The organism is Pseudomonas sp. P42 (genome assembly GCF_017973755.1).
Taxonomy (GTDB): Bacteria; Pseudomonadota; Gammaproteobacteria; order Pseudomonadales; family Pseudomonadaceae; genus Aquipseudomonas; species Aquipseudomonas iridis.
This window is the reverse complement of record NZ_JACOPU010000008.1, coordinates 113,640-170,761: the sequence shown is the minus strand read 5'-3', so window position 1 is coordinate 170,761 and position 57,122 is coordinate 113,640. Positions and strand designations below refer to the sequence as shown.

General features: G+C 60.3%; 53 protein-coding genes (2 of these 53 cut by a window edge). 26 read left to right on the top strand and 27 right to left on the bottom strand.

Translation table 11 applies throughout. The features are described from left to right. Window positions 1-1,059, top strand: the 3' portion of a protein-coding gene (locus tag H8B20_RS24905; protein WP_210624895.1) for an endonuclease/exonuclease/phosphatase family protein. The gene continues 21 nt to the left of window position 1, outside the view; only the last 1,059 of its 1,080 coding nucleotides appear in the window; the start codon falls outside the window, past its left edge; its stop codon occupies window positions 1,057-1,059. A gap of 65 nt (window positions 1,060-1,124) precedes the next feature. Further along, a complete protein-coding gene (locus H8B20_RS24900; protein ID WP_210624894.1) occupies window positions 1,125-2,045 on the top strand; it encodes a WaaS/CpsH family glycosyltransferase in 921 nt (306 codons plus the stop codon). Window positions 2,046-2,101: 56 nt separating this feature from the next. Here the strand turns inward: H8B20_RS24900 and hrpB are convergent, their stop codons facing one another. Further along, window positions 2,102-4,621, bottom strand: coding sequence for an ATP-dependent helicase HrpB (gene hrpB / locus H8B20_RS24895; protein WP_210624893.1), 2,520 nt, complete (start codon window positions 4,619-4,621; stop codon window positions 2,102-2,104). A gap of 365 nt (window positions 4,622-4,986) precedes the next feature. Between hrpB and H8B20_RS24890 the strand changes: the two genes are divergently transcribed. Continuing rightward, window positions 4,987-5,406 carry a hypothetical protein gene (locus tag H8B20_RS24890; protein WP_042561222.1) on the top strand — a complete coding sequence of 140 codons (420 nt, stop codon included), beginning with the start codon at window positions 4,987-4,989 and terminating at the stop codon, window positions 5,404-5,406. A gap of 15 nt (window positions 5,407-5,421) precedes the next feature. Beyond that, window positions 5,422-6,309, top strand: coding sequence for a cation diffusion facilitator family transporter (locus tag H8B20_RS24885; protein WP_115146511.1), 888 nt, complete (start codon window positions 5,422-5,424; stop codon window positions 6,307-6,309). Window positions 6,310-6,350: 41 nt separating this feature from the next. Here the strand turns inward: H8B20_RS24885 and H8B20_RS24880 are convergent, their stop codons facing one another. Beyond that, window positions 6,351-7,352 carry a DUF6515 family protein gene (locus tag H8B20_RS24880; RefSeq protein ID WP_210624892.1) on the bottom strand — a complete coding sequence of 334 codons (1,002 nt, stop codon included), beginning with the start codon at window positions 7,350-7,352 and terminating at the stop codon, window positions 6,351-6,353. A gap of 454 nt (window positions 7,353-7,806) precedes the next feature. On the opposite strand from H8B20_RS24880, the gene H8B20_RS24875 reads away from it, so the two are divergent. Both H8B20_RS24875 and H8B20_RS24870 read left to right on the top strand, forming a co-directional pair. After that, a complete protein-coding gene (locus tag H8B20_RS24875) occupies window positions 7,807-8,286 on the top strand; it encodes an Lrp/AsnC family transcriptional regulator (protein WP_042561225.1) in 480 nt (159 codons plus the stop codon). Window positions 8,287-8,413: 127 nt separating this feature from the next. Further along, entirely contained in the window at window positions 8,414-8,623 is a 210-nt protein-coding gene (locus H8B20_RS24870; RefSeq protein ID WP_042561226.1) for a DUF2788 domain-containing protein, read from the top strand. On the opposite strand, the gene H8B20_RS24865 is transcribed toward H8B20_RS24870, so the two are convergent. The 4 genes from H8B20_RS24865 to H8B20_RS24850 all read right to left on the bottom strand — a co-directional run bounded on the left by H8B20_RS24865 (window position 8,618) and on the right by H8B20_RS24850 (window position 15,116). After that, a complete protein-coding gene (locus H8B20_RS24865; protein WP_228732763.1) occupies window positions 8,618-9,253 on the bottom strand; it encodes a pseudouridine synthase in 636 nt (211 codons plus the stop codon). The two genes, H8B20_RS24870 and H8B20_RS24865, sit on opposite strands and share 6 nt — an antisense overlap. 72 nt (window positions 9,254-9,325) lie before the next feature. After that, a complete protein-coding gene (gene amn, locus H8B20_RS24860) occupies window positions 9,326-10,825 on the bottom strand; it encodes an AMP nucleosidase (RefSeq protein WP_162184593.1) in 1,500 nt (499 codons plus the stop codon). 192 nt (window positions 10,826-11,017) lie between these two features. Next, window positions 11,018-12,667, bottom strand: coding sequence for an acyl-CoA dehydrogenase family protein (locus tag H8B20_RS24855; RefSeq protein ID WP_210624891.1), 1,650 nt, complete (start codon window positions 12,665-12,667; stop codon window positions 11,018-11,020). 94 nt (window positions 12,668-12,761) lie between these two features. Then, the gene (locus tag H8B20_RS24850) at window positions 12,762-15,116 is read right to left on the bottom strand and encodes a hybrid sensor histidine kinase/response regulator (protein ID WP_210624890.1); all 2,355 of its coding nucleotides are present in this window, start codon (window positions 15,114-15,116) and stop codon (window positions 12,762-12,764) included. Between the two features lie 314 nt (window positions 15,117-15,430). On the opposite strand from H8B20_RS24850, the gene H8B20_RS24845 reads away from it, so the two are divergent. The 4 genes from H8B20_RS24845 to H8B20_RS24830 all read left to right on the top strand — a co-directional run bounded on the left by H8B20_RS24845 (window position 15,431) and on the right by H8B20_RS24830 (window position 18,950). Next, the gene (locus H8B20_RS24845) at window positions 15,431-16,228 is read left to right on the top strand and encodes a hydroxymethylpyrimidine/phosphomethylpyrimidine kinase (protein ID WP_042561230.1); all 798 of its coding nucleotides are present in this window, start codon (window positions 15,431-15,433) and stop codon (window positions 16,226-16,228) included. Between the two features lie 18 nt (window positions 16,229-16,246). Beyond that, window positions 16,247-16,870, top strand: a complete 624-nt coding sequence (thiE, locus tag H8B20_RS24840) for a thiamine phosphate synthase (RefSeq protein ID WP_210624889.1) — start codon at window positions 16,247-16,249, stop codon at window positions 16,868-16,870. 17 nt (window positions 16,871-16,887) lie between these two features. Next, window positions 16,888-18,171 (top strand): glutamate-1-semialdehyde 2,1-aminomutase, encoded by a 1,284-nt coding sequence (gene hemL / locus H8B20_RS24835; RefSeq protein ID WP_150595254.1) that lies wholly within the window; start codon window positions 16,888-16,890, stop codon window positions 18,169-18,171. 224 nt (window positions 18,172-18,395) lie between these two features. Next, on the top strand, window positions 18,396-18,950 hold the full coding sequence (locus H8B20_RS24830) for a tetratricopeptide repeat protein (protein ID WP_042561233.1): 555 nt from the start codon (window positions 18,396-18,398) through the stop codon (window positions 18,948-18,950). A 123-nt stretch (window positions 18,951-19,073) separates the two neighbouring features. Here the strand turns inward: H8B20_RS24830 and H8B20_RS24825 are convergent, their stop codons facing one another. Then, on the bottom strand, window positions 19,074-19,403 hold the full coding sequence (locus tag H8B20_RS24825; RefSeq protein ID WP_042561234.1) for a DUF1820 family protein: 330 nt from the start codon (window positions 19,401-19,403) through the stop codon (window positions 19,074-19,076). 133 nt (window positions 19,404-19,536) lie between these two features. Between H8B20_RS24825 and miaB the strand changes: the two genes are divergently transcribed. The 5 genes from miaB to lnt all read left to right on the top strand — a co-directional run bounded on the left by miaB (window position 19,537) and on the right by lnt (window position 24,968). After that, on the top strand, window positions 19,537-20,865 hold the full coding sequence (miaB, locus tag H8B20_RS24820; RefSeq protein ID WP_047303584.1) for a tRNA (N6-isopentenyl adenosine(37)-C2)-methylthiotransferase MiaB: 1,329 nt from the start codon (window positions 19,537-19,539) through the stop codon (window positions 20,863-20,865). Between the two features lie 228 nt (window positions 20,866-21,093). Further along, on the top strand, window positions 21,094-22,098 hold the full coding sequence (locus H8B20_RS24815; RefSeq protein WP_042561236.1) for a PhoH family protein: 1,005 nt from the start codon (window positions 21,094-21,096) through the stop codon (window positions 22,096-22,098). Beyond that, complete coding sequence (gene ybeY / locus H8B20_RS24810; RefSeq protein WP_210624888.1) at window positions 22,091-22,585, top strand: rRNA maturation RNase YbeY; 495 nt, start codon at window positions 22,091-22,093, stop codon at window positions 22,583-22,585. The genes H8B20_RS24815 and ybeY overlap by 8 nt, the downstream gene beginning before the upstream one ends. Window positions 22,586-22,590: 5 nt before the next feature. After that, window positions 22,591-23,430, top strand: a complete 840-nt coding sequence (locus tag H8B20_RS24805) for an HlyC/CorC family transporter (RefSeq protein ID WP_024014438.1) — start codon at window positions 22,591-22,593, stop codon at window positions 23,428-23,430. A gap of 14 nt (window positions 23,431-23,444) precedes the next feature. Further along, window positions 23,445-24,968, top strand: coding sequence for an apolipoprotein N-acyltransferase (gene lnt, locus H8B20_RS24800; protein ID WP_210624887.1), 1,524 nt, complete (start codon window positions 23,445-23,447; stop codon window positions 24,966-24,968). A 78-nt stretch (window positions 24,969-25,046) separates the two neighbouring features. On the opposite strand, the gene H8B20_RS24795 is transcribed toward lnt, so the two are convergent. Both H8B20_RS24795 and H8B20_RS24790 read right to left on the bottom strand, forming a co-directional pair. After that, window positions 25,047-25,808, bottom strand: coding sequence for a YdcF family protein (locus tag H8B20_RS24795; protein ID WP_042561239.1), 762 nt, complete (start codon window positions 25,806-25,808; stop codon window positions 25,047-25,049). Between the two features lie 105 nt (window positions 25,809-25,913). Next, entirely contained in the window at window positions 25,914-26,237 is a 324-nt protein-coding gene (locus H8B20_RS24790; RefSeq protein WP_210624886.1) for a hypothetical protein, read from the bottom strand. Between the two features lie 254 nt (window positions 26,238-26,491). On the opposite strand from H8B20_RS24790, the gene leuS reads away from it, so the two are divergent. From leuS to H8B20_RS24765, 5 genes are all read left to right on the top strand, one after another. Next, a complete protein-coding gene (gene leuS / locus H8B20_RS24785) occupies window positions 26,492-29,098 on the top strand; it encodes a leucine--tRNA ligase (protein WP_210624885.1) in 2,607 nt (868 codons plus the stop codon). An 88-nt stretch (window positions 29,099-29,186) separates the two neighbouring features. Beyond that, window positions 29,187-29,792, top strand: a complete 606-nt coding sequence (locus tag H8B20_RS24780; RefSeq protein ID WP_042561242.1) for an LPS-assembly lipoprotein LptE — start codon at window positions 29,187-29,189, stop codon at window positions 29,790-29,792. Window positions 29,793-29,831: 39 nt separating this feature from the next. Further along, window positions 29,832-30,869: a DNA polymerase III subunit delta gene (gene holA / locus H8B20_RS24775; RefSeq protein WP_210624884.1), complete on the top strand. Its 1,038-nt coding sequence runs from the start codon at window positions 29,832-29,834 to the stop codon at window positions 30,867-30,869. 159 nt (window positions 30,870-31,028) lie between these two features. Further along, window positions 31,029-31,193, top strand: a complete 165-nt coding sequence (gene arfA / locus H8B20_RS24770) for an alternative ribosome rescue factor ArfA (protein ID WP_007960579.1) — start codon at window positions 31,029-31,031, stop codon at window positions 31,191-31,193. A gap of 61 nt (window positions 31,194-31,254) precedes the next feature. Further along, on the top strand, window positions 31,255-32,577 hold the full coding sequence (locus H8B20_RS24765) for a lytic murein transglycosylase (RefSeq protein ID WP_210624883.1): 1,323 nt from the start codon (window positions 31,255-31,257) through the stop codon (window positions 32,575-32,577). 102 nt (window positions 32,578-32,679) lie between these two features. Here H8B20_RS24765 and H8B20_RS24760 read toward each other — a convergent pair whose 3' ends face one another. The 13 genes from H8B20_RS24760 to H8B20_RS24700 form a co-directional block, all read right to left on the bottom strand. Continuing rightward, on the bottom strand, window positions 32,680-33,630 hold the full coding sequence (locus H8B20_RS24760) for a S66 peptidase family protein (RefSeq protein WP_210624882.1): 951 nt from the start codon (window positions 33,628-33,630) through the stop codon (window positions 32,680-32,682). A gap of 172 nt (window positions 33,631-33,802) precedes the next feature. Next, entirely contained in the window at window positions 33,803-34,801 is a 999-nt protein-coding gene (lipA, locus tag H8B20_RS24755; protein WP_162184605.1) for a lipoyl synthase, read from the bottom strand. Between the two features lie 25 nt (window positions 34,802-34,826). After that, a complete protein-coding gene (gene lipB, locus H8B20_RS24750; RefSeq protein ID WP_042561248.1) occupies window positions 34,827-35,474 on the bottom strand; it encodes a lipoyl(octanoyl) transferase LipB in 648 nt (215 codons plus the stop codon). Further along, window positions 35,474-35,749, bottom strand: coding sequence for a DUF493 domain-containing protein (locus tag H8B20_RS24745; protein WP_042561249.1), 276 nt, complete (start codon window positions 35,747-35,749; stop codon window positions 35,474-35,476). Before H8B20_RS24745 ends, lipB begins: the two co-directional genes overlap by 1 nt. An 85-nt stretch (window positions 35,750-35,834) precedes the next feature. Then, window positions 35,835-36,992 (bottom strand): D-alanyl-D-alanine carboxypeptidase family protein, encoded by a 1,158-nt coding sequence (locus tag H8B20_RS24740; protein ID WP_200613224.1) that lies wholly within the window; start codon window positions 36,990-36,992, stop codon window positions 35,835-35,837. Window positions 36,993-37,162: 170 nt separating this feature from the next. Next, complete coding sequence (locus H8B20_RS24735; protein WP_042561251.1) at window positions 37,163-38,173, bottom strand: septal ring lytic transglycosylase RlpA family protein; 1,011 nt, start codon at window positions 38,171-38,173, stop codon at window positions 37,163-37,165. Beyond that, complete coding sequence (gene mltB / locus H8B20_RS24730) at window positions 38,173-39,183, bottom strand: lytic murein transglycosylase B (RefSeq protein ID WP_042561252.1); 1,011 nt, start codon at window positions 39,181-39,183, stop codon at window positions 38,173-38,175. Before mltB ends, H8B20_RS24735 begins: the two co-directional genes overlap by 1 nt. Before the next feature lie 17 nt (window positions 39,184-39,200). Further along, window positions 39,201-40,304 carry a rod shape-determining protein RodA gene (gene rodA, locus H8B20_RS24725; RefSeq protein WP_042562213.1) on the bottom strand — a complete coding sequence of 368 codons (1,104 nt, stop codon included), beginning with the start codon at window positions 40,302-40,304 and terminating at the stop codon, window positions 39,201-39,203. Window positions 40,305-40,335: 31 nt separating this feature from the next. After that, entirely contained in the window at window positions 40,336-42,231 is a 1,896-nt protein-coding gene (gene mrdA, locus H8B20_RS24720; protein WP_210624881.1) for a penicillin-binding protein 2, read from the bottom strand. A gap of 10 nt (window positions 42,232-42,241) precedes the next feature. Continuing rightward, window positions 42,242-42,709 carry a 23S rRNA (pseudouridine(1915)-N(3))-methyltransferase RlmH gene (rlmH, locus tag H8B20_RS24715; protein WP_007937439.1) on the bottom strand — a complete coding sequence of 156 codons (468 nt, stop codon included), beginning with the start codon at window positions 42,707-42,709 and terminating at the stop codon, window positions 42,242-42,244. Window positions 42,710-42,718: 9 nt separating this feature from the next. After that, window positions 42,719-43,213, bottom strand: coding sequence for a ribosome silencing factor (gene rsfS, locus H8B20_RS24710; protein ID WP_042561254.1), 495 nt, complete (start codon window positions 43,211-43,213; stop codon window positions 42,719-42,721). 72 nt (window positions 43,214-43,285) lie between these two features. Next, window positions 43,286-44,008, bottom strand: coding sequence for a nicotinate-nucleotide adenylyltransferase (nadD, locus tag H8B20_RS24705; RefSeq protein ID WP_115146500.1), 723 nt, complete (start codon window positions 44,006-44,008; stop codon window positions 43,286-43,288). Beyond that, complete coding sequence (locus tag H8B20_RS24700) at window positions 43,977-45,248, bottom strand: glutamate-5-semialdehyde dehydrogenase (protein ID WP_210624880.1); 1,272 nt, start codon at window positions 45,246-45,248, stop codon at window positions 43,977-43,979. The genes nadD and H8B20_RS24700 overlap by 32 nt, the downstream gene beginning before the upstream one ends. Before the next feature lie 177 nt (window positions 45,249-45,425). On the opposite strand from H8B20_RS24700, the gene H8B20_RS24695 reads away from it, so the two are divergent. The 3 genes from H8B20_RS24695 (at window position 45,426) to H8B20_RS24685 (ending at window position 51,538) form a co-directional block, all read left to right on the top strand. Further along, the gene (locus tag H8B20_RS24695) at window positions 45,426-46,121 is read left to right on the top strand and encodes a DNA-3-methyladenine glycosylase (protein ID WP_210624951.1); all 696 of its coding nucleotides are present in this window, start codon (window positions 45,426-45,428) and stop codon (window positions 46,119-46,121) included. Between the two features lie 113 nt (window positions 46,122-46,234). Next, entirely contained in the window at window positions 46,235-47,551 is a 1,317-nt protein-coding gene (locus H8B20_RS24690; RefSeq protein ID WP_210624879.1) for a bifunctional DedA family/phosphatase PAP2 family protein, read from the top strand. Between the two features lie 477 nt (window positions 47,552-48,028). Then, entirely contained in the window at window positions 48,029-51,538 is a 3,510-nt protein-coding gene (locus H8B20_RS24685; RefSeq protein ID WP_342345723.1) for a calcium-binding protein, read from the top strand. A gap of 9 nt (window positions 51,539-51,547) precedes the next feature. On the opposite strand, the gene H8B20_RS24680 is transcribed toward H8B20_RS24685, so the two are convergent. The 3 genes from H8B20_RS24680 to H8B20_RS24670 are packed head-to-tail and all read right to left on the bottom strand — an operon-like array spanning window position 51,548 to window position 53,227. Further along, window positions 51,548-52,138 (bottom strand): LON peptidase substrate-binding domain-containing protein, encoded by a 591-nt coding sequence (locus tag H8B20_RS24680; protein WP_210624878.1) that lies wholly within the window; start codon window positions 52,136-52,138, stop codon window positions 51,548-51,550. A gap of 10 nt (window positions 52,139-52,148) precedes the next feature. Continuing rightward, window positions 52,149-52,865, bottom strand: a complete 717-nt coding sequence (locus H8B20_RS24675) for an LrgB family protein (protein ID WP_042561261.1) — start codon at window positions 52,863-52,865, stop codon at window positions 52,149-52,151. Further along, complete coding sequence (locus H8B20_RS24670) at window positions 52,865-53,227, bottom strand: CidA/LrgA family protein (protein WP_042561262.1); 363 nt, start codon at window positions 53,225-53,227, stop codon at window positions 52,865-52,867. Before H8B20_RS24670 ends, H8B20_RS24675 begins: the two co-directional genes overlap by 1 nt. A gap of 180 nt (window positions 53,228-53,407) precedes the next feature. On the opposite strand from H8B20_RS24670, the gene H8B20_RS24665 reads away from it, so the two are divergent. The 3 genes from H8B20_RS24665 (at window position 53,408) to H8B20_RS24655 (ending at window position 56,370) form a co-directional block, all read left to right on the top strand. After that, window positions 53,408-53,863, top strand: coding sequence for a MaoC family dehydratase (locus H8B20_RS24665; protein WP_042561263.1), 456 nt, complete (start codon window positions 53,408-53,410; stop codon window positions 53,861-53,863). Between the two features lie 110 nt (window positions 53,864-53,973). Next, window positions 53,974-55,701 (top strand): C13 family peptidase, encoded by a 1,728-nt coding sequence (locus H8B20_RS24660; RefSeq protein WP_047303611.1) that lies wholly within the window; start codon window positions 53,974-53,976, stop codon window positions 55,699-55,701. 27 nt (window positions 55,702-55,728) lie between these two features. Beyond that, window positions 55,729-56,370 carry an oxidoreductase gene (locus tag H8B20_RS24655; protein WP_210624877.1) on the top strand — a complete coding sequence of 214 codons (642 nt, stop codon included), beginning with the start codon at window positions 55,729-55,731 and terminating at the stop codon, window positions 56,368-56,370. A gap of 209 nt (window positions 56,371-56,579) precedes the next feature. Here the strand turns inward: H8B20_RS24655 and H8B20_RS24650 are convergent, their stop codons facing one another. Continuing rightward, window positions 56,580-56,864, bottom strand: a complete 285-nt coding sequence (locus tag H8B20_RS24650; protein WP_210624876.1) for a YceK/YidQ family lipoprotein — start codon at window positions 56,862-56,864, stop codon at window positions 56,580-56,582. Continuing rightward, on the bottom strand, window positions 56,857-57,122 hold the 3' portion of the coding sequence (gene ubiX, locus H8B20_RS24645; RefSeq protein ID WP_210624875.1) for a flavin prenyltransferase UbiX. Its footprint extends 382 nt past the window's final position; 266 of the gene's 648 nt are visible here — the last part of the coding sequence; its start codon lies beyond the right edge, outside the window — the gene reads right to left on this strand; the stop codon is at window positions 56,857-56,859. The genes H8B20_RS24650 and ubiX overlap by 8 nt, the downstream gene beginning before the upstream one ends.

Genomic DNA, 57,122 nt, shown 5'->3' with positions numbered 1-57,122 from the left:
ACCCTGTTGCTTGTTGTGCTCGCCATCGCTCTGATCGGCGCGCTGTTGTTCAGCCTGACCTGGCGCCCCGACACCCGGGAAACCCTGCCGGTCAGTTGCACCGGCACCCCGCCTGCGCTGGTGCCCGGGCAAGCGCTGAAAGTCATGACCTGGAACGTGCAGTACCTGGCCGGCAAGCGTTACGTGTTCTGGAATGATCTGGCCCAAGGCAACGACGAAGCGCCGACCCTGGAAGACATGGCCTTCAGTCTCGATGAAGTGGCACGAGTGATCCGCGACGAGCAACCCGATGTGGTGCTGTTGCAGGAACTGGATGACGGCGCCAAGGCCAGCGACTATCAGAATCAGCTCAAGCTGTTGCAGGAGCGGGTCGCTGATCTGTATCCGTGCAGCGTCAGCGCGTTTGACTGGAAAGCCGACTTCGTTCCCGAACCACACATCTTTGGCAGCGTCGGACGACAACTGGCGACACTGAGCCGCTACCGCATCGAACACGCCGAACGCCTGCAATTACCGGTGGCTTCGAGCAATTTCATCAGCCGCCAGCTCCAGCCTAAAAACGCCCTGCTCGCGACCCGTCTGCCGCTCAGCGATGGCGGGCAACTGACCGTATTCAATACGCATCTGGAACGCGCCAGCCAACCGAATGACACCTTGCAGGCGCAGGTGACGGCCGTGGCCAAGGTACTCGACAAGTATGAAAGCCAGGGTTTGCTGTGGCTGGTCGGCGGCGACTTCAACCTGCTGCCGCTCGGCCAATATCGCCGTTTGCCCGCAGAGCAGCGCACGCCTTACGCCGCCGACAGCGAGTTACATCTGCTGTGGGACAAATACCCGATGATCCCGACCAACAACGAAGCCAGCGGCATCAATCGCGCCCAGTGGCTGACGCACTACCCCAACGATCCCGGCCTCAACGGCCCGGATCGCACGGTCGACTATCTGTTCTACAGCCCGAAGATCAAACGGGTTGAAGCGATGGTGCGCCAGGACGATACCTTGCGCATTTCCGATCACTTGCCAGTGATCGCCCGTTTTCTGCTCCCGGCCACCCCATAGCAACGGCATTGCTCAACGGCCCGATTACACGGCTTCGGCCTTCGAATTTACAACATGGAAGACGCATGAAAATCTTGTTGATGTGCAAGGACATCGGCGGTTATGCCCGTAAACTGGCTGACCATCTGAGGAAGGATAACGACGTGTGCTTCATTGATACGTCGGCGATGGCCAACACGTTCGATCGAGCCCCCAAGATCATCCGTCGTCCGCTCAAGCGTTGGGCCCAGTTGCGCCAGGTCAAACGCGCCATAGGTGCAGGCGGGCGATTCGACGTTGCCCTCATCATCAACCCGGCGCAAATCGATCCGAAGCAGTTGGCGACGGGATTGCGCGCCTCAGACCGCAAGATCGCTTATCTGTACGACAGCTTCAGTCGCTGGCCGATGAGCCGCGAAGAGCTGGCCAGTTATGACGAGGTGTTTTCATTCGACCCGGAAAACGCCAAGAGCCACGGTCTGAAAAAACTGCACAATTTCATTTACGACGACTATGTTGCCGACGGTGCACCCGGCGATTACTCGGCGTTTGTGGTGATGGCCGGCAAGGACCGGGTGCCGGCACTTGAAGGTCTGGCGAATGAGTTCGATCGACTCGGCATTACCGATTACAGGTTTCTGGTGCAGTGCAAACCGATCCCGGGGGCTCATCCGGGCATTACGTTCTTCGAGCAGAGAATGTCGCTGGAATCTGTGGGCGAACTGGTGAAGCGCTCGCGGATCATTCTGGACATTTCCAAGCCGGGTCAGACCGGTTTGAGCTTTCGCTTTTTTGAAGCCATGGCCTCGCGAAAAAAGGTCATCACGACCAACAAGAGTGTTGTCGATTATGACTTCTACAACCCGGCCAACATTCTGGTCATCGACGAAAACAGCCCGGTGATTCCGGAGCACTTCATCACAGCCCCGTACGTGGACATCCCTGCACCCATCTATGAAAAATACACGCTGCAAGGTTGGGTGAAGACCGTTTTCTCGCAGCAATGAATTGCTGGCCGACTCACATCCCGTAGGAGCTGCCGCAGGCGGCGATCGTTTGATCTTCAGGTGCCACGAGGTTTGGCCCGCGCAGTGGCCTCGGCCACCAACGGATCATCAGGCCAATAATGCTTGGGATACCGTCCCTTCAAATCCTTCTTCACCTCGGCATAAGTGCTGCGCCAGAAGTTGGCCAGATCCTGCGTCACCTGCACCGGACGCCGCGCGGGTGACAGCAGATGCAGCTTGACCACTTGCCTGCCGCCAGCGATTCGCGGGGTTTCGGCCAGCCCGAACAACTCCTGCAAACGTACCGCCAGAATCGGCGGAAACTCGCTGTAATCCAGACGAATCGACGAACCCGACGGCACGCTCAGATGATGTGGCGCCAGCTCATCCAGCCGTTGCGGCAGAGGCCACGGCAGCAGATTGCGGACGATGCTCGACAGATCCAGATTGGCGAAATGACTGAGCCGCGAAACCTTGCCCAGATACGGCATCAGCCAGTGTTCAAGGGATTTCATCAGCGCGACATCGCTGACGTCCGGCCATTGGCTTGCGTCTTGAGTCTGCAGATCCAACTGCCGCAACAGGGCGACACGCGCTTGCCACTGACGCAGTTCCGGTGTCCATGGCAGCAACTCAAGACCCTTGCGCCGCACCAGATTGACCAGTGCCTGACTGCGTGCGCTTTCATCGAGACCGGTCAACGGTTCACGACTGAGGACCAGCTCACCGACCTTGCGCTGACGCTCGGCGCGCAACACACCTTCGCGCTCGTCCCAATCCAGTTGATCGACGCACTGCACCTGCTCGGCCAGCACCGAATCGAACAGCGCCGGATCAAAATCCGCCGCCAGATAAATCCGTTCTTCGCGCTGGCCCTGACGACTGCCGAGGTCGGCGATGACGATCCATGGCTCTTTCATCAGGCTGTCGGCTTCGGCGAACAGCGCAGCGCGACCGTTGGCCAAGCGATATTCAGCGCCACCGGCGCGGCGCTGTTGGGCGACACGGTCGGGATAGGCCAGCGCCAGCAAAGCGCCGAGCCAGCGCGGATGATCCGGATCGTTGACCGGCTCACTCGCCTTACCGCGCAGGTAACCGCGATATTGCCGCGCCAGTTGCCGCGCACGCTGCACGCCGCCCTGCGCCCCACGAGTTGCGCGCTCTTCGCCCGAAAGCAGGACCAGTCGGCTGTGCAGGTCGGCCCCGGCGCCGCGCAAGATATCGCGCTCGCCCAGCAGCGCGGCGACATCGCAAGCCATCGTCGCCAGCCCCAACGCCTGACCGCGCAGCAATAAGTGGCCGATACGCGGATGCGCCGGCAGCTCGGCCATGGCCTGACCGTGCGCAGTCAGCGCCTCGCCGTCCAGCGCACCCAGACGCTGCAACAAATCCTGTGCCTGTGCATAAGCCGCTGCCGGCGGCACGTCGAGCCAGACCAGTTCGCCCGGTGTCACGCCCCAGCGCCCCAGTTGCAACGCAAGGCTGGCCAGATCTGCCGAGAGAATTTCCGCACTGCCGTATGCCGACAGTTGCTCGTGTTGATCCTGCGACCACAAGCGATAACAAACGCCCGGTTCCAGTCGCCCTGCCCGGCCTGCGCGTTGGGTGGCACTGGCTTTGGAAATGCGTTGAGTGTCGAGGCGGGTCATGCCGCTGCCCGGATCGAAACGCGGCACCCGCGCCAGCCCGGCATCGATCACCACGCGCACGCCGTTGATGGTCAAACTGGTTTCGGCGATGTTGGTCGCCAGCACCACTTTACGCTGACCGGGTGGAGCCGGATCGATGGCGGCTCGTTGCGCGTTCAGATCAAGCTCACCGTGTAACGGACAGAGCAACACGTCGCTGCGCTGACCGATGGCGTCGCTCAGCTGTTGATGGACTCGACGGATTTCCGCCTGCCCCGGCAGAAACACCAGCACGCTGCCGGTTTCATCATTGAGCGCTTCGAGTACCGTCTGCGTCACGCGTTGATCAATGTATTCGCCGGGCTGAAACGGCCGCCCCCAGCGCATTGTCACCGGGTACATGCGGCCCTCGCTGCGCAGGATCGGCGCGTCGTCGAGCAAACCGGCCAGGCGTTCGCCTTCCAGCGTTGCGGACATCAGCAAAATCTTCAGCGGCTGTTCAGCGCGAAACAGCTCTCGACCGTTCAAACTCAGGGCCAATGCCAGATCGGCGTCGAGGCTGCGTTCGTGGAATTCGTCAAAGATCAGCAGACCCACGCCTTCCAGTGCCGGGTCATCCTGCAAGCGGCGAGTGAGAATGCCTTCGGTGACCACTTCGATGCGGGTATTGGGGCCAACCTTGCTGTCGAGACGAATGCGATACCCGACGGTCTCCCCGACCTTCTCGCCCAACTCGCTGGCCAGTCGTTCCGCTGCGGCACGCGCCGCCAGACGACGAGGCTCAAGCATGAGGATGGTTTGCCCATCGAGCCAGGCTTCATTGAGCAGCGCCAAGGGCACGCGGGTGGTTTTACCGGCGCCGGGCGGTGCTTCGAGCACGGCTTCGTGGCGTGTCGCCAACGCTTCACGCAGGGCGGGTAAAACTTCATCGATCGGCAAAGAAATCATGCTGGCTCCCCAGGGCGTGCCCACAGTAAATGGCGAGTCACGTTAAAGATGTGAGCGTGCCAGGCAAGGCGCGGGACGCAGGTAAGGGTCGTTTCCTTGCCAAGTCCCGCAACGCAGCATGGCGCGCTCACAGCTTTAGCCCGGAGGGCCGAACCCCGACAGGACTCATCAGCCTTCACGCGGTGTCGATCTGGAGAAAACAACTTCAATCCTCAACATATTTCGGTAGGGGTGAGACGAGGCCGCAATTTACTGTGGGCACGCCCTGCCAGCGGCGAGTATAACGGCGAACTGCTTGGCGTTCGTCAGGGTCTTAACTTCACACGACGACGCTTCGTTATTAGATGACTCAGGAGATATTTCCCATGCGTTTACCTTTTCGCCTGATCGGCGGCGTGCTGGTCGCCACCCTGCTCACTCAAATCACCGCGTGCGGCTCGATTTTCTATCCGGATCGTCGCGGCCAGATCGACGGCAAGATTGACCCGGCGATTGCCGTGCTCGATGCCGTCGGGCTGCTGTTCTACGTGATCCCCGGGCTGATCGCATTTGCTGTCGACTTCGCCACTGGCGCGATCTATTTCGAGCCAGGTCATACCGCACAAATCGATCCGGCCAAGCTCAAGCAAGCCGTCGGCCCGGACGGTCAGGTCGATAACCACAAGTTGCAGGCTATTCTCGAAACGGAACTGGGGCGCAACTTCCCGCTGGACGATCCGCGCCTGATCCAGCACAAGGGCAGCACTCAGCAACTGGCTATGTTCGGCCTGCAACCTGCCGCATAAGGAATCACCCTGCCCATGATCTCCAAGCCCGAACACGCCCGCCTGCTGCGGCTGGCCACCCGCGCCTCGGTGGCCGTGGCCTGCACGCTGATCGTCGCCAAAGCCATCGCCTGGTGGCTGAGCGGTTCGGTGAGCATGCTCGCCGGCCTCACCGACTCGGCGCTGGACGGCGTCACGTCGTTGCTCAATCTGCTGGCAGTGCACTACGCGTTACGTCCGGCGGACGACGATCACCGCTATGGCCACGGCAAGGCGGAGTCGCTGGCCGGAATGGCGCAGGCGCTGTTCATTGGTGGCAGTGCGGTGTTGATCGCATTTCAGGCGTATGAGCGGCTGAACAATCCGCAGCCGCTGGGCGCGCCCTGGCTGAGCATCGGCGTGATCGTGTTTTCCCTGCTGCTGACGCTGGCGCTGCTGGTGTTGCAGCATCGGGTGATCAAGGCGACCGGCTCCAACGCCGTGCGCGCCGATTCGCTGCATTACCGCTCGGACATGCTGCTAAACGGCAGCATTCTGATTGCGCTGGTGCTGGCCGGGTTTGGTTTTGAGCAACTGGATGCGTGGTTCGGTCTGGGGATTGCTGTCTACATCCTGTGGAGCGCGGTGCAGATCGCCCGAGAAAGTTTCTCAGTGTTGATGGACGAGGAACTGCCGACGGACGTCAGCCAGCACATGCTCGAACTGGCGTGCAGTGTGCCGGGGGTGCTGGGCGCGCATGACTTGCGCACGCGGATCTCGGGCAACCACTGGTTCGTGCAGTTGCATCTGGAACTGCCGGGGGAGCTGACGTTGTCCGTCGCGCACGGCATCAGCGATCAGGCCGCCGATGCCATTCACAAAGCCTACCCGCGAGCCGAAGTGCTGGTGCACGCAGACCCGATCAAAGCAGCTACAAACCGCTAGCTTCAAGCTTGTAGCTCGAAACTTGCAGCGCGTAGCGGCTTCTATCTGACCTTATAACCGCGACTGCTCAGGCAATTGCCCTGGGCCTGACGGTAGGCCTGGACCACCTCGGGCGCCGGTTGATACGTCGCGGTGCGCGGATCGAAACCGCTTTGCTGCACCGCGTACTGATAACACTGGTATCCGTCCTGCTGCACCTGCTGCGGCGACTGTCCATTGGCCGGATAGGCCTCGACGTCGTAGCCCTGGGATTGCGGCTGTTGCTGCTGCAAGGGCGGCGCGACAACGATGTAATCCTGCGTGTCTTGCTGATACGCGTAGTACGAGCCGGCAGCCAGGAACAGCAGCGACCCACCGACCCACACTTCACGGGCGTAATCCGGCAAGTACTGCGTACGAATCCCGCGCGGAGGTTGCACGACGATGTAGCGCGGACCTTGCGGGCGATACCAGTAGCCGCCGGAATAGAAGTAGTCCTGACCGCGATACGGCACGCGATAGTCACGATCGGGGAAGCGATCGATCACATGCCCCGGGCGATATTGCGGACCGGGCCCCCAACCAGTGCCGTGACCGTCCGGACGTCCCGGCCAGTGGTTGTCGTTGGGCCGATTGCCGGTCTGCCAATGCTGATTGTTGTAGCCGTTTTGCGGACGCTCATCGCGGTAGTAACCCTGACGCGGTTCCTGGGTCTGGCGCACGGCGTCGGGGCGCGGCTGGATCGGCAGGCTGTTGGCCGGTAGCTGCGGCGGTGGAGGGGGCTGGCGCACCGGGTTGGGGTTGTAGGCCGGGCGGTTCTGGTTCTGGCCGTTGTTCTGCTGACCGTTGTGCTCGAACTGGCGGCTGTTGTCGCCACGAATGATTTCGTTATTGTGCGGGCGCTGCTGATTGTCGCCGCCATGGCCCTGATTATTGCCCTGATGTTCCGGCCCGCGACCGCCGCCGTCGGGGCCACGATTTTGCGGCTCATCGGCCAGTGCCTGCGCACCGACACTCATACACAGCAAACCAACACCGGCCAACTGCCAGATGCGCGACTTCATGAAATTCCTCACTGCGGCTCAGAGACCTTGATTGGAGTGGCCTGTAGCTAAGACCGGGGAAACACACACCGGGTTCTGCAACAGGTTATCAGTCACGCAACTTATTTATTGAGCGGCGCAGCAGTAAATCGCGCACAAGAAAAAAGGGAGACCCGTCGGCCTCCCTTTAGAGAACTTCGTCCTGGCTCGACGCTTTTGACGTCGGCTCACCTCACGCCGTCTTGTGGACAGTGCGTAGCTCGGGGGCCGGCCCAACCCCGGTGGGGGTGGCGGCCGCGGCAGGCCTGATTGGGCGGGCCGCGTGGACTGTGTTACCGAGCAGTGATTCTGGTGATAAGGATAAGCCTGAGGCCGCGACACAGGATTGCGAAGATTGCTCAAATAAACATCACTTGCGCAATTTTTCACCCTGGATAGATAATCCTCCGCAATAGTTACAACCAAGGACAGATTGATGAGCAAACTCGACCGTTACGACCTGAGCATTTTGGCGGAATTGCAACGCGACGCCCGCATCTCCAACCAGGAGTTGGCCGAGCGCATCGGTCTGTCACCCTCCCCTTGCTCGCGCCGGGTCAAACAGCTGGAAGACGACGGCTATATCTCGCGTCAGGTGGCGCTACTGGACCGCAAGATGCTCGGCCTGAGCCTGACGGCTTACGTGCTGATCGGCATGGACCGGCACACGCCAGAGCGTTTCGAGAATTTCGAAGCGGCGATTCGCACGTTGCCGCAGGTGCTGGAGTGCAGCCTGGTGACGGGGGTGGATGCTGATTACCAGTTGAAAGTGGTGGTACCGGACATGGATCACTATCAGAAGCTGTTGCTCGGTCACCTCACCCGCATCGACGGCGTAACAAGCGTTCGCTCAAGCTTTGTGCTGAATCAGGTATTGAACAGTACCGAGTTGCCGCTGACTCATTTGCGTAGCTGAAATCTCTCCCTGCAGGAGCGGTGACTGAAGAGGTGTGGCACACCGACGCAGGTCAATACTTCACCAATCGCCCATGGCGTATAATCGCCGCCGCCCTTTACCCCCCGCCCAGCGCCGGAGATGTTCGATGGATCCTGCACTACTCGAAGAGTGGATGATGACCGGTCTGGTCAGCATCCTGATCATTTTTATGGGTTTCATCGTCTGGGATCTGGCGAAGAAGTCCAAGGCCGGTCGCTTCGGCTCGCTCATTCTGTTCTTCGTGCTGGGCCTGGGTGTGGCCGCGTTCATCATCAAGAGCGTGGTGATCGGCCTGATCGAATCCGGCGCTCTATAAGCGCGCCGGCACCTCCGCCCACTGGCCCTGATCGAGACCGTCGATCGTCCAGTCACCAATACTGACCCGCACCAACCGCAGCGTCGGCAGCCCGACCGCGGCAGTCATGCGCCGTACCTGACGGTTGCGTCCCTCGCGAATCACCAGTTCCAGCCAACTCGTCGGCACGCTTTTGCGAAAACGCACGGGCGGGTTACGTGGCCACAGCTCAGGCTCATCGAGTTGGCGCGCCTCGGCGGGCAAGGTCATGCCGTCATTCAACTCGACGCCATCACGCAGACGCTGCAACTGCTCGTCCGTCGGCTCGCCTTCGACCTGCACCCAATAGGTTTTCGCCAGCTTGTGTTTCGGGTCTGCGATCCGCGCTTGCAACTGGCCATCGTTAGTCAGCAGCAGCAAACCTTCGCTGTCTCGGTCCAGACGCCCGGCCGGGTAGATGCCCGGCACGTCGATGTAATCCTTGAGCGTCGCCCGCCCTTCACCGTCGCTGAATTGCGTCAGCACATCGAACGGTTTGTTGAACAGGATCAGCTTCGGCTCGGCCGGCGGCGCCTTGGCGACACGGCGAGGGGCAGAAGACGGAGGCTTCGCGCCGGGACGGCGGGAAGGTGGAAGCGGAGGACGGGACATGGGCAAAACAACATCTGGCGATCTGGGCTGACAATGCTAGTGCCCGGATCGCCAAATGACCACGACTAACCGTTAACGGAACGGCGGTTCGTCGAAGCTGCGCAGTTTGCGCGAGTGCAGCGAGTTGAGTTCGGTGCGCAGCAGATCAACCGCTTCGATGCCGATCTTCAAGTGCTGGCTGACCGCGCGTTCGTAGAAGGCGTTGGCCGAACCCGGCAGCTTGATTTCACTGTGCAGCGGTTTGTCCGAAACGCACAGCAACGTGCCATACGGTACCCGCAAGCGATAACCCTGCGCGGCAATCGTGCCGCTTTCCATGTCTACCGCCACGGCGCGGGACAGGTTGATCAACGGTCGCTCCTGGGCCCAGCGCAGTTCCCAGTTACGGTCGTCGTAGGTCAGCACGGTGCCGGTGCGCAGGCGTTTTTTCAGATCATCGCCCTTCTCGCCCGTGATATTGGCTGCCGCTTGTTGCAGCGCCATTTGCACTTCGGCCAGTGCCGGGATCGGAATGTTGGGCGGCACGACGCGATCGAGAATACCGTCGCGACGCATGTAGGCGTGGGCCAGCACGTAATCGCCGATGGTCTGCGACTGACGCAGACCGCCGCAGTGACCGATCATCAGCCAGCAATGCGGACGCAGTACCGCCAAATGGTCGGTGATGTTCTTGGCGTTGGACGGGCCGACACCGATATTGACCAAGGTCACGCCGTGGCCATCGCTGGCGATCAGGTGATAGGCCGGCATCTGGTAGCGGTGCCAGACCACACCGGCAGCAATCGCCGAGGCTTCGCCGTGATCCATGCTCTTTTCGATGATCACGTTGCCCGGCAGCACCATACGCACGAAACGCGGATCGCTGCGCAATTGCTCCAGACCATGGACGATGAACTGGTCGACGTAACGGTGATAGTTGGTCAGCAGGATCCACGGCTGCACATGACGCCAGTCGCTGCCGGTGTAATGCACCAGTCGGCGCAGCGAGAAATCCACACGCGCCGCATCAAACAGCGCCAATGGCAGCGGATCGGTATTTTCCCAATCGTAGAGACCGTCGGCGATGCCATCGGTGGCGGCAGACAAATCGGTACTCGGGAACACGCGCGCCAGCACCGCTGCCGTCACGCCGGAGCCGGCCAGTTCGTCGCCCTGTTCGACCACGTATGGATACGGAATGTTTTGCTGGCTGACGCCGACTTCCACGGTCACGGTGAAATCATGCATCAGCGGCACAAGTTGTTCGAGCAGGTATTTGCGAAAGGCCGCCGGGTGGGTGACGGTGACGCTGTAGGTGCCCGGCAGTTGCACCTTGGCGTAGGCGCGGGTGGTCTGCGGGACTTCGCCCTGGCAGTGATAGGTCAAACGCAGTTCGGGATAACGAAACTGAGCACGCTGCTCGGCGTCGGGCTCGACGCGATCCTTGAGGTACCGCTTGAGCGCCGAGTTCAGCGCAGAAGTGGCCCGCTCATGCAGCTCGGCCAGACGATCCACGGCTTGTTCGGCGGTTTGAACGACAATAAACGCTTCGGTCACGATCAGCTTCCTGTGTTCTGACTTGCAGAGCTTCATCTTGCCTGCATCGTGCCGTGACGGGAACAGTGGCGTTGTGGCTACACCTAAATCTTTCAGACAACCCGAATCCCTGTGGGAGCTGGCTTGCCAGCGATGAGGTCGTCACATTCAACATCGATGTCGAGTGACAGAACGCCATCGCTGGCAAGCCAGCTCCCACAGGGTTTTGTTGTGTTGTGGAGATTGGGGTCAGAAACCTTGCGGGGTCGAGCGGGCGACGATGGCTTCGACGTCCAGTCCACGCGGCAGCGCACCGTAGACTCGTCCGCCCCCACTCAGACGACTGGCAATAAATGCATCACTGACCGCCGAATTCCCAGCCTCCAGCAACAGTTTGGCCTGTAGCCCCAGCGCAATATCCTCAGTCAACTGCCGCGCCCGGTATTGAATGTCGCTCGTATCCTTGAACTGCGCCTGCAACTGCTGAATATGTGCGGCCAGACGTTTATCGCCATGGCCATCACCCAGTTCGCTGAACAACACATCCAGCACGCCCGGCTCTTTCGACAAGGCACGCAACACGTCGAGACACTGGACGTTGCCCGAGCCTTCCCAGGTCGAGTTGACCGGCGCCTCGCGGTACAGTCGCGGCAGGATGCTGTCTTCGACATAACCCGCACCGCCCATGCATTCGGCGGCTTCGTTGATCATGGCCGGCGCGCGTTTGCAGATCCAGTATTTGCCCACCGCCGTCACCAACCGGGCGAATTGCGCTTCGTGGCGATCATCCAGATGATCGAGCGCCTTGCCCATGCGCAGGCTCAGGGCCAGTGCGGCCTCGCTTTCAAGCGCCAGATCGGCCAGCACGTTCTGCATCAAAGGTTGTTCGCTCAGCAGTTTGCCGCCGACCTTGCGGTGCGCGCAGTGATGGCTGGCCTGGGTCAGCGCCTGACGCATCAGCGCGCTGGAACCGACCATGCAATCGAAACGGGTCATGGCCACCATCTCGATGATGGTCGGCACGCCGCGCCCCTCTTCACCGACCATCCACGCCAGCGCCCCGCGAAATTCCACCTCGCTGGAGGCGTTGGACTGATTGCCGAGTTTGTTTTTCAGGCGCTGGATGTAGAACTGATTGCGCGTGTCATCGGGACGATGGCGCGGCAGCAGAAAACAGGTCAGGCCTTTGTCGGTCTGCGCCAGCGTGAGGAACGCATCGCACATCGGCGCCGAGCAGAACCACTTGTGCCCGACCAGTTCATAGGCCTCGCCCGGCCCGCTGGCACCGACCGGATAGGCTTTGGTGGTATTGGCGCGCACGTCGGTGCCGCCCTGTTTCTCGGTCATCGCCATGCCGATGGTGACCCCGGCCTTGTGCGCCATGCCGACATTGCGCGGATCGTATTCGGTGGCGAGGATTTTCGGCAGCCATTGCTCGGCCAGGTTCGGCTGCAAACGCAGGGCCGGAACGCTGGCGAACGTCATGGTCAACGGGCAGCCACTGCCGGCCTCGGCCTGGCTGTGCAGGTAACTCATGGAGGCCCGGGCAACGTGGGCGCCGTCCTGCGGGTGCGCCCATGGCAAGGACGTCAGGCCATGTTCGATGGCCGTACGCATCAGCTCGTGATAAGCGGGATGGAATTCCACCAGATCGATGCGATGACCGTAGCGGTCATGGCTGGCGAATACCGGTTTGTTCTGATTGGCGAGGAACCCGGCTTCCATCAGCGGCCCGCCAGCGAGAGCACCGTAGGCATCAATTCGCGATTCGGCCCAACCGGCGCCAAACCGGCGCGACCACTCCTGCAACGGCAGATCAATGCGGTACAGGTTGCTGCCGTCCAGCGACGGCGGCTGGTTGGTGACTTCGTGGGTTTCGGCGAACTGATGCAGGTTCATGACGGGTTCCTTCTTCAGCGAGAAGGTCAGTTAAGCACCGCCCCCACGCCGAACAAAGTGTCATATCCGCCGTTTTTGCGGCGCTTTTACCCTATCAGCAGCAGAGCACGCGCCGCTCCAGCGCTGCCTGCAAATCTTCGAATTTCACCGGTTTGTTCAGGTAATCGATCACCGCGCCAGGGCTGCACATCTCGCGGTCGGCACTCAGCGCCAACATGAACACCGGCAGATGCGCGCAACCCGGCAGAGTGTGGATCTGGCAGCACAATGCCGCGCCGTCCTGGGCAGGCGACTGGCAATCGATCAGTACCGCGTCGAAGCTCTCGCGCTGCAGGTAATCGAGCGCTGCCGCACTATTATCGGCGGCGCGCACGCGGAAACCGAGTTTGAGCAGCATGCCGCGCATCACCAACTGGTTGACGCTGTTGTTATCGACCAACAACACCGTGCAGTCTTGTGGGGCGCGTATGCAATCGCGGGCAGGCGCCGCTGTTGGCGCAGGTTCGACCACCGGCAATTCGAACTCGACGTCCAGCTGGAAACGGCTGCCGCGACCGGGTTCGGAACGATGGGTGAGCTTGCCGCCGAGCAATTCCACCAACTGTCGGCAAATCGCCAGACCCACGCCCAAGCCGCCGTACTCACGGGTCATCGACCCGTCGAGCTGGAAGAAGCGTTGATACATCGTCGCCTCGCCCAGATCAGTGAAGCCGATACCGGTGTCGATCACCGCAAACGACAGCGCCATACGATTGTCCGTCGTCGGTTTGCCGCTAACACGTAGCGCCAGACCGCCCACGCGGGTGAACTTGATCGCGTTATCCAGCAAGCATTCCAGGCATTGCGCCAGTTTCGTGCTGTCGCCATTCAGGCGATCCGGCAGGGTCGGCAGCACGTCGACTTTGAAGTCGAGCGACTTGCTCGCCGCATTACTTTCAAATTGCACGCGTAATGCCTCGACCACGCCGCGCAGGCTGAAGCTGCCCGGTGTCGCCTTGAGCTTGCCGGCCTGCAATTCGGTGAGGGTGAGGATGCCGTTGACCATGCGCATCATGTCCCGGGCGGAACCGGCAGCGGTTTGCTGGTATTGCTCAAGTTCCGGGTCGAGGTCGACGGTCTGCATCAGTTCCAGCGAGCCGATCACACCGTTCATCGGCGTGCGCAGTTCGTGGGTCAGGGTCGCGAGGAATTCATCCTTGAGCTTGTTGCTGCGGGCCAGTTGCTGGTTGAGCACTTCAAGTTTCTGGCTGGCATCGAACAGCGTCTGCGCCTGTTGCTCGCGCATCGCGTTGATGCGATCGGCCAATGCCAGCGACAGCAGCGCCACTTCGATGGCCGAGCCGATCTGGCTGGCGTACATGGTCAGGAACACGTTCGGCAGCAAGCCCAGCACCATCAGCGTGTTGATCACGCCACCGAGCAGAAACGCCGACCAGGCGATGATGAAGTAGCGCGCCACCCGCAGGCCGCGGCACCAGGCCAGAATCCCGGCGGCGAAAATCACCACAGTGAAGGTCAGCGCCAACGTTGTTGCCAGGCGCAGGGCCAAGGCGTAACTGGCCATCAACGACAGACCAACCACCAGCGCGCCGAAGGCGATCAAGGCGATCAGCAAGCGGTCAAGCCAGCGGCTGTGCGTCCGGGTTTGCAAAAAGCTGCGGGCGAACTGGCTGCCGAACAGCCCCGCACAACCGATGAAGAACGGGGTGGCGGCGTTGGCCCACCACGGATTGTTCGGCCAGAAATACTCGACCGCCGCGCCATTCACCGACAGCTGATAGAGCCCGAACGAGGCAATGTAGAAGATGTAATAGAGGTAACTGGTGTCTCGCACGCTCAGGTAGATGAACAGGTTGTAGACCACCATCCCCAGCAGCACGCCATAAATGATGCCCAGCACGTACAGGCGCACCGGCTGGTCTTCGAGATACGCAGTGCTCGACCACAACGTCACCGGCGCCTGGATCGAACCTTCGCTGGCGAGTCGCAGGTACACGGTTTGCTGTTGACCCGGCGCGAACGTCAGATCGAACAGATAGTTGTTCTGGCGGATCTCACGACTGGCGAACGGCAAGGCATCGCCGGTTTGCCGGATCAAATGAAAGTCGCCATGGGCGTCGGGCAGATACAGGTCGAGATGGTCGAGCGGCGGATACGCCAACTCCAACAGCCAGGTGCGCTGGGCGCCAGGATTGCTCGGGCGGTAATGCAGGTCGATCTTCAGCCAGAATGCCGAGCGTGAGTACCCGGCATTGAGCGTCGCTTTGTCGTGGGCTTTGAAATTGCCGGCAGCAGCCTGCGCGCGGACATCTGCAATGCTCGCCTGACCGCTCGGGTCTTCGAACACTTGCAGTGACCGGCCCAGAGGGAGGCTCTGGGTGAATTCGTCGAATTCGACGGCGCTCGCCATGAGGGGCAAGCAGAACAGCAACATCAGCAGATAGCGCATTGAAGCCCCAGCGTGGCTCGTCCGGTTGTGTCAGGAAGCCCCCCATTCCTTGTGAGTAGACGTAAAACCGGTGTTACCTGTTATTGGTTTGGATCCAGACTAGCATAGCCGTTGATGGCCATTGAGCACCATCGGAATTTTTCCTACAAAGGCTCTAGAACGGGCGTTCCAGAGCAAAGCAGCGAACTAGAGCTGTTTGATTGGTCAGGTAGATCAAAAGATCCTCCAACGACTCGGGCCGCGATCGGACGATCTTTTGATCTTGCTGCGCCAGCCACACCCGAAAATCAGCTTTGGTGGTAAGCTCGCGCACCATGAATATCTACAGCTCCCGCCCCGTTGTCCTCTGTCTCTCCGGCCACGACCCCAGTGGTGGCGCCGGCTTGCAGGCAGATATCGAAGCCCTGCTCGCGCAGGGTTGCCATGCGGCTCCGGCCGTCACCGCCCTGACCGTGCAAGACACCGTCAACGTCACTGACTTTCGCGTCCTCGACCGTGAGTGGGTATTGGCCCAGGCCAATGCCGTACTCAACGACTCCGAAGTCGCTGCGGTCAAACTGGGCATGCTCGGTTCGCTGGAAATGGTCGACACCGTTGTCGAACTGTTGTCGGCGCACCCGCACTTGCCGGTGGTCTGTGACCCGGTACTGCGCGCCGGCGGCGGTGGACGTCTGGGCAAGGACGAAGTCGGCTATGCGATGCGCGAACGTCTGCTGCCACTGTCGATCATCGCGACCCCCAACCTTCCCGAAGCGCGCATCCTTGCCGAACTGCCCGAAGGCAGCGCGGACGAGTGCGCTGAAAAACTTCTGCCGTTCGTCAAGAACCTGCTGATTACCGGTGGCCACGGCGACGAAACTGAAATCCACAATCGCCTGTACAGCCGCGACGGTCTGCGTGAAACCTTTTACTGCCAGCGCTTGCCGGGCAGTTATCACGGTTCCGGCTGCACCCTCGCCAGTGCCTTGGCCGGTCGCCTGGCGCAAGGTGAAAACCTCGCCAGCGCCGTGCGCAGTGCACTGGATTACACCTGGCGCACCCTGCGCGATGCCGAACAGCTGGGCAAAGGCCAGTTTGTCCCGCGTCGCCTGCCGCTGGATTTCTGCTCGTAACGTCGTGAGGTCTGCCTGATGAAACTACGTGGCCTGTACGCCATTACCGACTGCCAGTTGCTGGCCGGCAAGTTCCTGTCGTACGTGGAGGCGGCGCTGGAAGGCGGCGTCACTCTGCTGCAATACCGCGACAAGAGCAGCGACGAGGCCCGCCGTCTGCGCGAGGCCGAGGCGTTGCGCGATCTGTGCGAACGCTACAAGACGCAGCTGATCATCAACGACGATGCCGAACTGGCCGCGCGCCTGAACGTCGGTGTACACCTGGGCCAGACCGACGGCCCGCTGTCACCGACCCGCGCCCTGCTCGGCTCGAAAGCGATCATCGGCTCGACTTGCCACGCGCAAATCGAACTGGCCCAACAGGCGGCCAAGGAAGGCGCGAGTTACGTCGCCTTCGGTCGTTTCTTCAATTCCAACACAAAACCCGGTGCACCGACCTGCAGCCTTGATCTGCTCGACGAAGCCAAACGTGCGCTGCATCTGCCGATCTGCGCGATTGGTGGCATCACCCTCGACAACGCTGCGCCGCTGGTGGCCCACGGCGTCGACTTGCTTGCTGTGGTCCACGGTTTGTTTGGTGCCGACAGCACCGCCGAAGTGACCCGCCGCGCCCGCGCATTCAATGAATTGTTCAAATCCTGATTTTTGAGAGCCCGATCATGTCTCGTTCCGAAACCCTGTTTGCCAATGCCCAGAAACACATTCCCGGTGGCGTGAACTCGCCGGTTCGCGCGTTCAAGAGCGTGGGTGGCACGCCGCTGTTCTTCAAACACGCCGAAGGCGCCTACGTCACTGACGAGGACGACAAGCGTTATGTCGATTACGTTGGCTCGTGGGGCCCGATGATTCTTGGCCACAGCCACCCGGACGTGCTGGACGCGGTGCGCAATCAACTGCAGCACGGCTTGTCGTACGGCGCGCCGACCGCGATGGAAACCGAGATGGCCGACCTGGTCTGCTCGCTGGTGCCGTCGATGGACATGGTGCGCATGGTCAGCTCCGGCACCGAAGCGACCATGAGTGCGATCCGTCTGGCCCGTGGCTACACCGGCCGCGACAGCATCATCAAATTCGAAGGCTGCTACCACGGTCACTCCGACAGCCTGCTGGTCAAGGCCGGTTCCGGCGCACTGACCCAAGGCGTTCCGAGCTCGGCGGGTGTACCGGCAGCGTTCGCCAAACACACGCTGACCCTGCCGTTCAACGACATCGACGCCGTGGAAAAAATGCTCGCCGAAGTCGGTGAAGAAGTCGCCTGCATCATCGTTGAGCCAGTGGCCGGCAACATGAACTGCGTGCCGCCAGCGCCGGGCTTCCTCGAAGGTCTGCGCTCGCTGTGTGACAAACACGGCGTTGTGCTGATTTTCGACGAAGTGATGACCGGTTTCCGTGTGGCCCTCGGTGGTGCGCAGGCTTACTACGGCGTGAAACCAGACCTGACCACCTTCGGCAAAATCATCGGTGGCGGCATGCCCGTCGGCTGTTTCGGCGGCAAGCGTGAAATCATGGAACGCATCGCGCCACTGGGCCCGGTGTATCAGGCCGGTACGCTGTCGGGTAACCCGCTGGCCATGGCTGCCGGTTTGACCACTCTGCGCTTGATCAGCCGTCCGGGTTTCCACGACGAACTGACCGATTACACCACGCGCCTGCTCGACGGCCTGCAACAACGCGCTGACGCAGCGGGTATTCCGTTCGTGACCACTCAGGCCGGCGGCATGTTCGGCCTGTACTTCAGCGGTGCCGACGACATCGTCACCTTTGAAGACGTGATGGCCAGTGACGCTGCCCTGTTTGGTCGCTTCTTCCACCTGATGCTGGAAGGCGGCGTGTACCTGGCGCCGAGTGCATTCGAAGCCGGTTTCACCTCTATCGCCCACGGCGAAGCCGAGTTGAAGTTGACTCTGGATGCAGCCGAGCGCGCCTTCGCCAAACTGAAATAATCGCCGAACCGCTGACGTTGGCCATTGCCAGCGTCAGCTTTCACCTACACCCGAGCTGTTTTTCCGACGCCTCTGCTAAATATCCGCCTGAAGTGGGCGATATATTCCCCGCGCAGCAGAAAAACGAGTAAAGACTTTGTAAGGATGGCCCTGCTTATTTCATAATGCGCGCTTATTGGATCCCTCGATGGGTCCGCGTGCCCTTCAGAGGTAAGTCGATTCCCATGAACCGCACCGGCCGCACCCTTGCCTTGGGCTGCCTGTTGCTCCTTCAGCCCCTGCTCGCGCATGCACAAGCAGGCGGCAACTCGTTGTTGATCCCGGCGATGGGTCGTTGCACCCTCAATACTCAGCCGCAAGACGTCACGCAGGCACTGGCCGCCTGCCAAAAGGCAGCGGATGAAGGGGATGCGCAAGCGCAATACGAGTTGGGTGAGTTCTACTACGACGGCAAGAATGCGCCGCGCGACCTCAATCAAGCCCTGAGCTATTTCGAAAAGGCCTCGCTGCAAGGCCATGCCCAGGCGCAATTCAAGCTCGGCACCATGTTCTTCCACGGCGAAGGCGTGCAGGCCAACAACATTCAGGCGTACATCGTGCTGAAGATGGCCGCGGTCAACGGCGCCGAAGAGGCGCTGGACACTGCCGACGAAGTCTCTGAAAAAATGTCCCGCGAAGACCTCGAAACCGCCACACAGGTGCTCGGGCAAATTTTCCGTAAATACCTGATGGAACTGCAGAGCGCCGATGGGCGTACGCCGTTTTCGCCTCTTCCCTGATTTCTGAGCCGATCTTGCGGGCCCCATCGCGAGCAGGCTCGCTCCCACAAGTGGTCTTCGGAACACTGGAGATTAAATGTGGGAGCGAGCCTGCTCGCGAATGGGGCGACGCGGTCTTGAAACTTACTTCTCAGGCATCGGCATCGGAAACGGCATCACATTGCCGACCGTGCCACGGGCTTCGCTGATTTTCGGTGTACCCAGACGCTCAACCTCGTCGATACGCACGATCGAATGCATCGGCACAAAGCTGCGCACCACGCCTTCGAATTGCGCCTTGAGCTTTTCTTCGCTCGGATCGACGACCATCTGCGTGCGCTCGCCAAAGACGAACTCTTCCACTTCCAGGAAGCCCCACAGATCACTTTGATAGATCTGCTTGGCGTACATTTCGAACACCTGGCCCTGGTTGAGGAAAATCACCTTGTAGATTGGAGCTTCGCGTTTGGTCATGGCGGGCGGATAACATCGGGGATAAAAATGAGGGCGCGAACTATAGCATAGCCACCGGACGCACAACGGTAGGAACATGGAGACATGTTCCCTATAATGCGCGGTTCTTTGAATCACGTGACGATCCTAATCCATGGCCAAGAAGCTTTACATCGAAACCCACGGTTGCCAGATGAACGAGTACGACAGCTCGCGCATGGTCGATCTGCTGGGTGAACATCAGGCCCTGGAAGTCACTGCTCGCGCCGAAGATGCCGACGTGATTCTGCTCAATACCTGCTCGATCCGCGAACGCGCCCAGGACCGGGTGTATTCGCAACTGGGCCGCTGGCGCGAACTGAAACTGGCCAACCCGGACATGGTGATCGCCGTCGGCGGTTGCGTGGCCAGCCAGGAAGGAGCGGCGATCCGTGATCGCGCACCCTACGTCGACGTGGTGTTCGGCCCGCAGACCCTGCACCGCCTGCCGGAAATGATCGACGCCGCACGCATCACCAAATTGCCGCAAGTCGACGTCTCGTTCCCGGAAATCGAAAAATTCGACCACTTGCCCGAGCCGCGCATTGACGGCCCGAGTGCTTACGTGTCGGTGATGGAAGGTTGCAGCAAGTACTGCACGTTCTGCGTGGTGCCTTATACCCGCGGTGAAGAAGTCAGCCGCCCCTTCGACGACGTGCTCGCCGAGATCATTCATCTGGCCGAAAACGGCGTACGTGAAGTGACTTTGCTGGGTCAGAACGTCAACGGCTATCGCGGCGCAACCCATGACGGTCGTCTGGCCGACCTGGCGGAATTGATCCGCGTGGTCGCCGCCGTCGATGGCATCGACCGCATTCGCTACACCACCTCGCATCCGCTGGAGTTCTCCGACAGCCTGATCCAGGCCCACGCCGAAGTACCGGAACTGGTGAAGCACCTGCACTTGCCAGTGCAATCGGGCTCCGACCGGATTCTGGCGGCGATGAAGCGCAACCACACTGCACTGGAGTACAAATCCAAGTTGCGCAAACTGCGCGCGGCGGTGCCGGGGATTTGCATCAGCTCGGACTTCATCGTCGGCTTCCCGGGTGAAACCGAGAAAGACTTCGAACAGACCATGAAGCTGATCGAAGACGTCGGTTTCGATTTTTCCTACTCGTTCGTTTACAGCCAACGCCCGGGCACACCGGCTGCCGATCTGGCCGATGACACGCCTGAAGCGCTCAAGAAAGAACGCCTGAACGCGCTTCAGCACCGCCTGAATCAGCAAGGTTTCGAGATCAGCCGACAAATGGTCGGCTCGACCCAGCGAATTCTGGTGACCGATTACTCGAAGAAAGACCCGGGCGAACTGCAAGGGCGCACCGAGAATAATCGTATCGTCAACTTCCGCTGCGACAATCCAACCCTGATCGGGCAGTTCGCAGATGTGCACATCGATGCGGCGCAACCGCACTCGCTGCGCGGCTCGTTGATCCAGTAACAAATATCAGGAACACAGAGAATCCTGTGGGAGCTGGCTTGCCAGCGATAAGGCCATCAGCCCCGACAAATATGTCGCCTGTTGCACCGCTATCGCTGGCAAGCCAGCTCCCACAGTGGACTGCACTGTTACTGAGATTGCGTTCATCAATTTAAGAGCTTTCGCACCCAGGCCACTGGCGTTATCCTTGATTTCATCTTAATTGCCCCAGGGCGGCTAAATACGACCTTGAACGCTCCCATAGAACCACATCGTTTTATTCTCGAGCCCTTTGAGGCTCATCGCTTCGCCAATTTGTGCGGGCAATTCGACGAGCATTTGCGCTTGATCGAACAGCGCCTGAGCATCGAGATCCGCAACCGCGGAAACCAGTTCGAGCTGATCGGCGACTCCAAGCACACCACGTCTGCGGAAAATCTGATTCGCCGCCTGTACCGCGAAACCAAGGGTACGGAGTTGTCGCCAGATATGGTTCACCTGTTTCTGCAGGAATCAGCCGTCGTCGAGCTGGACAACCACGCTCCCGCCGAAGCCTCCGTCGCCCTGCGCACCAAAAAAGGCATGATTCGCCCTCGCGGCTTGAATCAGTTGCGCTACGTAAAGGAAATACTCGGTAACGACATCAACTTCGGCATAGGCCCGGCCGGTACCGGCAAGACCTATCTGGCCGTCGCCTGCGCGGTCGATGCACTGGAGCGCGAGCAGATCCGGCGCATCCTGCTGGTGCGCCCGGCGGTTGAGGCGGGTGAAAAGCTCGGTTTCCTGCCCGGCGATCTGTCGCAGAAGATCGACCCGTACCTGCGCCCGCTCTATGACGCACTCTACGAAATGCTCGGCTTCGAATACGTGGCCAAGCTGATCGAACGTCAGGTGATCGAAGTCGCGCCGCTGGCCTATATGCGCGGTCGTACGCTGAACAACAGCTTCATCATTCTCGACGAAAGCCAGAACACCACCGTCGAACAGATGAAGATGTTCCTGACGCGTATCGGCTTCGGCTCTACCGCGGTTATCACGGGGGACATCACCCAGGTCGACCTGCCGAAAGGCACCAAGTCGGGCCTGCACCACGTGATCGAAGTGCTCAAAGACGTGCCGGGTATCAGCTTCACGCACTTCATGCCCAAGGACGTTGTGCGCCACCCGCTGGTTCAACGCATCGTCGAAGCCTACGAGCGCTTCGAAAATCGCGTGACTGATGAACCTGCGAAGGACACTCGCCGCGATGCTTGAGCTTGACCTGCAAATAGCGACCGAAGCGTCCGCTCCCAGTGAAACCGAGTTCCGCCAATGGTGCGAACTGGCCCTGCGCCAGCGCACCGCTGACTCGGAAATGACCATTCGTCTGGTCGATGAGGAAGAAGGCCGTGAGCTCAATCACACCTGGCGCCAGAAAGATTACGCGACCAACGTCCTGTCGTTCCCGGCTGACGTGCCCGACGAGTTTCTCGATATCCCGCTGCTCGGCGATCTGGTGATCTGCGTGACCGTGGTTGAGCGCGAAGCCGCCGAACAAGGCAAGGAACTAAAGGCACACTGGGCACATCTGGTCATTCACGGCTGCTTGCATCTGCTTGGTTACGACCATATAGATGACGAAGAAGCCGAAGAAATGGAAGCACTGGAACGCGAGTTGCTTGCTGAACTGGGCTATCCCGATCCGTACGCGGACGACGAAACCGAACCATCCCCAATCGTTACAACAAAGGATTCAGAGTAATCGCTATGAGCGAAGATCGATCGAGCAACGGGCAGAAGTCATGGCTGGGTAAACTGACCCAGGCTTTTGCCCACGAGCCGAAGAACCGCCAGGAGCTCCTTGAGCTGCTGCGCGATGCACATCAGAACAAACTGCTGGACAGCGAAGCGCTGGCCATCGTCGAAGGCGCCATTCAGGTGGCTGACCTGCAAGTACGCGACATCATGGTGCCGCGTTCGCAGATGGTCAGCATCAAGGCGACCCAGACACCGCGTGAATTCCTGCCGGCCGTGGTCGATTCCGCCCACTCGCGCTATCCGGTCATCGGCGAAAGCCATGACGACGTGATGGGTGTGCTGCTGGCCAAGGATCTGCTGCCGCTGATCCTCAAGGAAAACGGCGACAGCTTCAACATCAAGGACCTGCTGCGCCCGGCCACGTTCGTGCCGGAATCCAAGCGTCTGAATGTGTTGCTGCGTGAGTTCCGCGCCAACCACAACCACATGGCCATCGTCATTGATGAATATGGCGGCGTGGCAGGTCTGGTGACCATCGAAGACGTGCTGGAACAGATCGTCGGCGATATCGAGGATGAGCACGACGTCGAAGAAGACAGCTACATCAAGCCGCTGCCCAGCGGTGACTTCCTGATCAAGGCACTGACGCCGATCGAGAACTTCAACGAGTTCTTCGACAGCGAGTTTTCCGACGACGAGTTCGACACCGTCGGCGGCCTGGTGATGAGCGCGTTCGGGCACTTGCCAAAACGCAACGAAACCACTGAAATCGGCGCTTATCGTTTCCGCATCCTGAACGCCGACAGCCGTCGGATTCACTTGCTGCGACTGACGCCCATCGCTCGTTAAATCTAAGGACTGAAATGCGCTGGACAACCCGCCCCGGCTGGCCCGGTAACCTGCTGGCCGTGGCGGCCGGTGCAATCACCACGTTCGCTCTGGCACCCTTCGATATCTGGCCGCTGGCTTTGCTGGCGGTCGGTTTGTTCTATGCCGGCCTGCGTGAGCTAAGCCCCCGTCAGGCACTGGGCCGTGGCTGGTGCTTCGGTTTCGGCCTGTTCGGCGCCGGTACCAGTTGGATCTATTACAGCATTCATCACTTCGGCGGCGCTTCGGTGCTGCTGGCCGGATTCCTGATGCTGTTGTTTACCGCGGCGATTGCCTTTTTCTTCGCCCTGCCCGCCTGGCTCTGGGCGCGCTGGCTGCGCCGTAACGAGGCACCGCTGGCCGATGCTTTGGCATTCGCCGCGCTGTGGGTCGGCCAGGAAGCCTTTCGCGGCTGGTTCCTCACTGGCTTCCCATGGCTTTATTCCGGTTACAGCCAGCTCGACGGCCCATTGGCCGGTCTCGCGCCGGTCGGCGGGATGTGGCTGGTGTCGTTCGTTCTGGCGTTGACGGCTGCGTTGATCTACAACGCGCCGCGTCTGCTGCAAACCGGTCGCAAGGCTTTTGTTACGGTTGGCCTGCTGTTGCTGGTCGGGCCATGGGTGGCGGGGATTGCACTCAAGGGCCACGCCTGGACCAGCCCTTCAGGCGAGCCGCTGACCGTTGCTGCCATTCAGGGCAATGTCGAACAAAGCATGAAGTGGGACCCGGCGCAGCTCAACGCGCAACTGGCGCTGTACCGCGATCTGAGTTTCCGCTCCAAACCAGTGGACCTGCTGATCTGGCCGGAAACGGCGGTGCCGGTACTCAAGGAGTCCGCCGAGGGCTACCTGAGCATGATGGGTAACTTCGCCGCCGAACGTAAATCGGCGCTGATCACCGGCGTACCGATCCGCGAAACGGTGCACCACGAAAGACGCTTCTACAATGGCATCACTGTGGTGGGCGAAGGCGATGGCACTTACCTGAAGCAGAAACTGGTGCCGTTCGGTGAGTACGTGCCGTTGCAGGATGTGCTGCGCGGACTGATCGCATTCTTCGACCTGCCGATGTCGGACTTCGCCCGCGGTCCCGCCGATCAGCCGATGCTGCAGGCCAAGGGTTATCAGATCGCGCCGTTCATCTGCTACGAAGTGGTGTATCCGGAGTTCGCCGCCAGCCTGTCGGCGCGCAGCGACCTGCTGCTGACGATCAGCAACGACACGTGGTTCGGCACCTCGATCGGCCCGCTGCAACATTTGCAGATGGCGCAGATGCGCGCGCTGGAAGCCGGACGCTGGATGATCCGCGCCACCAACAATGGCGTGACCGGCCTGATCAACCCGTTCGGGCAGATCACCGAGCAAATTCCGCAGTTCGAACAAGGCATTTTGTATGGCGAAGTGGTGCCAATGCACAACCTGACGCCGTACCTGCAATGGCGTTCGTGGCCGCTGATCGTCCTGTGTCTGGGACTGTTCGGTTGGGCGTTGATGGCTAGCCGGATGTCCAAGACCCTGTAAAGCAAAAGATCGCAGCCTGCGGCAACGCCTACATGACTTTCTCTGTAGGAGGTGCCGCAGGCGGCGATCTTTTGATCTTCAACGATAGAAAAGCGAATACCCCACCTGCCCCACCGCTTCATTCAGCAACTGTCCGCTCTGCCAGATCGATTTGAACTCCGGCAGCCAGCCACCAAACGGCCGAGCGTTGTCTGTCCCCAGGAAGCCCACTGGCGCGGGCACCACTTCAAACCCTGCCGCCTGAAAACTCCACACCGATCGCGGCATGTGCCACGCCTGCGTCACCACGACTACCCGCTTGATCCCCTGCGGCAACAGCATATCGGCGCTGAATCTGGCGTTTTCCCAGGTGGTGCGGCTCTCCCCTTCCTGCCAACGCACGGTCACGCCGAAATCGTCCAGCAATGAATCGGCCATCAACTTCGCCTCGGTCGGAGGCGTACCGTAGTGCAAGCCGCCACTGGTCAAAATCGGCAGTCCCGAGGCTTTCGCCAATCGCGCCGCATAACGCTGACGCTCAAGTCCCACACCGGTCGGTTGATCGTCGCCCCAGGCCAGATCACCCCGCTCACGCCCGGACCCCAGCACCACAATCGCATCGGCACGCTGCGCCAATGTCGCCCACTCTTCGCGGGCCAGTGGCGGCTCTCGCTCGAGGGCTTTTGCACCCCATTGCACCACCACCGGCAGGCTCATCAGCCAGAATCCGCCAAAACCGAGGGCAAAACACAATCCAGCCAGTCGCGGCCGTGAGCGGCGCAGCCACCACGCGGCCAGCAACAGCAGCAAAAGAATGCCGGGCGGCAATAGAAGTTGTTTGATGAAATAACGTAAAGGCATCGGGCATCTCCAAAGATGCCCGAAGCCTAAGTGGGTTAATACAACGCGACAACCGATAGGGTGGGATCCTGTTGAAAAAGATCCGTTTCTTGACCTGCCATGCGCTTACTTGGCCCGCAAAGCAGGCACCTTGACGGTGTCTTTGCGCGGCGCCTTGTCCTTGAGCCAGATGACCTTGGCCGAATGTGTTTCATCGAGCTGCTTCACTGCCTGCGACAGACATCCGTGCGTTTCACGTTCACTGCGATCCAGATAGGCCTTGACCAGTTTGAACTCGGCGGGGCTCAAGCCACGCAATTCCAGTTCCAGGGGGCGCTCGTCGCGCAGCCGGTCTGCGGTTTTTGCAGCGTCCAGAGCCATGCCCAGACGGTCCATCAACCGCTCGTACAACTCAGGTTTCGTGACGTTTCTTTGCTGTTGCTCCACCATCCCTCACCTCATTGAAGATAAGACTCACTCCCCAGTTAGAGCTTAGCTTCGCTGCACGAACCGGCTGCACGCCGCGACCAACGGCCCTCGCCACCCATTCAGCGGGCCAAACAGCTGCAATCAGGGTTTCCCTAGGCCAAGCGCGGTCATGTATGCTACGGCGCTTCCTGTCATTCCACTTCCAGCTCGTCCGGGCCAGCCCGAATGCCGCGTTGAAGAGGATTAGGCCACCCCTATCCAGTACAAAAGTAGCCATGCACGAACAATATCAGCCCCGTGAAATCGAAGCCGCCGCCCAGTCGTTCTGGGATGAGCAAAAGTCCTTTGAAGTCAGCGAACAGCCAGGCAAGGAGACTTTCTACTGCCTGTCGATGTTCCCTTACCCCAGCGGCAAGCTACACATGGGGCACGTGCGCAACTACACCATCGGCGACGTGATCTCCCGCTACCAGCGCATGCAAGGCAAGAACGTTCTGCAACCGATGGGTTGGGATGCCTTCGGCATGCCGGCGGAAAACGCCGCGATGAAAAACAATGTAGCGCCCGCCAAGTGGACCTACGAAAACATCGCCTACATGAAAACCCAGCTGCGCAGCCTGGGCCTGGCGGTGGACTGGTCGCGTGAAGTCACCACCTGCAAACCTGATTACTACCGCTGGGAACAATGGCTGTTCACTCGCCTGTTCGAAAAAGGCGTGATCTACAAAAAAAGCGGCACCGTGAACTGGGACCCGGTCGATCAGACCGTTCTGGCCAACGAACAAGTCATTGACGGTCGCGGCTGGCGTTCCGGCGCGCTGATCGAAAAGCGCGAAATCCCGATGTACTACTTCAAGATCACCGCTTATGCGGATGAGCTGCTGGAGAGCCTCGATGAACTGACTGGCTGGCCTGAACAGGTCAAGACCATGCAGCGCAACTGGATCGGCAAATCCCGCGGTATGGAAGTGCAGTTCCCGTACAACGTCGACTCGATCGGCACAGCCGGCACCCTGAAAGTCTTCACCACCCGTCCGGACACCCTGATGGGCGCGACTTATGTGGCCGTCGCTGCCGAACACCCGCTGGCCACCCAGGCCGCGCAGAACAACCCTGAGCTGCAAGCGTTCATCGCTGAATGCAAGGGCGGCAGCGTGGCTGAAGCCGACGTCGCCACTCAAGAGAAAAAAGGCCTGCCGACCGGCCTGTTCGTCGAGCACCCGCTGACCGGTGAAAAACTCCCGGTGTGGGTCGCCAACTATGTGCTGATGCACTACGGCGACGGCGCGGTCATGGCTGTGCCAGCGCACGACGAACGTGATTTCGAGTTCGCCCACAAGTACGACCTGCCGATCAAATCGGTAGTGCGCACCAGCTCCGGCGAGACCAACCCGGCCCCGTGGCAAGACGCCTACGGCGAGCACGGCACGCTGATCAACTCCGGCGAGTTCGATGGTCTGGATTTCGCCGGCGCGTTCGACGCGATCGAAGTGGCGCTGATCAAAAAAGAACTGGGCGCCTCGCGCACCCAGTTCCGCCTGCGCGACTGGGGCATCAGCCGCCAGCGCTACTGGGGCTGCCCTATCCCGATCATCCACTGCGACGCTTGCGGTGACGTGCCGGTACCCGAAGATCAACTGCCCGTCGTGTTGCCGGAAGACGTGGTGCCGGATGGCGCCGGTTCGCCGCTGGCCCGCATGCCTGAGTTTTACGAGTGCATCTGCCCGAAATGTGGCCAGCCTGCCAAGCGTGAAACCGACACCATGGACACCTTCGTCGAGTCGTCGTGGTACTACGCCCGTTACGCCTCGCCGCACTTTGAAGGTGGCCTGGTCGAGAAATCCGCGGCCGACCACTGGCTGCCGGTGGATCAATACATCGGCGGTATCGAACACGCGATTCTGCACCTGCTGTACGCACGTTTCTTCCACAAGCTGATGCGTGACGAAGGCCTGGTGAGCTCCAACGAGCCATTCAAGAACCTGCTGACCCAAGGCATGGTGATCGCCGAAACTTACTACCGTCGCGAAGCCAACGGTGCCTACACCTGGTTCAACCCGGCGGACGTAGAACTGGAGCGCGACAGCAAAGCCAAGGTCATCAGCGCCAAGCTGATCGCCGACGGCCTGCCGGTGGAAATCGGCGGTACCGAGAAAATGGCCAAGTCGAAGAATAACGGCGTCGACCCACAGTCGATGATCGATCAGTTCGGCGCCGACACCTGCCGCCTGTTCATGATGTTCGCCTCGCCACCTGACATGAGCGCCGAATGGTCCGACTCGGGCGTGGAAGGCTCGCATCGCTTCCTCAAGCGCGTCTGGCGTCTGGCGCAAGCCCACGTTACCCAGGGCCTGCCGGGCAAACTCGACGTTGCCAGCCTGAACGACGAGCAAAAAGCCGTTCGCCGCTCGATCCACCTGGCTATCAAGCAGGCCAGCCACGACGTCGGCCAGAACCACAAATTTAACACCGCCATCGCTCAGGTCATGACGCTGATGAACGTGCTGGAAAAAGCCGCGCAAGGCACCGAGCAGGATCGCGCGCTGGTGCACGAAGGTCTGGAAGCCGTCACTTTGCTGCTGGCTCCGATCACGCCACACATCAGCCATGAGCTGTGGAATCAACTGGGGCACGCCGACGCCGTGATCGACGCAGGCTGGCCTGCAGTGGACGAAAGCGCACTGGTGCAGGACAGCCTGACCCTGGTTATCCAGGTCAACGGCAAGTTGCGTGGCCAGATCGAAATGCCGGCGAGCGCGACGCGCGAAGAGGTTGAAGCCGCCGCTCGCGTCAACGAAAACGTGCTGCGTTTCGTCGACGGTCTGACCATTCGCAAAGTGATCGTTGTGCCAGGAAAACTGGTCAACATCGTCGCCAGCTAAATTGGATTGGGCGTCAGGTTTGCCTGACGCACTGTAAAACCTTTCGGGCCGCCAGGTCGGCCCACATGGTTTCAAGGGGAGCAACACAATGATCAAACGCAATCTGCTGGTGATGGGCCTCGCTGTTCTGCTGAGCGCCTGCGGTTTCCAGCTGCGTGGCACTGGCAGCAACGAACTGACGATCAAGGAACTCGACCTGAGTGCCCGTAACGCCTACGGCGAGACCGTCACTCAAATGCGTCAGGTACTGGAGTCCAGCGGCGTCAAGGTTTACAGCGGTGCGCCGTACAAGCTGTACTTGGCTGACGAACAGGAAAGCCAGCGTATCCTCAGCTATGCAGGTGCCGGTCGCACGGGCGAGTATCAGCTCAGCACTGTCCTGAGCTACGACATCCGCGGTGAAAAAAACCTGTCTCTGCTCAGCGACAAGCTTGAAGTGCAGAAAGTGTTCATCCACGACGGCAACAACCTCGTCGGCTCCGATCAGGAAGCCAACGACGCCCGTCGTGATATCCGTCGCGATCTGGTTCAGCGCATGATGCTGCGTCTGCAACAGCTGACCCCGGGTCAACTGCAGCAACTGCAGCAGGCCGCCAATGACCGCGCCAAGGCAGAAGCCGATGCGCTGGAAGCGGCGCAAAAGATTGAGGCGGAAACCCCGCGTCAGTCGCCGCTCGAAATCCCGCAGCAGTAAGACGTTCGGGGCGCTCAGGCGCCCCGTTCGACCTCTCTTATGAAGCTCGCTCCCGCGCAACTCGGCAAACACCTGCAAGGCGCCCTCGCGCCCGTCTATATCATCAGCGGTGATGACCCGCTGCTGTGTCAGGAAGCCGCCGACGCCATTCGCAGTGCTGCCCGCCAGCAAGGCTTCGACGAACGCCAGGTATTCGCCGCCGACGCCAATTTCGATTGGGGCACGTTGCTGCAGGCCGGTGCCAGCATGTCGTTGTTTGCTGAAAAGCGTCTGCTGGAACTGCGTTTGCCATCGGGCAAACCCGGTGACAAGGGGGGTGCCGCATTCATCGAGTACTGCTCGCGTCCCGCCGAAGACACGGTGCTGCTGATCAGCCTGCCCAAGCTTGATGGCAGCGCGCAGAAGACCAAGTGGGGCAAGGCGCTGGTTGAAGGTCAGCAGACCCAGTTCATCCAGATCTGGCCAGTGGATGCCAATCAGCTACCGGGCTGGATTCGTCAGCGTCTGTCGCAGGCCGGGTTGTCGGCCAGCCAGGATGCGGTCGAACTGATTGCTGCACGTGTGGAGGGCAACCTGCTCGCCGCCGCGCAGGAAATCGAGAAGCTCAAGCTGATGGCCGAAGGTGGGCAGATTACTGTCGAAAACGTACAGGCCGCTGTGGCGGACAGTGCACGATTCGACGTATTTGGTTTAACCGACGCGGTCCTTAACGGTGAACCGGCCCACGCCCTGCGCATGCTCGAAGGGTTGCGTGGTGAGGGGGTCGAACCTCCAGTGATCCTCTGGGCACTGGCGAGGGAATTGCGCCTGCTGGCCAATATCTCGCTGCAGTACAGCCAGGGCACACCGCTGGACAAATGCTTCAGCTCGGCGAAACCGCCGGTCTGGGACAAGCGCAAGCCCTTGATGAGCAAAGCCCTGCAACGTTACTCGGCGCAACGCTGGGCGCAGTTGTTGCTCGAAGCTCAGCGTATTGATGCGCAAATCAAAGGCCAGGCGGCCGGGTCGCCCTGGATGAGCCTCAGTCGTTTGGCGTTGTTGATGGCAGGCCAGCGCTTGTCATTGCCCGCCGAATAAGGTCAAAAGATCGCAGCCTTCTATCTGTAGGAATTGCGGCACGCTTCGATCTTTTGAGTTTGTTTTCCTACAAACAGCACCTGCATTTGCCCTATAGACAGACGCCCGACATCGGCAGATTATTCCCTGTGCAAAACCCACTCGATCAAGAGAACCCTCATGAGCAAAAAGCCATCGAAACATGGCCCGAACAAGGCCAAATCCATCATCGCCCAACCCCTGTTCCGCAGCCGCCAGGAACAACCAGCCAAGGGTAAAGGCAGCTACCGCCGCGAAGCCTTCCAGTCTAATAGCTGGGAGGCTTCTTACTTTCTGGCAGCTTAAAGCGCAGCACCCCCCGGTCATGTTAAGGTCTGCACCTGATTCGTATCCTCTGGAACTGTGCATGCCCTTTAGTCTTTCCCGTCGTTGGCCTGTTCGCCAATTGATCGCTGCCTCCAGCTTCATACTGCTTGTCGCCTGTGCGGAAAAACCTACCGCCGCCGATGCGCAACCTCTCCAAGCCGCCCCTGTCGCCACGGCCCCAGCGATTATTCCGCCGGTAGTGCCGTCCGCCGACCCACTTGATCTTCAGCCGACCCAGACCTTTGCCGAATGGCAGGCAGGTTTCCGCAAGGATGCCTTGGCAGCCGGGATTCGCGCCGAGCTGTTCGATCGTGCATTTGCCAATATCAGTTTCGACGCCAGCGTGATTCGCGCCGACCGCAGTCAGCCGGAGTTCTCCCGCCCGGTGTGGGAATACCTCGACGGCGCACTGTCGCCGCTGCGCGTGCGCAAGGGCCAGGCGCTAATCATCCAGTACGCCGATATCCTGCAAAGCATCGAGCAGCGTTATGGCGTTGACCGGCAGGCGTTGGTGTCGGTATGGGGCATGGAAAGCAACTTCGGGCAGTTCCAGGGCAGCAAGTCGGTGATCAACTCGCTGGCCACACTCGCCTACGAAGGTCGTCGCCCGGGGTTTGCCCACGCACAACTGATTGCCGCCCTGCAGATTCTGCAACAGGGCGACATCACGCCTGAGAAGATGCTCGGTTCCTGGGCTGGCGCCATGGGCCAGACGCAGTTCATCCCGACCACCTACAACACCCATGCGGTTGATTTCGACGGTGACGGGCGCCGCGACATCTGGGGCAGTCCAGCCGACGCGCTGGCCTCGACCGCGCACTATCTGCAAAGCTCCGGCTGGCAGCGGGGCCAGCCGTGGGGCTTTGAAGTGCAATTGCCCGGCAACTTCGACTACACGTTGGCAGATGGCACCCTGCGCAAAAGCGTCGCCGAATGGCGTCAGCTGGGCGTGATACTGCCCAATGGGGCTCAGGCGCCCGCCGGAACCGAACAACTGTCCGCCGCCCTGTTGCTGCCGGCCGGTTATCGTGGCCCGGCGTTTCTGATCCTCGACAACTTCCGGGCGATCCTCAAGTACAACAATTCTTCGTCGTACGCACTGGCGGTGAGCCTCCTGTCCGAGCGCTTTGGCGGCGGTGGCTTGATCAACGGCACCTGGCCCAAAGATGATCTGCCGCTGAGCCGCACCGAGCGAATCGAGTTGCAGACCTTGTTGAGTGCACGCAACTACGATGCCGGCACGGCAGACGGGATCATCGGGGCCAATACACGCAAGGCGATTCGCAGTGCACAGCAGTCGTTTGGCTGGCCGGCGGATGGGTATCCAACGCATAAGCTGCTGGAAAGCCTGCGTAACCAATAAAAGCAAAATCAAAAGATCGCAGCCTGCGGCAGCTCCTACAGGGTTTACGTTAATCCCGTGTAGGAGCTGCCGCAGGCTGCGATCTTTTTGCATCACCCGCAATTATCGGCGAGTGACCACATCCTGCTCCAGCATCAACTCCTTCTTCCCCGCATCCAGCCGCACCAGCGCGCCCATCGGCAGCGTCAGGTTCGGATCGCAATGTCCGCTACGCCAACCTGACAGCACCGGAATCCGCAAAGGCTCGAACGTCTGCTTGAGCAGGCGGTTCAATGCCGCGACATCCACCCCTGCCACATCCCCAACCAGAACTCCGCGCAATTTGGCCAGTTTGCCGGCCAGACGCATCTGCGTCAGCAGTCGGTCGATCCGATACAGCGGCTCGTTGATATCCTCGATGAGCAGAATCACCCCCTCCACATCGATTTCGTAAGGCGTGCCCAAGGTGGCGGCGATCATCGCCAGATTACCGCCGAGCAAGCGCCCGTGGGCGATGCCGGGTTCGACCGTAGTCAACGGATACGCCAGCGGATGGCTTAGCACACTCCCCGCCTTCATTTGCCCGCGCAGCATGGCGAAGAACGAAGTGACGGTTGGCGGCTCCTTGTCGCCCAACAGGTCAGCGTTGAGCAGCGGCCCGTGAAAGGTCACGAAGCCAGCGTATCGGCTGATGGCCAGGTGCAGCGCGGTGATGTCGCTGTAGCCAACGAATGGCTTGGCATGGCGGCTCAGCAGGTCGTAATCGATCCGGTCAAGCAGCCGTGGCGTGCCGTAGCCGCCACGCAGGCAAATAATTGCATCGACTTCGGGATCAGCGAACGCCGCATGAAGATCGCGCAAGCGCACGTCGTCGCTGCCGGCCAGATAGCCATCCTTTTCATAAACGCCGGGGAACACCTTAAGCCCATAACCCCGCGCACGCATCCATTGCACCGCCTTATCGGTGTCCAATACACCCGGGCCGGCTGGTGCAATGACGCCGATCAGCCCTTCTGAAGGCAACGCGGGCACGGCTTTGTGCGGGCAAAGTGTGTGGGTTGGTCGAACGGTCATCCTTGGATCTCCCTGTGAGTCATGCACACACAGTAGTCAGGAACGGCGGTAAACAGAAGAGGCTCGGCCACGCCGCAGGTTGCAGGAAAAATCAGCATTGAATGTAAGACAGGCAAAAAAATGCCCGCCGGGCGTCAAAGCCTCGGCGGGCATTTTTTCATTCAGCGCCGGATCAAGAACCCATCAGTTCAGCCTTGACCAGCTTCGCCTGCTCATCGGCATGGTACGAGGAACGCACCAACGGCCCGGACGCAACATTCTTGAAGCCCATCTTGTAACCTTCCTCGGCGAACCAGGCGAAGGTGTCCGGGTGCACGAAACGCTGCACCGGCAAGTGGCTGCGCGACGGTTGCAGATACTGACCGAGTGTCAGCATGTCGATGTCGTGTTCGCGCATGCGCTTCATGACTTCAATGACTTCTTCGTCAGTCTCGCCCAGACCCAGCATCAGGCCAGACTTGGTCGGAATGTGCGGCATCATCTGCTTGAAACGTTGCAGCAGGGTCAGCGACCACTGGTAATCCGAACCCGGGCGCGCAGCCTTGTACAGACGCGGCACGGTTTCCAGGTTGTGGTTGAAGACATCCGGCGGCTCGGCGGCGGTGATTTCCAGGGCGACGTCCATGCGGCCACGGTAGTCCGGAACCAGGGTCTCCAGCTGCACGTTCGGCGACAACTTGCGGATTTCGCGGATGCAGTCGGCAAAGTGCTGGGCACCACCGTCACGCAGGTCGTCGCGGTCAACCGAAGTGATCACCACATACTTGAGCTTGAGGTCGGCGATGGCGATGGCCAGGCTTTGCGGCTCGTTGACGTCCAGTGGCTTCGGACGACCGTGGCCAACGTCGCAGAACGGGCAACGACGGGTGCAAATGTCGCCCATGATCATGAAGGTCGCGGTGCCGCCGGAGAAGCACTCGCCCAGGTTCGGGCAGGACGCTTCTTCGCAAACGCTGTGCAGCTTGTGTTTGCGCAGCAGGCTCTTGATGCGGTCGACTTCCGGCGAAACCGGGATGCGCACACGAATCCAGTCGGGTTTCTTCGGCAGCTCGGTGGTCGGAATGATCTTTACCGGGATGCGTGCAACCTTCTCGGCACCGCGCAGCTTGACGCCGGCTTCAACCTTGGGACGCGGGGCCGGGCGCTCGGTCACGTCGAGCGTCGGGATCATGGTTTGCACTGCATCAGTAGTCATATCAGTCGATTCCGCCCGTCAGGGTCGTCTGCTCAGCATAGTCGAGGTGTTTGACGAGCTGCGCGCGCAGCCGGGCACTTACCTCGGCAAATTCAATCGATCCTGCGTGATCGCTCAGCTGGGTCATCGCCAGCCCGGCGTAGCCGCAGGGATTAATCCGTCGAAACGGTTCCAGGTTCATATCCACGTTCAGGGCCAGTCCATGAAAGGAACAACCATGGCGAATGCGCAAACCCAGAGAAGCGATTTTCGCTCCATCTACATACACGCCGGGAGCGTCTGGCTTGGCCGTTGCGGTCACACCGTAACTGGCCAGAAGTTCGATCAGGCATAGCTCCATGCGACTGACCAGATCACGCACGCCAAAACCCAGCTTGCGTACATCCAGCAACAGATAAGCCACCAATTGGCCGGGGCCATGGTAAGTCACCTGCCCGCCGCGATCGACCTGTACCACCGGAATTTCACCCGGCACAAGCAAGTGCTCGGCCTTGCCGGCCTGCCCCTGCGTGAACACCGGAGGGTGCTCGACGAGCCAGATTTCGTCGGCGGCATCGCTGCCGCGCTCGTTGGTAAAGCGTTGCATGGCATGCCAGACCGGCTCGTAAGCCATCTGGCCGAGGTCGCGAAAGCCCAGCGTGCCCGGCATCACAGCACCATGTGCACGAAACCGGTCGCCCGCAGTTCGCTGTTGATATCGTACAGCTGGTCTTGACCGGTGGCGACGATGTGCAACTGAATCGTGGTGTATTTGCCGTTGCTGCTAGAACGCTCGTCAATACGATCATCGTTGATGGTCGCGTGCTTCTTGACGATTTCGATGATCTTGTCTTTGTTGCCGACACCCGTGTCGCTGATCACCTTAACCGGGTAATCGTTGGCAGGGAATTCGATCTTTGGCGCCTTTACTTCGGTATCGGTCATGGCGTAACGGCCTCTATAGTGCAAGCCGTGGTAACGCACATGGCCCCGCGCCGGATCGGGGCGGGGCCATGCAGGTCAACACAAATCAGTTGAACAAGCCGTAGAAGAATAGACGGATGCTATCCCACATGCGGCGGAAAATACCACCCTCCTCGACGCCATCCAGAGCGATCAGGTCAGCGCTGTGCACAACCTTGTCTTCCAGTTTGACTTCGACTTTACCGATTACGTCGCCCTTGGCGATTGGCGCGGTCAGTTGCGGGTTCATGGTCATGCTGGCAGCTAGCTTCTTCAGCTGGCCTTTTGGCAGGGTCATGGTCAGGTCTTGCGCCAGGCCGGCCTTGACTTGGCTGGTGGTGCCTTTCCACACCGGGGCCTGAGCCAGTTCGGTGCCCTTCTGATAGAAGGTCTGGGTTTCGAAGAAGCGGAAGCCATAGGTCAAGAGCTTCTGGGTTTCAGCAGCGCGAGCCACATCGCTGTTGGTGCCGAATACCACGGCGATCAGGCGCTGACCATCACGGACAGCCGAGGACACCATGCAATAACCAGCCTCTTCGGTGTGACCGGTTTTCAGACCGTCAACGGTCTTGTCGCGCCACAGCAAAAGGTTGCGGTTAGGTTGTTTGATGCCATTCCAGAAGAACTCTTTCTGCGAGTAGATCGCGTAGTGAGCCGGGTCTTCGTGGATGATCGCGCGAGCCAGGATCGCCATGTCATGAGCCGACGAGTAATGGTCAGGGTTTGGCAGACCGGTCGGGTTCATGAAGTGGGAGTTGGTCAGGCCCAGTTCGGTGGCCGTCTTGTTCATCACGTCGGCGAAGGCGTCTTCGCTACCGGCGATGTGCTCGGACAGTGCCACGCTGGCGTCGTTACCGGACTGGATGATGATGCCGTGCAGCAGGTCGCTGACAGTGACTTGCGAACCGACTTTGATGAACATCCGCGAACCGCCGGTACGCCAGGCGTTTTCGCTGACGGTCACAGGATCGTTTTCACCGATCTGGCCACGACGGATTTCCAGGGTCGCGATGTACGCGGTCATCAGCTTGGTCAGGCTGGCCGGTGGCAGACGCTGGTCACCATTGTTTTCAACCAGCACATTGCCGCTGCTGGCATCCATGAGCACATAGGACTTGGCGGCCAGTTGTGGTGGCGAAGGCATCATCTCGACCGCGAACGCGGCGGGTGAGAGGAGCAGCGGGACTAGCAGGAAAAGGCGTTTGGCAAAGGTGGTGATGTTCATCCGTCTCTCGAAATCGCTAATGCAAAATTTAATCAGATGACTTTCTGACGAGTCATCGCGTATTCAGTTGCTCACTCCAGTCACCCTTGCCGGGCTTTTGTTCTTCGACGAGCCAACAACCTGGTTCACCCCCCAATACCGCAGGTGAACCGTCAATCAAGTTCTACGTGTTACTCGGTGACCACACTTGGCGAACCAAGGTTAGCCAGGCGCACGCTGTTCTGCACCTGGGTGATTTCACCCGGCGAGCCGATAGGCCCCAGGCGTACCCGGTGCAGAGTCTGCTGATTGCGCACGATCGAGCTGATGAACACCGGAGCGCTCACCATCCCGCTGAGCTTCGACCTCAGCAGCTCTGCAGCGTCCGGGTTGGCGAAGGCGCCCACCTGCAGATACTGGCCAGACGCTGTTGCAGAAGCGTTTTTTTTTGCATCAATCTGCACAGGCACAACGGCCGCGGCATGTTGCTGCGGCGGTGGCGTCCATTGCTCGACGGTGCCGGCCGAGGCCGTGATCACCGGGGCGCTGTTCTGCGCAACCTGTGGCTCATTGAGCATCAACGGCGCCGGACGGCCCTTGGCGGCCCACCATTGCTGCGGGTCGATGCCCTCGACCTTGACCCGCGCAGTGCCGGTTTCGGCATAACCGAGTTTTTTTGCCGCCGCGTAGGACAAGTCGATGATCCGGTCGGAATAGAACGGCCCGCGATCGTTGACCCGCAGAATCACTGTGCGGTTGTTGTCCAGGTTGGTCACCCGAACGTAACTTGGCAGTGGCAACGTCTTGTGGGCGGCGCTCATGCCGTACAGGTCATAGACCTCGCCGTTGGCGGTGTTCTGCCCGTGAAACTTGGTGCCGTACCAGGACGCCGTGCCCGAAGCGACGTAGCTTTTGGATTCCTGTATCGGGAAGTAGGTCTTGCCCAGCACAGTGTACGGGTTGGCCTTGTACGCACCGGTATGCAGGGTTGGCGTGGCATCGGGGATACGCGAAACATCGACATCCCACCACGGCGCGCCATCTTTGTGGGCGCGGTTGATATCAAGAACCGGCTGCTTGCGCACGGCGGTTGTGGGCGCCTTCTGAGTCGGGGTACGGCTGGTCGAACAACTGGCGACCAGTACCGCCAACGCAGCAAATGCCACCAGCTTCAGGGGTTTATTGTTAGGCAATGCCCGCATTACTTGACGCCCCGTGCTTGTACCAGCTGTTCAGACAGTTGATGTACGGCCATGGCGTACATCACGCTGCGGTTATAACGCGTGATCGCGTAGAAATTCTTCAGGCCCATCCAGTATTCGGGGCCGTTCTCGCCTTCAAGGCGAAATGCAGTAACCGGCATATCATCGCGCAGCGCATCATGACTTGACCAGCCCAGCGCCCGCAACTCCGCGACGGTCTTTGTCGGCTCGATGCCAGTGGTCAGGCCTTCATCGGCCTGCTCGCCACGGACATCGGCGCGGCTGACCACCGGTTCGCCGGCGACCCAGCCGTGACGCTTGAAATAACTGGCGACACTGCCGATCGCATCATCCGGGTTGTTCCAGATATTGATGTGGCCGTCACCGTCGAAATCCACTGCATAGGCGCGAAAGCTGCTCGGCATGAACTGCGGCAGGCCCATCGCCCCGGCGTATGAACCCTTGAGCGTCAATGGATCGACCTGCTCTTCGCGCGCCAGCAGCAGAAACTCGCGCAGCTCCTTGCGGAAAAATTCGGCACGGGGAGGATAGTCGAAACCGAGCGTCGACAAGGCATCGATCACCCGGTAATTGCCGGTATTACGTCCGAAAAAGGTCTCAACGCCGATGATCGACACGATGACTTGTGCCGGCACGCCGTATTCCTGCTCGGCACGGGCCAGCGTGGCCTCGTGCTGACGCCAGAAGTCCACACCTCGCGCAATACGCGCGTCAGTGATGAACATCGGGCGGTATTCCTTCCACTGCTTGACCCGCTCGGCAGGTCGGGAGATGGCGTCTAGAATCGCCTGTTTACGCTGAGCCTCGCGAAACACACCCATCAGTTGCTCACCGGCGAAACCGTAGTCGCGGGTCATTTCACCGACGAATTCGGCCACCTGGGGTGAGCCTTCATATTCGCCGGCCAGCGCTTCCTGCACGCTGCCAAGCAGGCCTACCAGGCCAACCCATGGCGCGCATCGAGTCGCCCAGCCACGCATTACTTGCATTGAACTCTTCACCTTATTCAAACCTGTGCGATCCACTTGCGATGGGTATGGATCGACATCAAAACCCCAAACGCTGACAGCAGCGTCACCAGCGAAGTTCCTCCGTAGCTAATGAACGGCAATGGAACCCCTACAACCGGCAACAGGCCACTGACCATACCGATGTTGACGAAAACATAAACAAAAAACGTCATGGTCAACGCGCCGGCGAGCAATTTGCCGAACAGCGTCTGCGCCTGAGCGGTGATGACCAGCCCCCGACCAATCAACAGCAAATAAATCAGCAACAACGCGCAGATGCCCACCAAGCCGAACTCTTCGCCGAGCACGGCAATGATGAAGTCGGTGTGGCTTTCCGGGAGGAAGTCCAGGTGCGACTGGGTACCGAGCAGCCAGCCCTTGCCGAATACGCCTCCGGAACCGATAGCAGCTTTCGACTGAATAATGTTCCAGCCAGTGCCTAGCGGGTCGCTTTCCGGGTCGAGGAACGTCAATACGCGCTGCTTCTGGTAGTCGTGCATCACGAAGAACCACATCGCGACCGACACCGGAATGGCCGCAGCCAGTACGCTGACGATCCAGCGCCAGCGCAAGCCGCCCATGAACAGCACGAATGCCCCGCCGGCCAGAATCAGCAGCGAAGTGCCGAGGTCCGGCTGGCGGACAATCAGCGCAAACGGCACGCCAATCAGCATCAGGCTGATGCCGACATGCTTGAGTTGTGGGGGCAATGTCCGCTTGGACAGATACCAGGCAATGGTCGCTGGCATCAGGATTTTCATGAATTCCGAGGGCTGGAATCGAATCACACCGGGAATGTTGATCCAGCGTGTGGCGCCCATGGCGTTGTGACCCATGATGTCGACCACCAACAGCAGCAGCACGCCGATCACGTAGCCCAGCGGCACCCAGCGCGCCATGAAACGCGGTTCGAACTGGGCGATGACGATCATCGACACTAGGCCGATACCGAACGAAGTGGCCTGTTTGCCCAGCAGATCCCAGCTCTTGCCGCTGGCCGAATACAGCACGAACAGGCTGCCGGCAGCGAGAATCAACAACAGGATCAGCAGCGGCCCATCGATATGCAGTCTTTGCAGCAGCGTCGCGCGGCGGCGCATCACATCCTCACTGGAGAGCATGCGATCAAAGTTATTCATCACGGGCCGTAGCCTCCGAACTGATTGGGCTGGCGTATTCGGCCTTCAAACGTCCGTCCTGACCCAGAAGCCAGGCGTCCATGATCTGACGTACCACGGGCGCGGCGACGCCGGAACCGGACTCACCGTTCTCGACCATCACCGAAACAACAATTTTCGGGTCATCGGCCGGAGCGAAACCGACGAACAAGGCGTGGTCACGATGGCGTTCCTGAACCTTGGAGCGGTCGTATTTCTCGCCCTGCTTGATCGCCACGACCTGGGCCGTACCCGACTTGCCGGCGATACGGTATTGCGCGCCAATGGCCGCTTTACGCGCGGTACCCCGGGCGCCGTGCATCACTTGCTGCATGCCGTGGTTGACCTTGGCCCAGTCGGACGGATCGCGCAGGATAATGTCCGGTATCGGATTTTCGTCCACCGGCTGTACCCCATCGAGGGATTTGGCCAGGTGCGGGCGGTTCCACACGCCTTTGTTCGCCACCAGTGCCGTGGCCTGAGCCAACTGCAGCGGGGTCGATTGCATGTAGCCCTGGCCGATCCCCAGAATCAGCGTTTCGCCCGGGAACCACGCCTGTTTGCGGGTCGCGCGCTTCCACTCGCGGGAAGGCATCAGGCCGGGTGATTCTTCGAACATGTCCAGCGAAACCTTCTGACCAATGCCGAACTTGTTCATGTAGGCCGACAACCGATCAATACCGAGCTTGTGGGCCAGATCATAGAAGTAGGTGTCATTGGAGCGCATGATCGCCATGTCGAGGTCGACGAAGCCGTCACCCGTGCGGTTCCAGTTACGGTATTTGTGATCGTAGTTGGGCAGCATGTAGTAGCCCGGGTCGAACACCCGGCTCGACGCGGTCACCACACCCGAATCGAGGCCGGCGATCGCCACGGCTGGCTTGATCGTTGAACCCGGCGGATACAGTCCGCGCAGTACGCGGTTGAACAGTGGCCGATCGATGGAATCGCGCAGCTCGGCGTACGCCTTGAAGCTGATGCCGGTGACGAACAGGTTCGGGTCGAAGCTCGGCTGACTGACCATCGCCAGCACTTCGCCGGTTTTCGGATCGAGTGCAACCACCGCACCACGACGACCACCCAGTGCGGCTTCGGCGGCTTCCTGCAATTTGATGTCCAGACTCAGGACGATGTCCTTGCCGGGAATCGGATCGGTACGCTTGAGCACGCGCAGAACGCGGCCGCGAGCGTTGGTCTCGACTTCTTCGTAACCCACCTGCCCGTGCAGCTCAGGCTCGTAGAAACGCTCGATGCCCGTCTTGCCGATGTGGTGGGTGCCGCTGTAGTTGACCGGATCGAGGCTTTTGAGCTCTTTCTCGTTGATCCGCCCCATGTAACCCACCGAGTGTGCAAAATGCGCGCCCTGCGGATAGTGACGGACCAGTTGCGCAACGACTTCCACGCCCGGCAGACGGAACTGGTTCACCGCGATGCGGGCGATCTGTTCTTCGCTGAGTTCGAACAGGATCGGCACCGGCTCGAACGGCCGACGCCCCTGGCGCATGCGCTTCTCAAAGATCACCCGGTCTTCTGGCGTCAGTTCCAGCACTTCGACGATCACGTCGAGCACTTGCTGCCAGTCGCCGGAGCGCTCGCGGGTCATGCTCAGGCTGAAGCTCGGCCGGTTGTCCGCCACCACCACGCCGTTGCGGTCGAAAATCAACCCACGGGTCGGCGGAATCGGCTGCACGTGAACACGGTTGTTTTCCGAAAGCGTCGAGTGGTACTCGTACTGGATCACCTGCAAGTAATACAGCCGCGCAATCAACACGCAGATCAACAGCACGACTGCAATGGCCCCGAACACGACGCGGCTACGCACCAGGCGTGCGTCCTTTTCGTGGTCCTTGATGCGGATCGGCTGAGACATGAGGGCAGGATTACTTGTGGTAAGGGTGACCGGACAGCACGGTCCAGGCACGGTACAGCTGTTCGCCGATGAGGATCCGCACCAGCGGATGCGGCAAGGTCAGCGGCGACAACGACCAGCGCTGATCAGCGCGGGCACAGACTTCAGGCGCCAGCCCCTCGGGGCCGCCAACCATGAAGTTGACCGTGCGCGAATCCAGCCGCCAACGGTCGAGTTCGACCGCAAGCTGCTCGGTGCTCCAGGGTTTGCCGTGGACTTCCAGCGTGACAACCCGCTCGTTCGGCCCGACCTTGGCCAGCATGGCTTCGCCTTCCTGGCGGATGAAACGGGCCACGTCGGCATTCTTGCCACGGGTATTGAGCGGTATTTCCACCAGTTCCAACGCCAGCTCGGACGGAAGACGCTTGGCATATTCATGCCAGCCTTCTTCCACCCACTTGGGCATGCGTGAACCGACGGCGATCAGTCGCAGTCGCACAGCAATCCCTTACAGCTGGTCTTTGTTGAGCTTGGTGAAATGCTCGTGGGTGTTTTCCGGGCTGTGGTGCTTGGCGTCTGCCGCACGGCTTTGCTCGGCACCGGCCCACAAGCGCTCCAGGTCGTAGAACTGACGCGCCGAGGCGGTCATCATGTGCACGATCACCAGGTCGAGGTCGAGCAGCACCCAGTCGCTGTCGCCCTTGCCTTCTTCGCCCAGCGGCTTGGCGCCCTGCTTTTTGACTTCTTCGCGAACCTTGTCCAGCATCGCGTTGATCTGGCGATTGGAAGTACCGGTGGCGATGATCATGTAGTCAGTGATGCTCTGCTTGTCGCGAACATCAATGATCTGGATGTCTTGCGCCTTGACGTCTTCAAGAGCGGCAACAGCAAGCTTGACCAGTTCGTCGCCTTTGAGCGGCTCGTTGGTGTTGGCCACTTCCGGCAACGGAGCGCTTTTGAATGTGCCTTTACGTTTTACTTTAGGTAGATCTTTGTCAGTCATATAAAACTCGTTTTGCTCATATATTCGGCGGCTTGGCGACACGTGGATTCGTATCAGTTAAGCACGCCTTGTTCAGTTCGACGCACGGTATAGACCGTGCGCATCGATGTAGGCCAGGACCGCGTCGGGCACCAGGAAACGTACCGACTTACCGCTGGCCAGCAGTTGACGGATCTGGGTGGCAGAGACCGCGAGCGGTGTCTGCCAGACGAATGCAATCTGTCCGCTCGGCCCTTTCAGGGCCAGCGGGTCGCTCACCGAACGCGCTGCCAGCAGGTTGCGCAAGGCATCCGGCGGCTCGCTGTCGGCGTCCGGGCGCTGTAGCACCAGGATGTGGCAATGCTGGAGCAACTCTTCCCAGCGATGCCAAGTGGGCAGGCCGCAAAATGCGTCCCAGCCCAAAAGCAGAAAAACCTGGGTCTCGGCGGCCATTTCGGCACGCATCAACTCCAGGGTATCAATGGTGTAGGACGGTTTGTCCCGCTGCAATTCGCAGGCATCCACCACCAGCGGCGGCACTCCGGCCACCGCGCACTCGACCATCGCCAACCGGTCCTGCGCCGACACCTGCGGCGTGCCGCGATGCGGCGGGCGCGCGCTCGGCATCAAACGCAACTCATCCAGCCCCAGCGCTTCGGCGACTTCCAGCCCACCGCGCAAATGGCCGATGTGCACCGGATCGAACGTGCCACCCAGTACGCCAATGCGCAGAGGGCGGGGTTCGTTGCCGGGCGGCGGCGTTGTCAGGTCGAGGTCGGTCAAGTCAGACCGTCGCCTGGCCGCGCAACTGGCCATCACCGACCACAATGTACTTCTCGCAGGTCAGTCCTTCGAGGCCCACCGGGCCGCGGGCGTGCAGCTTATCAGTAGAAATGCCGATCTCGGCACCCAATCCGTATTCAAATCCATCGGCGAAGCAGGTCGGGGTGTTGATCATCACCGACGCCGAGTCGACTTCAGCCACAAACCGCCGGGTGTCAGCGAGGTTTTCGCTGACGATCGAGTCGGTGTGGTGCGAGCCGTAATGATTGATGTGTTCGATCGCCTGGTCCAGACCATCAACGACGCGGATCGACAGAATCGGCGCCAGATACTCGGTGCTCCAGTCGTCTTCACTGGCCGCCACGGCGTCGATGATCGCCCGGGTGCGCTGGCAGCCACGCAGCTCGACGCCTTTTTCGCGGAACTGCGCCGCCATCGACGGCAGGAAATCCTTGGCAATTGTCTGATCGACCAGCAAGGTCTCCATCGCCCCGCAGATGCCATAACGGTAAGTCTTGGCATTGAACGCGATGCGCTGGGCTTTGGGCAGATCGGCGTGGCCACTGACGTAAACGTGGCAGATGCCGTCCAGATGCTTGATCACCGGCACACGGGCATCGCGGCTGATGCGCTCGATCAGGCCACGACCACCGCGCGGTACGATCACATCGACGTACTCGGGCATGGTGATCATCGCGCCAACGGCGGCGCGATCAGTGGTTTCGACCACTTGCACGACGGCGGCGGGCAGTTCGGCTTCGGCCAGACCGCGCTGGATACACGCGGCAATCGCACGATTGGAATGAATCGCCTCGGAGCCACCACGCAGGATAGTCGCGTTGCCGGACTTCAGGCACAGGCTGGCGGCATCGATGGTCACGTTGGGCCGAGATTCGTAGATGATTCCGATCACACCCAGCGGCACGCGCATCTTGCCGACCTGAATCCCCGACGGGCGAAAGCTCATGTCACGGATCGCACCGACCGGATCCGGCAGCGCAGCCACCTGACGCAGGCCGACGATCATGCCGTCGATGCGCGCCGGGGTCAGTTCCAGACGTTCCAGCAATGCCGGCTCCAGACCACTGGCGCGACCGGCGGCCAGATCCAGTTCATTGGCTGCCGCAAGCTCGGCGCGAGCCGCATCCAGTGCATTGGCCGCAGCCTGCAAGGCGCGGTTTTTCTGCGCGGTGCTGGCACGGCCGATGACCCGGGAAGCTTCGCGGGCGGCGCGACCCAATCGGGTCATATAGTCAAGAACGGACTCAGTCATGGTCTGCTGGGGTCTTGGCAAAGAGGAAAGCGGCAGATTATAGCTGTCGCGTCCCGGGACTAACAGCGGTGACGGGCGGATGGTCGAAATGGACTAAAAATTGCCAACGTTCAGCGGGAATTAAGACTCAAATTGTTATCATCGCGACCTCTTCAGCCTGGATAAACATTGCCTGCCATGTCCAACCTGACCGTTGCCAGCCAAGCCGAACGCCTGCCACAAGGGCTTGCGGACAGTTTTTTCGACCGTGACGCACAGACATTGGCGCGCGATCTGCTCGGCAAAGTCATCCGCCACCGGGTCGGTGATCTGTGGCTGAGTGCGCGAATCATCGAAACCGAGGCCTATTACTGCGCGGAAAAAGGCAGCCATGCGTCACTCGGCTATACAGAAAAGCGTAAGGCTTTGTTTCTGGATGGTGGCCACATCTATATGTATTACGCACGTGGCGGCGATTCGCTGAACTTCAGCGCGCAGGGGCCGGGCAATGCCGTACTGATAAAATCGGCTTATCCGTGGGTCGATGAAATCAGCGGCCCGGCGAGCCTGGCGCAGATGCTTTTGAACAATCCTGACGCGCAAGATCGGCCGCGGCCATCGCAGAAGCTCTGCGCCGGTCAGACCTTATTGTGCAAGGCGCTGGGTTTGAAGGTGCCGATGTGGGACGCCAGGCGTTTTGATCATGAGCGGTTGCTGGTAGAAGATACCGGACCGGCGCCCGCGCACATCATTCAGACTACGCGTTTGGGTATTCCCCCTGGCCGTGACGAGCACCTGATGTACCGCTTCGTCGACGCCGCCTACGCGCAATGGTGTACGCGGAACCCGCTGCGCCGGGGTCAGGTCGAAGGTCGGGACTATTTCCTGCTGTAAATAAAAACCCCTGTAGGATCTGCCGAAGGCTGTGATCTTTCGCTTTGAAGATCAAAAGATCGCAGCCTGTGGCAACTCCTGGAGGGGGCAATCAAAGAAATGGAGTTTTTGGTATGGGCCCATGGCTCGATAGCGTGACCGGGTGGCTGGCGGCCAATCCACAGTGGCTGGCCGTCGCGGTGTTCATTGTGGCTTTTGTCGAATGCCTGGCAATTGCCGGTTTAATCGTGCCCGGCACGGTGTTGCTGTTTGCCGTAGCGGTGCTGGCCGGCAGCGGCGCACTGTCGTTGAGCGAAACCCTGTTGCTGGGTTTTCTTGGCGGCATTCTCGGTGATGTGATCTCGTACTTCGTCGGTCGGCATTTCCATCAGAACATCCGCAGATTGCCGGGGTTGCGCCATCATCCTGAATGGATGAGCGGCGCCGAAAGCTATTTCCAACGTTACGGCATCGCCAGTCTGTTGGTCGGGCGCTTCATCGGACCACTGCGACCGATGCTCCCGATGGTCGCTGGCATGTGCGACATGCCCTTCCCCCGCTTCGCCGCCGTCAGCCTGCTGGCCTCGGCCGGCTGGACACTGGCCTATCTGCTGCCGGGCTGGGCCACGGGCGCCGCATTCCGCCTGCCATTGCCCGAAGGTTTCTGGCTGGAAGCGGGGATCGTCGCCGGCAGCATCGCGGCGATGGTCGGCCTCAGTGTCAACAGCAGCGTGCGCCGCCATCGCCGCGCAACGGTCTGGATCAGCAGCATGAGCCTGTTGATTCTGATTGGCCTGTTCATCGGCTTTCCGTACCTGACGTCACTCGATCAGGGCGTGATGACACTGGTGCAGGAACATCGCCAACCGGTGCTGGATGAAATCGCGGTCACGTTCACCTTGATCGGCGAGTTCCGCAACATGCTGATGTTCAGCGCCCTGCTGATTGGCCTGTTGCTGCTGTGCCGACAGTGGCGCCACGCTATTTTCGCTGGCGGCACCCTGCTCTTCACCGCACTGGCGAACACCGCGACCAAACAGTTTTTCGCCCGTGTACGCCCGGAAGTGCTGACCGACCCTATTACCAGCTTCAGCATGCCCAGCGGCCATTCATCGGGCGCGTTCGCGCTGTTCCTGACCCTCGGCGTGCTGGCCGGGCGCGGGCAACCGCCACGCCTGCGCCTGACCTGGCTGCTGATCGCTTGCATACCCGCGCTGTCGATTGCCCTGTCGCGGGTGTATCTGGGCGCGCATTGGCCGACCGACATACTGGCCGGCGCCATGCTGGCCTCGTGCGTGTGCGCGGCGGCGTTGTGGTTGAGCCAGCGCAAAACCCCGTTGAACGCCATGCCATTCAAAGTGTGGTGGCTGGTTCTGCCGGCGCTGGTGGCGTTGTTCAGCTTTTTTGCTTTGCGCCATCTGCCCCATACCTTGGTGCGATACGCCTACTGACGGCGCCGGGCCCTTCGGCGTCATCGGGCATAATTTCGTCTCAACATCATACTTCGCTCTCCCGGCCAGCCCCGGAGAGCGTTGTTGTCTGCCTGTCGGCGACTATTCATTCACGCACTTGGCGGCGCATTAACTTGCGTATAAAAACCGCGTTACATATCAATGGGGCAAATTCAACTTCGGCACTTTCACAATTTCACTATTCAATTAGATTGGTGCGCGAACTTCCTGAGTTATCGCTCAAAGGCATCATGAACAATCAATGTCGTTCAATGACATCTCGACAACACTTCATGTGCCTGCGACCAGACTTTGCGTTTCAAACAATTAAATGATCGACAAGGATTTCATGCGCCCATAAACCCGCGCACCGGGCGACCAGGTCGCATGCGTCGAAGAAATTTTTTTGGCTGTAACAGGGAGTTTACCGAGTGCAACACGCCGCCACTTCACAGCAACCATTCAAAGGATTGAATTGTGCCAACACCTATAGACGCCGCCAGGCCGATAACACCTGAGCCAGTCATTCACGTCACACCGACCCACGCGCCGAGCGATCTGCAAAAGCCTGCGACGGGCCAGAGCGCAACGCCGCCGGGCATTCATGAATCGCCAGCCGATAGCGCCGAAAAACCCTCTTCGCGCACACTCAGATCGCTCGACAAACGCTTGGGCGCCTTGCGCATCGGTGAGTTCGCCATCACCCGTGTCGAGCTTCAGGCCATGGGCGCCACAATCGCCGGGCATGCGATCAGCGCAGACAACACGAACCTCAAGACACCCGACCAGGCGTTTCTCGACGCACTGGGCTTCAACCCGGACACCGTCGAGGCCCGGATCAAATCTGTCGCGCAGGCGGACAACACCACTGCCAGCTTCTTCTTCGAACTGGCGTGCAAACGCTCCATCGGTGCGCCGCCAGTGTTCAGCGCCGCCGAGCCGCTGGCGCCTGGCAGCCCGATGGAGCGCTTCGGCAGACTCGTCAATGCCGCGCAGAAAATCGATATTCAGCACGTCGACGACGCTAGCCATTGGCCCACGTGGGTCAGCAAAACCAGAAGCTCCATTTTCAATGGCGCGGGGGTCGGCCTGCAGGCTTACGGAATCTACAGCGGCATGGCCGGGATCGCAGACGCGATCAAGACCGGCGACTGGGGCGAAGCCGCGTTCAACGCCGGAGCCGTTGGCACGGAGCTTGGCTCACTGATCATCGAGCGTGGCCTGAGCAAGACCGGCGAAGCGATGCTCAAGAGCAACGGAGTGGCTTTCCAGCGTTTCTCCACGACGTCGGCGGGCAAGGTGCTGGGCCGCGGTGCCGGCTTGTTCGCCAGCGCCATCACCCTGCCCTTCGATGTGATCGGCGCGGTGAAATCATTCAACGCGGCGGCGGCGACCCAGGGCAAGGAAGCCCAGGATCACTACGTCGGCGGCGCGCTGAACGCGGCCAGTGCCGGGGTCAGTATTCTCCTCGGCCTCGCGGCGCTGGCCGGCTTCGGCAACATCGCAGGTCCCGTGGGCATTCTGGCGGCGGGTGTGCTGGTGCTGGGTGCGGAGATCTACCGCGCTGCGCGGATCGTTGACGATATCGACGACTATATCGAATTGAGCGCGCACGAACGGCTACGCTCCGGCTGGTTCGCCAGCGTGCGCAAGGAGCTCGACCAGGACGTGCTGGATCGCTACAAGGTTGCCAAGACCCAGAGCGACCACGGCCGGCAGGTCGAGCGCTCCGCCAGAGAGTTGCTGGACGGCGCCTACCGCGACTACGTCGAGCAGGTCCTCAACGGCAATTACAGCGTCAGCCTGCAACCGGTGAAACTCTGGAAGCACCAATGGAATGCGGGCGCGGGCGAACAACCGTTCAAGATCAGCCATGAACCGGTGGTGCAGGAAACCGCCGATGTCATCGATGCCCGCGATGGCCTGCCGCAGAATCTTGGCGGCGTGGTGACGGGCACCCTGGGAGACGACAAGGGCATCCTGTGGCGCCTGGGGGATGGCGAGGACACGATCACCGGCGTGAAGGCCAAATCGAATTTCTTCATCTATCGCGCAAACGCAAAAAACCTCGTTGGCGGCGACAAGGCCGACGAATTCCACTACGAGGTGACCCACGCCGAACTGGACCGGGAATTGCCACCGGCAGCCATCAGCAATCTTGACGGGGGCGAAGGCTCCGACCTGCTCTCCTTCACCTCCAGGCGTCCTGCCACGGATACTCGCCAGCAAGGTTACGACGTCAATCTGCACAGCGGCGAAGTCAGCTTGCGCGGCGCCGGGGCGACGGACACCTTGATCAAGGTTGCCCAGACTACCGGCATCGAGAACGTCTCGACATTGACCGCAGGCGCGAGTCGGGTTACCGGCAGTGACGTTACCAATCGGATTAGCGCCAACGGCATGGATACAGTGGACGCCGCCGCAGGCGACGACACCATCCTCATCCGTGGTACGCACTGCCGCGTGAACGGCGGCGCCGGCAGGGATCGTTACTTCATCACCGCCAGCAGCGCGGAGGTAACCATTATCGAGGATGCCGGGCAGTCGAGCCTGATCGAACTCGACTGGCCGCTGGCGACCATTCAGCGCTGGCAGGTCATCGGCACGTCACTGGTGGTGCGTTCCTTGCGCGGCGAAGATGGCGAGCTGCCCGAGCACATCCTGACCGTCGAAAACGTTTACCGGGAACTGGACAGCCAACGCTTGATCAACCATCAGCAACTGCTGTTCAAGACCCGCGACGGTTATGAACTGCTCCCGGTCCTGCCCGCCTCGCTCAATAACGCCGATGACCATGACGTGCAGGTGGCGCTGACTGTAGCGGGCCGGCAACCACCCGCCCTGGGCATCCTCAATGGCGGAAAAGTGCAGATCGCCAACACCAGCCCCAGGCAATATTTCGTCCCCCAGGGCGATGGCAAGATCGTCTTCGACGCAACTGCCGCCCAGAAGACGGCTACCAACGTTTATCTCGACTGTAACCATGCAGACGTGGGCGACACCTACATCAACTACAACATTGATGTCCGCCATGGGGTGTCTGGCTATTCGTCACTCATTTACAGCAACATCAACCTGAGCCTGTTCATTCCCAACCGGGTGATCAACTTCGTCGGTGTCATCAGCGAGCGACACGCCGCCACATTCAATAGCGGTAGTGGCATTCTCACCAATGGCTTGCACATGGCCAATGAGGTCGTGCTGGTCTTCCGTGATGGCAAATCCTGCCGGTTGGTTGCGCCAAGGCTGGAGTATGCGCAGGACGTAAAATGCGCAGGCCTGCAGGGAAAAAATGCTCGCGACTGCCTGAAACTGCGCCATGGGCACTATTTCTTCCACGCGCCACGGATCACCGAGCAGAGCTTGCTCCCGGCGCATAACGCCAGGATCGAGATCAAGGCAGACACACCTCAAGGCATTTACGCGCTGCAAGGTCAGAGTGCCGAGTACGAAGTCTTCCCTGCCAGCAACGCGATGATCAGCCTGGCAACACCAGGTGCCGAGGCGAAAACCGCGAATGCCTCGAGCTGGACGATTCACACCGCAAACATGAAGGAAACGATCACGGGCAACGAGATACGCCTGGAGGGCACGACTCTGCATGTGGGAACCGTCATCATCACGCTACCCAACATCGAAGCCGCTGATATTCCGGTCGAGTCGGTTCATGTAATCACCTCCAGCGGCAATGTCTATGAAATCAACCTTGTGTTCGAAATGCTGCAACTGCACGAAGTCAATGCGCAGGCTTACAGCAGCGTCAAAGCATTAAGTGAAGACCTCGGGGCACACCGCAAACGCCAGCAACTGGTGGGGGTGGTCAGGGTTCGCAATATCTTCACCGACAAGGCTGTCGGCGCGAATGTGTTGTACAACGCCACGCACGATTACTGGAGCGTCGACAACCCGCCGGGTTACCGCATCGCCGCCGAAGACCTCAGCATCAATCTTGAATCGATCGCCTTGCCGCGCGTCCCAGGCAAATAAAAACGACCATCACGCGAACAACTCACCTTGCAGTTCATCGAGCAGCGCCTGGATAGCATCCAGTCGCTGCTGCGGATCGTCGAGTTGCAGCAGATCAATCTTGTCTTCTTCGGTAAACGGCAGCAGGTAGGCCAACTGATTGGCCAATGACTGCTGGCCGTGCGCCTCGGTGCCCATGTTCAACGCCTCGACCATCGGGTGCTCGGCGAGCGCCTTGAGCAGCGCCACCAGATCGGCGTCTTCGTCCTGCAAGGGTTGCTCGGGTTCATCGTCCAGCCACTCGACGTCGGCGAGGATCAACTGGTCGCGCTGCACTTCGGTGCGCAACACATGGAAACGCCGCCCGCCTTGTACGCGAATGCCCAGCAAGCCGTTGTCCTGCTGCTGGAAATCGGTGATCCGCGCTTCACATCCCACCAGCGCGTAACCCGCGGGAGCGATACCGACTTCAAGGCCATCGAGAATGCACACCACGCCAAAGCCGCCACCCTGTTTCATGCAGCGGCCAATCATGTCCAGGTAGCGCGCCTCGAAGATCTGCAAGTCGAGGTTGCAGCCGGGAAACAGCACTGTGTTCAACGGGAAAAGCGCCAGACTCATAGACATTTCCTTACACCACCATCGACACCGCCAACGGCAGGAACACCGCCGTGGCCACGCCCATCAGACTCATTGCCAACGCCGCGAAGGCGCCGGTCTCGTCACTTTCCTGCATCGCCACCGCCGTACCGACGGCATGCGCGGTCATGCCCAGCGCCATGCCGCGTGCTTCGGGGCTGTGCACGCCGAGGCGGGTCAACAGCGCCGGGCCGAAGATCGCACCGATGACCCCGGTGATCAGCACGAATACCGCCGCCAGCGCCGCCACGCCACCGATCTGCTCGGCCACCAGCATCGCGATCGGCGAGGTCACTGACTTCGGCGCCATGGTCATCAGGATCATGTGATCAGCGCCGAACCACCACCCCAGCAAGACGCCCATGCCCGTGGCGACCACGCCGCCTATCACTAGCGTAGTAAAAATCGGCCAGAACAATTGGCGAATGCGCCGCAGATTGAGATACAGCGGCACCGCCAGCGCTACCGTCGCCGGGCCGAGCAGAATGCTGAGGATCTCGGTGCTCTTGCGGTACTCGGCGTACGTCAGGCCGCAGCCGACCAGTACACCGATCACCAACAGCATGGAGACCAGCACCGGCTGCAAAAAGATCCAGCGCGTTTTCTCGAACGCCGCCAGCACCAGTTGATAGGCACCAAGGGTGATGCCGATGCCAAACAGCGGATGGTGAATCACCGACGCCCAGGCGCCGTGCCAATCAAAGAGCATCAGGACTCCTCCGACGGCTGCGCGTGGCGCTTGGCCAGGCGTTGCATCAGCACACCGGCGAAGGCCATCGAGAGAATCAGCGACACCACCAGCGCACCGACAATCGCCCAGAAATCGGCGGCAATCGCCGTGGCGTACACCATCACACCGACTGCGGGTGGCACCAGCAATAACGGCAGATACCGCAGCAGACTGCCGGCCGCCAGATTCAAAGGCTCGCCGACTTCACCGCGAATAATCAGGAATACCAGCAACAGCAGCAGACCGATGATCGGCCCCGGCAGCACCGGCAAGAGCAAATGATTGAGTGCCGTGCCGAGCAATTGGAACAGCACCAGCAAGGTCAGGCCACGTAACAACATCTGACATCTCCGACAAAAAGCGCCCGGCATTATAAGCATGCCCGCGCTATGGATCGGCATTCGCCAAAAGCATGGTCGGTTGACCGGAGCAAATTGCCATGATGATCTACAGTGGTTCGCAGGGCGGTCAAATCCCCCACCTGAAAAACTATAAAACAGATGAACCCAAGGAGAGTCTCAATGCCCTATGTTCCAGTTGCAGAGCTCAAAGATTATGTCGGCAAGGAACTCGGACGTTCCGAATGGCTCACCATCGATCAGGAACGCATCAACCTGTTCGCCGAAGCCACCGGTGATTTTCAGTTCATTCACGTCGACCCGGTCAAAGCCGCGCAAACGCCTTTTGGCAGCACCATTGCCCACGGTTTCCTGTCGTTGTCACTAATGCCCAAACTGATGGAAGACATCCTGATCCTGCCCGAAGGCGTGAAGATGGTCGTCAACTACGGTCTGGACAGTGTGCGTTTCATCCAGCCCGTGAAGGTCAATTCGAAAGTCCGACTCAAGGTCGACATGGTTGAAGTGACCGAGAAGAAACCTGGCCAGTGGCTGCTCAAAGCCACCGCGACACTTGAGATAGAAGGCTCGGACAAACCGGCCTACATCGCCGAACCGCTGTCGCTCTGCTTCGTTTAAGCGCCGGGATGCGAAGCGGCGCACGCTGTTTCGCATCTGCTTCCCCTGAGCGGCTGTATAAGGACACATAGCTGCGGCATACTCGGTCGCCTAATTGCCCGGATCCCGCTATGCGCTCACTCGCTTGTCTTGCACCCCTTGCCTTGACCCTGTTGCTTGCCGCTTGCGGCGACGGCGAATCGCTGTTGCCCCCGGATGCGCGCCTGCCGGACGGCGGACGCTATCGCGGCGAGTTGGTCGATGGCTTGCTGCAAGGTCAGGGACGTGTCGACTACCCCAACGGCAGCTGGTACGCCGGGCAGTTCGACAAGGGGCAGTGGCATGGGCAGGGCGAATGGCATGGCAGTAATGGCGAGATCTATCGCGGCCAGTTCCAGCAAGGTTTGTTCGACGGTCAGGGCAGCCTGACCACCAATGCCAGCAGTTACACCGGCGGCTTCAAACAGGGCCGGCGTGACGGCGAAGGCACGTTGAAAGAAAACGCCATGACCTACCGTGGCGAATTCAAGGCTGATCAATATTCCGGGCTCGGCCGTCTCGAAATGGATGACGGCAGCTCTTATCAAGGCCAGTTCGCCCACGGCAAACCCAATGGCGAAGGCCAGCGCGGTGATTCCAGCGGTAACTCGTTCACCGGCCATTTCGTCAACGGTCAGCTTGAAGGCAACGGTACGTTCAACAGCGCTGACGGCGACATCTATGTCGGTGGCTTCAAGAACAACCAACTGCACGGCAAGGGCCGCTACGAAAACGCCGACGGCGACGTCTGGCTCGGCCAGTTCAAGGAAGGCGCGCTGACCGGCAAGGGCGAATTGATCGGCGCCGACGGTAGCCATTACATCGGTTCGTTCAGCGACTGGCGCTTCAGCGGTCAGGGTCGCTTGAACCTGTCCGATGGCAGCTTTTATATCGGCGGATTCGACAACGACAGTTATTCGGGGCGCGGCACGCTGGTGCTCACCGACGGCAGTGTCATGAGCGGCACCTGGATCAACGGTCAGCGTGTGCGTGATGCCGATGGCAAATTGCTGCCCGACACCCTCGAACTCGGCTTGCTCGCTCAGGGCCGTTTGCTTGATGAGGCATTGGCGGCGATTCCGCCCTCGACGCCTGCGGTCGAGTTGTACACCCTGACCCTCGGCGGCGACGGCAAGCAAAGCGTGTTCCTGCGCGAATCCGACTACGTCGCCAACATGCTCAATACGCGTTTCGGCGCGCACGGCCAGATTCGTCTGGTCAACCACCGCGACCACCTCGGCGACCGACCGATGGCCACTCGAGAGAACCTGCGCCGCGCTGCACTGACCCTGGCCGAACGCAGTGGTCCGGAAGATTTGCTGTTCATCTACCTGACCAGCCACGGCACCGCCGAACATGAGCTGGTGCTCGACCAGCCGCGCATGGAACTGGCCGACCTGCCCGCCGACGAACTCGCCGCCGTGCTCGCGCCGCTGAAAAACCGCGACAAGATCATCGTGATTTCCGCGTGTTACTCCGGCGGTTTCATCCCGGCGCTCAAAGACGAACGCACGCTGATCATGACCGCCTCGCGCGCTGATCGCGTGTCCTTCGGTTGCTCCGAAGAAGCCAACTTCACCTACTTCGGCGATGCGCTGTTCGCCCAGGCATTGAACCAGACCGACGATCTGGAGCAAGCCTTCAAACTGGCCAGGGCCACCGTCGCCGAGCGTGAACTGGCGGACAATTTCGAAGCCTCGGAGCCGCAGATCTGGGCACCGAAAACCGTGCTGTCGCACTGGCAGCAACTGCGTAAACAGCAAGCGCGAAAAGCTTTGCAAAGTGCTGCGTTGAACGACGGAGCGATAAAGAGCAACTAAGCTGAACAGTATCAAGGGAGAGACACTATGTACTTGACGCCTCAGCACGTATTGCTTGCCGGAGCCACCGGTTTGACCGGTGAACATCTACTCGACCGTTTGCTCAACGAGCCAACGATTTCTCGCGTCCTCGCCCCCTCCCGTCGGCCACTGGCCGAGCATCCGCACCTGGAAAACCCGGTCGGCGACCCACAGGCCTTTCTGCCGCAGCTCAGCGGTCGCGTCGACATCGCCTATTGCTGCCTCGGCACCACCATCAAGCAGGCCGGCTCCGAAACGGCGTTTCGCGCAGTCGATCTGGACATGGTGGTGGCGTTTGCCAAGCGCGCGCGGGAGATGGGTGCGCGGCATCTGATCGTGATCAGCGCCATCGGCGCCGATCCGAAATCGTCGGTTTTCTACAACCGGGTCAAAGGTGAAATGGAGCAGGCACTGCGCGCGCAAGACTGGCCGCAACTGACCATTTGCCGGCCGTCGCTGTTGCTGGGCGAACGTTCCGAACCACGCCTGGGCGAGCAGCTTGCTGCGCCGTTTTCGAAATTGATTCCGGGTAAATACCGGGGAATTGAAGCGTGCCAACTGGCCCGGGCAATGTGGCGACTGGCGCTGGAGGAGCAGGATGGGGTTCGGGTGATCGAATCGGATGAACTGAGGAAACTGGGCAAATAATCTGAAATCGCTATCGCCTGCAGGCTGGCTCCCACACTGATCCTCAGTGAACACAATATTCGTGGCCAACGAGAAACCTGTGGGAGCCAGCCTGCTGGCGATGGAGTGCGCAGCACTTCCGGGATCAAAAGATCGCAGCCTTCGGAAGCTCCTGCACGGATCTTCATTTCACCCTGTAGGAGCTGCCGAAGGCTACGATCTTTTGATCTTTACAACCCGCCAGTCGCCTGAAAACCCACGCCGATCACGGTCAGTAGCGACAACGGCAACAGCAGCGTATCCAGCAAAGCACTCGCCGGCAGGTCCACACCCGGATAACTCGGCGCCTCGGCACCGAATCGATCCATCGCACAACACCCGCCATTCAACGCATACAAATCCAGCCGCGTCCCGGAATACACCACCGGCGCGCCCGGTTTGGCCGCGTCCAGCGTGCGCGCAGTGGCGCACCCGGCCAGTTGCAGCGCCAGCACCATCACCAGCAGCTTATTCATCGCTGCTCAAATGATGCTCACCCCAACGTGGCAGCATGTCCTGCGGGATGCCCAGCAGATTGAGAATCCGCGCGACAACGAAATCGATCAGGTCATCGATAGTCTGCGGCTGGTGATAGAAACCGGGTGAGGCCGGCAGAATCGTCACGCCCATGTTCGACAGCTTGAGCATGTGCTCCAGATGAATGCTCGAATACGGCGCCTCGCGCGGCACCAGAATCAACTGGCGACGCTCCTTCAAGGTGACGTCGGCTGCGC

Bases quoted from the DNA above. Each gene is read 5' to 3' on its own strand.
- H8B20_RS24900 (WP_210624894.1), top strand. From the start codon at position 1,125: ATGAAAATCTTGTTGATGTGCAAGGACATCGGCGGTTATGCCCGTAAA.
- hrpB (WP_210624893.1), bottom strand. From the start codon at position 4,621: ATGATTTCTTTGCCGATCGATGAAGTTTTACCCGCCCTGCGTGAAGCG.
- H8B20_RS24890 (WP_042561222.1), top strand. From the start codon at position 4,987: ATGCGTTTACCTTTTCGCCTGATCGGCGGCGTGCTGGTCGCCACCCTG.
- H8B20_RS24885 (WP_115146511.1), top strand. From the start codon at position 5,422: ATGATCTCCAAGCCCGAACACGCCCGCCTGCTGCGGCTGGCCACCCGC.
- H8B20_RS24880 (WP_210624892.1), bottom strand. From the start codon at position 7,352: ATGAAGTCGCGCATCTGGCAGTTGGCCGGTGTTGGTTTGCTGTGTATG.
- H8B20_RS24875 (WP_042561225.1), top strand. From the start codon at position 7,807: ATGAGCAAACTCGACCGTTACGACCTGAGCATTTTGGCGGAATTGCAA.
- H8B20_RS24870 (WP_042561226.1), top strand. From the start codon at position 8,414: ATGGATCCTGCACTACTCGAAGAGTGGATGATGACCGGTCTGGTCAGC.
- H8B20_RS24865 (WP_228732763.1), bottom strand. From the start codon at position 9,253: ATGTCCCGTCCTCCGCTTCCACCTTCCCGCCGTCCCGGCGCGAAGCCT.
- amn (WP_162184593.1), bottom strand. From the start codon at position 10,825: ATGAAGCTCTGCAAGTCAGAACACAGGAAGCTGATCGTGACCGAAGCG.
- H8B20_RS24855 (WP_210624891.1), bottom strand. From the start codon at position 12,667: ATGAACCTGCATCAGTTCGCCGAAACCCACGAAGTCACCAACCAGCCG.
- H8B20_RS24850 (WP_210624890.1), bottom strand. From the start codon at position 15,116: ATGCGCTATCTGCTGATGTTGCTGTTCTGCTTGCCCCTCATGGCGAGC.
- H8B20_RS24845 (WP_042561230.1), top strand. From the start codon at position 15,431: ATGAATATCTACAGCTCCCGCCCCGTTGTCCTCTGTCTCTCCGGCCAC.
- thiE (WP_210624889.1), top strand. From the start codon at position 16,247: ATGAAACTACGTGGCCTGTACGCCATTACCGACTGCCAGTTGCTGGCC.
- hemL (WP_150595254.1), top strand. From the start codon at position 16,888: ATGTCTCGTTCCGAAACCCTGTTTGCCAATGCCCAGAAACACATTCCC.
- H8B20_RS24830 (WP_042561233.1), top strand. From the start codon at position 18,396: ATGAACCGCACCGGCCGCACCCTTGCCTTGGGCTGCCTGTTGCTCCTT.
- H8B20_RS24825 (WP_042561234.1), bottom strand. From the start codon at position 19,403: ATGACCAAACGCGAAGCTCCAATCTACAAGGTGATTTTCCTCAACCAG.
- miaB (WP_047303584.1), top strand. From the start codon at position 19,537: ATGGCCAAGAAGCTTTACATCGAAACCCACGGTTGCCAGATGAACGAG.
- ybeY (WP_210624888.1), top strand. From the start codon at position 22,091: ATGCTTGAGCTTGACCTGCAAATAGCGACCGAAGCGTCCGCTCCCAGT.
- H8B20_RS24805 (WP_024014438.1), top strand. From the start codon at position 22,591: ATGAGCGAAGATCGATCGAGCAACGGGCAGAAGTCATGGCTGGGTAAA.
- lnt (WP_210624887.1), top strand. From the start codon at position 23,445: ATGCGCTGGACAACCCGCCCCGGCTGGCCCGGTAACCTGCTGGCCGTG.
- H8B20_RS24795 (WP_042561239.1), bottom strand. From the start codon at position 25,808: ATGCCTTTACGTTATTTCATCAAACAACTTCTATTGCCGCCCGGCATT.
- H8B20_RS24790 (WP_210624886.1), bottom strand. From the start codon at position 26,237: ATGGTGGAGCAACAGCAAAGAAACGTCACGAAACCTGAGTTGTACGAG.
- leuS (WP_210624885.1), top strand. From the start codon at position 26,492: ATGCACGAACAATATCAGCCCCGTGAAATCGAAGCCGCCGCCCAGTCG.
- H8B20_RS24780 (WP_042561242.1), top strand. From the start codon at position 29,187: ATGATCAAACGCAATCTGCTGGTGATGGGCCTCGCTGTTCTGCTGAGC.
- holA (WP_210624884.1), top strand. From the start codon at position 29,832: ATGAAGCTCGCTCCCGCGCAACTCGGCAAACACCTGCAAGGCGCCCTC.
- arfA (WP_007960579.1), top strand. From the start codon at position 31,029: ATGAGCAAAAAGCCATCGAAACATGGCCCGAACAAGGCCAAATCCATC.
- H8B20_RS24765 (WP_210624883.1), top strand. From the start codon at position 31,255: ATGCCCTTTAGTCTTTCCCGTCGTTGGCCTGTTCGCCAATTGATCGCT.
- H8B20_RS24760 (WP_210624882.1), bottom strand. From the start codon at position 33,630: ATGACCGTTCGACCAACCCACACACTTTGCCCGCACAAAGCCGTGCCC.
- lipA (WP_162184605.1), bottom strand. From the start codon at position 34,801: ATGATCCCGACGCTCGACGTGACCGAGCGCCCGGCCCCGCGTCCCAAG.
- lipB (WP_042561248.1), bottom strand. From the start codon at position 35,474: ATGCCGGGCACGCTGGGCTTTCGCGACCTCGGCCAGATGGCTTACGAG.
- H8B20_RS24745 (WP_042561249.1), bottom strand. From the start codon at position 35,749: ATGACCGATACCGAAGTAAAGGCGCCAAAGATCGAATTCCCTGCCAAC.
- H8B20_RS24740 (WP_200613224.1), bottom strand. From the start codon at position 36,992: ATGAACATCACCACCTTTGCCAAACGCCTTTTCCTGCTAGTCCCGCTG.
- H8B20_RS24735 (WP_042561251.1), bottom strand. From the start codon at position 38,173: ATGCGGGCATTGCCTAACAATAAACCCCTGAAGCTGGTGGCATTTGCT.
- mltB (WP_042561252.1), bottom strand. From the start codon at position 39,183: ATGCAAGTAATGCGTGGCTGGGCGACTCGATGCGCGCCATGGGTTGGC.
- rodA (WP_042562213.1), bottom strand. From the start codon at position 40,304: ATGCGCCGCCGCGCGACGCTGCTGCAAAGACTGCATATCGATGGGCCG.
- mrdA (WP_210624881.1), bottom strand. From the start codon at position 42,231: ATGTCTCAGCCGATCCGCATCAAGGACCACGAAAAGGACGCACGCCTG.
- rsfS (WP_042561254.1), bottom strand. From the start codon at position 43,213: ATGACTGACAAAGATCTACCTAAAGTAAAACGTAAAGGCACATTCAAA.
- nadD (WP_115146500.1), bottom strand. From the start codon at position 44,008: ATGGCCAGTTGCGCGGCCAGGCGACGGTCTGACTTGACCGACCTCGAC.
- H8B20_RS24700 (WP_210624880.1), bottom strand. From the start codon at position 45,248: ATGACTGAGTCCGTTCTTGACTATATGACCCGATTGGGTCGCGCCGCC.
- H8B20_RS24695 (WP_210624951.1), top strand. From the start codon at position 45,426: ATGTCCAACCTGACCGTTGCCAGCCAAGCCGAACGCCTGCCACAAGGG.
- H8B20_RS24690 (WP_210624879.1), top strand. From the start codon at position 46,235: ATGGGCCCATGGCTCGATAGCGTGACCGGGTGGCTGGCGGCCAATCCA.
- H8B20_RS24680 (WP_210624878.1), bottom strand. From the start codon at position 52,138: ATGAGTCTGGCGCTTTTCCCGTTGAACACAGTGCTGTTTCCCGGCTGC.
- H8B20_RS24675 (WP_042561261.1), bottom strand. From the start codon at position 52,865: ATGCTCTTTGATTGGCACGGCGCCTGGGCGTCGGTGATTCACCATCCG.
- H8B20_RS24670 (WP_042561262.1), bottom strand. From the start codon at position 53,227: ATGTTGTTACGTGGCCTGACCTTGCTGGTGCTGTTCCAATTGCTCGGC.
- H8B20_RS24665 (WP_042561263.1), top strand. From the start codon at position 53,408: ATGCCCTATGTTCCAGTTGCAGAGCTCAAAGATTATGTCGGCAAGGAA.
- H8B20_RS24660 (WP_047303611.1), top strand. From the start codon at position 53,974: ATGCGCTCACTCGCTTGTCTTGCACCCCTTGCCTTGACCCTGTTGCTT.
- H8B20_RS24655 (WP_210624877.1), top strand. From the start codon at position 55,729: ATGTACTTGACGCCTCAGCACGTATTGCTTGCCGGAGCCACCGGTTTG.
- H8B20_RS24650 (WP_210624876.1), bottom strand. From the start codon at position 56,864: ATGAATAAGCTGCTGGTGATGGTGCTGGCGCTGCAACTGGCCGGGTGC.